Here is a 56,076-nt window from a genome sequence, read left to right as displayed (position 1 = left end):
TCCCGGTCAAAGTGATCACTGGCTGGATATCCAGAAAACCCGCGCATGGTTCGGGTCACGTGATTTCCACTTGGTGTGCCAGTTTATCGGCGCGGACGGGGATGACGTATTGACCGCGTATAAGAACGCGATCGACGTCGGATCGACAAAACGCCCGATGCGGAAAAGGGTTTGATCATGGCACAGATCCAACTGGCAGCAATTGATGATCTGGACGAATATCCGCTGACTGCCGACGACCGGCTGGACAGCCATTACTTTATGGCATGGGAACGGCGGCGCTGGCTCAACTGTGATATGCGCCTGAAGGGTACGTATGAATGCCGGTCGATGTATTTCGATCTGATCAATATCGCCTATGACCAGTCACCGATCGGGACATTACCAACCGATACCAGCGTTCTTGCCAAAATGCTGTTCGTTGACCGTGATCATTTCGATCAGCTTTGCCGTTTGGAATTCGGGCCGCTGCACAAATGGAGGCGGGTGCGTTGCGACACTGAAATCCGGTTGATGCATCCGATGATCCTGAAATCACTGACCGAGGCGATTTCCCGTAAGGAAGATCACCGCGCGCGCAGCGAAGCCGCAAGTGTTAGCAAACGTTTATTGCGTCTGCGGACCGCGATGGCCGGGTATCAGAAAGAGCTGGCCGAGAACGATGCCGCTGTGCGCTGGATCGATGACTGGCTGCTGAAGGAAGGCTGTGAATACCGGTCGCCGTCCTGGATCGAACGCGGGATTTCGCGCTGGTCGGATCACATGTTGGACATGACCATGTCGCGCAATCGCGCAAATCGCTGAGATCTTCCGAACTGTCCCCAGACTGTCCGAAAGACAGTTCAAGACAGTCCAAGGACACTCCCAGACTGTCTCACACCACAGAGACATAGACAAAGACAATGAAAAAGACAGCGCCAGTGTCGCGACAGTCAGGCGACGGCACCTGTGGATAAGTTAGCGGGCATGGAAAGGGGAATGCAGCAATGACAGTTGTGAATGCCGAAGCAAGATCGCGGGTCGAGATGTTGCTGATGCAGCCCTTGGCCGGGCTTGGGCGAAAGCGGGGCACCAGCGCCGACGCGCATGATAAGGCAATGGCACGGTTGCGAGATTGGTTGACCTATATGTCGGATAACAATTTGAGAGCGATGGTTGATCTTATCGCCCGCCATGCCACAAAGGGCATCTGGCCAGAGGAAGGGTTGATCCGTTCTTGGGCAATGACCATTCAGTGTCCGCCACCCCGCGACAGCGCTTATGCGCAAAGCCTGATCAAATCTGCCATGGGCCGGCAGGCCATGGCCGAGGGATGGGCTGTCGAGTTATTCCAGATCGCCAAGCGACTTGGGCCACCTCCCGGTAAATATATTATCACACGTCTGAAACAGGACGCGGATAGCAATCGGCACAAGCGCCGGGTGATCCGCGAAAACATCGAAGCAGGCCGCGCGACCCTTGCCGAAAAGCAATGGCTGGCAGATTGGCACGATGATCTGACCGAAATTGAGGCCATCCAAAGCGCTGTTAGTAACGAAGAGGACGCAGCATGACTGTATTTGATAGTCAAACCGGAGCTGCGAGGTTGGTACAAGAGCGTAATCGCTTGTTGACTATAATTGCACGCGCCACCCCAGTTGAAGGATGTGGTCCCTCCATTCCTGTTGCCCCTGCGCGAGGTCCTTCACGTGCTGTGACGCCGAACATGGTAATGCCTGATCCGAAATCCAAAACCGGATATAAGGTCGAGGAAACCGGTTGGCGCGGCTTCAAGGCGGCAAAGGGTTTAGACATTTTCGATGATCTGGAACGTCGGGCCGTTCTGCGCAAAGATCAGGACGGCAACCCCGGCCAATCCCCGTTCACAAAAAAGCAAGTTAATACTGCCCGTCGCTATCGCGACATCGTCGAACGCCATGATGCCGGTGGCATGAAATGCGCCAGCCTAGAAGCGCGTCTGGACGGGTCTTCAAATTCGGGCGGGGAATTCATAGACGCCTATTTAGCCGAAGGGCGTGAGATCAGGGCCATGCAACACGCGATAGGCAAGGGCGTCGCTTTAGCTGTCCGGCGTGCACGGACCTCGGCCCGACTGAATGCCAAGACAAGAAATATCCGCGATCGAGATCTGGTTGACGCAATCTGCCTGCATGGAAAAAGCTTTCGGGACGTGCTGAAAGTGTATGGATGGTCGATAAAGGGTCAAAATATTGCTCTTTTAACCGGTGCGTTGTCCAGAACTTTGGATCGGATGGGCTGGCAGTGATCGGAATGAGAAAAAATATTTCCTTGACGACAATGGTCTCACACCCCCATTGGTGAAGACATCATCCAGACGTTTGCCCTCCATAAACACCCCTTTGGGACGTATGTCGTTTTTGGATTTTGATCTCCGAAAATCTGAAGGGAGTTCAGTGCGTCTTCGGCCCGAATGGCAAGAGCCCTGACGACTTGCTCCTTAATCCTGGACCATTTTTAGCTCTGCGGCGCGTGCAGATCAGATCATGATCTAATGCCGAGAAAACAGCCATCATTTTTAGCCGCTTAGCATCCTGACGGGGCATCTCGGTATCTGAGGCCGAACAGAACACACAATGACGATAAATCACTATTTTAAGCGTGTAAAAATACTGGCCGACTGCTATCGAAAACGAACGCAAACTGTGCGCGATGGATTTGAAGCCTATGATGCTGGGCAAAATAACGCCCTGCTGCTTGTAAATGTTACCTTCGAAAGGCCTCATACGCTCTTGCGATACAGTTATCCTATTTCTTGGTTCTAAAAGGCACCGAGCAAACTGAAAGTTGATATATGACCACTGTTTATTTGCATGTCGGAATGCCCAAATGTGCTTCCTCATCCCTGCAGTCTTTCATGCATAAAAACGACGAGCTTCATCGTTCCGAGGGACTTTGCTATCCAGCGTCGTGTCGTGAAAACAGTGGATATTTCAGCCATCGTCCCCTTCACAAGCTCCAGCCTGACGAAGTGACCGCTGCAGTGAATCTGATTGCGGACGAGGCCGCCGAACAAGATTGCGATCGCATCCTTATCTCATCGGAAGAGTTCATGAACTCACTGTGGGACAAAGAGATAACCGGCGTTGTTATCAGAGCGCTCAACGCGCGCTTCGGAACGCAAAATGTCCGAATTATGATGCTGTTCAGGAATCCGTTTCCATTCGTCGAGTCTGTTTATGCCCAGTATTTGAAAGGTGGCATGTTCAGGACGCCGGACAAGGCGTTTATGGAAAGTGATGACAACGGAATATCGGGCTTTGTGTCTAATTTCCGCCAACGAAACGGCTTCGACTTTTTCAGCTATAGCGACTTTATTGATCGTCTACAGAGTCAGGCACCGTACAATCCTCTGGATCTCCTCTCAATAGAGCGCAGTGACTGGGGCGGGCGAGATATTATCGACGTGCTTTGCGAAAGACTTAGTGTATCGCGAGGGAACTTGGCGATCTCGTCCAATGAGCGTTTTTCTGAAACAACGCTTCATCTTTTACATTATTCCCGTCAAAAACACGGCTTTAATCGTACACGGGAACGTCGTGATATCGTGTCGAAACTGTTCCCCGCAGGTAGCCGACAGTTTTCAAAACTTATTCATGTTCATGGTAATTTGTTCGAACAGATCGCAAAATCCGTCGATCGTGATCGACAGTATTTTACACGAAAGTCACCTGAGCCTTGCAATAACTTGTTTGCCATTCCACAAGCTTACCAAGTGCAGCAGAACCAAGACAATGAACTTGTTGTGCCAGATTGGTACCGGCGACTTGTGAACCGTCTTATGGAGCCGGAAGTGATGACGCAACGTAAAGCAAAGGCACTTCAAGAGTTGCTCGAAAGCAGATGGGCTGACAAATAGCGTTGCGACATATCATTCACCGTCCCGCCGTGTAACCGCCAAAATAGAACCTTCGTTTGATGCGCTTTAGGTCCAAAAGATGAGTATCAAGCGGCTATTAGCACGTTGTGATTAGCATTATAACTAACATGATCCGAAGGCGGTTTCGTTGGCATTGATGAGGCACCGCGTGTGAGGAATTATATATAGGTTTGCAGTTATTGATCCGGTAACGAGGTTTGTAAAAGCAGAGCTAGCATCATGTAGACGTACGCCCGCCTGAATAGCATTCCAGCGGGCGTACATAATTCTAAAGTTTAATCTTCGTGCTTCGGCATCGCCTTAAGCGCGTCTTTGGTCCAAGTGGTAAGGCCGTGAACGTTCCCGTTCTCATCCCGCATCAGGTCCAGTTCTTGTGCTGATACCAGAACCGGTTTGGCACCGATGCCAAGGAAGCCACCAACGTCGATCACGACCTTGGTATCCGGTCCGGTCCCATGAGTATGCGAGATGGTACCGATCGTTTCATCGCCGGGGCCGTAAACTGTGGCACCGTCAAGCAGTGCCTCTGTATACTCGTCGGATGTCAGGCGCGTGTGGTTCGTATGATCCATTGCAAAATCCTCCGTTCTTTCGTGGTGAGTGAAAAACGCAGAATTAGCTGACATGTTCCATATTGCGGCAGATCAGTAACCGCCTTGCGTGTCAGTATGTGTTTTTAAAAGTGCTGTGAAATTGCCTTGAATACGGGCGCTATCTGCTTTGGCATGCGGCCATCAGTAGCTGATAATCTTGGATGGCGATTGGACCTTCTGGTCGTAAGCTTTGAACTTTTCCAGAAGCACTTTGTACTGCGTGTTGTGCTGATAAGCGGAAAGCACATCGACGATCAGTTTGAGATCGTCTTTCGTGACGGTCTCGAAGACCACTTTATCCTGCATGGTTTGAGCCGCCTCTATTTGATTGAACAACTGAACGCCGATACAACTCTGGGGTTCCTTATAACACAGATCGGCCATGGCTAATGTAAAGCAGCCGACAAAACGTATGAAACAACTTGCGCCTCGTGGCCGACACCTTAAGCCGCGCGGATTTGGCCTGAAGGCCGCTTCACCCGTCCGTTCCCGTGACCGTGTCGATACATGGCGGCGCTGGTACAAGACGGCGGAATGGCGGGCGCTGCGCTGGCAGGTTCTTGTCGATGATCTTTTCACCTGCCGCCGCTGTGGCGTGACCTATGACAGTCCATCCCTGGTCGCCGACCATATCCAAGCGCATCGTGGCGATCGCGATCTGTTCTTTGCACGTTCCAACCTGCAATGCCTTTGTGCGACCTGCCACAACCGCGACAAGCAACGCGAGGAACGCGCCGCGTTCTGAGGCGACGGGGGGGTGGGTCGAAAGTCGAAAAAGCATCGTCGGGCTGGACCCGCGTGTGTCTCAGTCGGAGATTTTTTTCCTGTGAAAACCGAAAATCCACCAGCAGCCGAGGGGGTCGACCTCTTCGGCCAACCCTTGCTGCCGATGCGGGACCGGCGCGGGCGCAAGTCGTTTCGGAAAGACAAGGAAAATCAGGACTTTGTCATGGTGCGCATTGCGGCGGGCTGGTCGCAGAAGCGTATCGCTGAAAATATGGACATCGACGAGAAGACCCTGCGCAAGTATTTTTCCCGTGAGCTGGAAATGGGCGCGACCTTTGTCGACGGGGTGATGCTGGACGTGCTGATGCGCAAGGTCCGCGAAGGGCATACGCCCTCGATCCGCCAGCTGCAGGACCGCCTGCGCGAGGCGGGACCGACCGCGCCGCGTCGTGGCCCTCGATCCACGGATGAAGATATTGATGAGGACGAAAAGCCGACGCCGCTTGGCAAGAAAGAACTGGAGCGTCTGGAAGCACAGAAGGTGCCGGATAATTACGGTGATATCTTTGACCGGCTTAAATCCCGTGGCACCCACTGATGCCGCTGGATGGCGTTTCCTTTGCCTGTCCGGATTGGGTCGAAAGGTTGCAGCAGGGCAGGACACCGATCACCGACCTGCCGCTGGATAAGGTCAGCGCCGAGGCGGCGGTCGATCTGTTCAACCTGCTGCGCATTCCCGACATCCCGGGCCAACCGACGATGGCCGAAGCGGGGGGCGAATGGATCCGCGATATCGTGCGCGCCGCTTTCGGCTCGATCGACCCTGAAACCGGCAAGCGTTTTGTCGGGGAAATCTTCAACTTGATCCCCAAGAAGAATTCCAAGACCACCAATGCCGCCGCCCTAGGGCTGGTTGCGCTGCTGATGAACCGCCGCCCGAATATCGACGGTGTGATCATCGGACCGACGCAGGAAGTCGCTGACAAATGCTTTGCCCAGGCCACGGGTATGATCGACGCCGATCCCTATCTACGGCGCCGCTTCAAGGTGATCGAACATAAGAAGACCATCATCGACCTGCATCAGGACGAAGAGACCGGCGTGCGGATGAACGCCAGGCTGAAGATCAAAAGCTTTGATCCCAAGGTGGTGACCGGCAGCATCCCTGCCGTCGCCATCATCGACGAGCTGCACCTGATGGCCGAGATGAAGCATGCCGAGCGGGTCATCGGCCAGATCCGTGGCGGGATGATTACCAATGACGAAAGCCTGTTGATCATCATCACCACGCAATCCGAAATCAGCCCGACCGGCGCGTTCAAATCCGAGCTGCAATATGCGCGGGGTGTGCGCGACGGCACGATCACGGCGGGCGTGCGGATGCTGCCGGTGCTTTACGAACTGCCAAAGGCGATCCAGCGGTCGGAACACAAGGCGTGGCGCGACCCCAAGCTGTGGCCGATGGTGCTGCCGAATTTGGGACGCTCGATCACGCTGCCGCGGCTGGTGGCGGATTACCAGACAGCCCAACAAAAGGGGCTGGCCGAGGAAATCCGGTGGGCCTCGCAGCATCTGAATATCGAGATCGGCTTGGGTCTGCATTCCAACCGCTGGCCCGGTGCCGATTACTGGCTGCGCTGTGGCGATCCGGAGCTGACGCTGGACGAGGTAATCCGCCGGTCCGAGGTCTGCGTCGCGGGCATAGATGGCGGCGGTCTGGACGATCTGTTCGGCATGGCAGTGATCGGGCGAGAGAAGGGCAGCCGTAAATGGCTACATTGGGGACATGCCTGGGCGTTCGAGGATGTCTTCGAGCGGCGCAAGGACATCGCGCCGCGTCTGGAGGAATTCGAACGCCTCGGGCAGCTGACCAGATGCGACGCGGTCGGCCATGACGTCGCCGGTGCGGTTGCGGTGATCCAGCGGCTGGAGGCGGCCGGCTTGCTGCCAGATGAAAGCCCGGCGATCGGATTGGACGCCGCAGGCATTGCCGAACTGCTGGACGAACTGGATGCCGCGGGCTTTGGCGAGGATCGCTGGATCAGCGTCGGGCAGGGCTGGAAACTGCAGCAGGCGGTGCTGACCCTGCCGCGCCGTCTGAAGAATCGCAAGCTGGTGCATGGCGCCAGCGAACTGATGGCGTGGAACGTCGGCAATGCCAAAACCGAATTGAAAGGGAGCAATTACATCGTGACGAAACAAGCCGCCGGAAGCGCCAAGATCGACGTGTTGATGGCGACCTATAACGCCGCGATGCTGATGTTCGGCAATCCCGAAGCCCCCGAAACGATCGACGGTTTCCTGTCGGCCCCCGTGATGGTGATCTGAGATGGCAAAGCCCGCCGCCATCATGGACCTTTACGGACGCCCGATGGCCGCCTTGACCAAGGATCAGCGCCTGACGCTGCAGGGGGGCGATCTTGGCTATCACGTTGCGGCCAATGCCTCGGGCAAGACCGTGACCATGTCCTCGGCGCTGACCGTCTCGGCGGTCTGGGCCTGTATTTCGCGCAGCGCGCAGGCGATGGCTGCGCTGCCGATCGACATCTATCGCAAGACGGCGGCGGGGCGTGAAAAGCTGTCGGGCCCGCTGGATGACCTGATCGGACTGTCGCCCAATTCCGACCAGACGCCGGTCGAGTTCTGGGAAGGCATGCTGTCGTGGCTGCTGGCCACCGGCAATGCCTATGCCGAGATCGACTGGATCAACGGCCGCGCCGCAGCACTGCTGCCTGTGCCTTCGACGCAGGTGCGCCCGATCCGGAACACGGTCACGAACGAGCTGATGTATGAACTCCGCGACCCCGGATCGGCGCGGCCACGGGTGATCCCGCAACGCGAGATGCTGCATTTGCGCGGCTGGGGCTTTGGCGGAGATGAAGGCATGTCGCCGATCCGCTGGGGGACGCAATCGCTGGGGGCGGCCATGGCCGCCGATGAGGCGTCGGGCAAGATGTTCGGATCGGGGATGCAGGCTTCGGGTGTGCTCAAATCGAACCAGCGTCTGGACGATGCGCAACGCGGGCAACTGCAAAAGATCATGGAAAGCTATAGCGGTTCGACCCGCGCGGGAAAGCTGATGATCCTGGAAGCGGGGTTGGAGTTCGAGCAGCTGACGCTGAACCCCGATGACGCACAGATGCTGGAAACGCGCCGCTTCTCGATTGAAGAGGTCTGCCGCTGGTTCGGGGTGCCGCCGATGGTGATCGGCCATTCCGCCGAAGGGCAAACGATGTGGGGCACGGGGGTGGAACAGATCTTCCTGTCGTGGATGCAGCTGGGCATCAATCCGGTGTTGAAAAAGATCGAGCAGCGGATCCGCAAGGCGCTGATCCCGCTGCGCGAACAGCGCGACACCTATGCCGAGTTCAACCGCGAGGCCATGCTGCAAATGGACAGCAAGGCCAAGGCGGAATTCCTGCGTGCGATGACAACGAACGGCATCATGTCGCGCGACGAGGCGCGGGACAAACTGAACCTGCAACGTCGCGGCGGTGCTGCCGACGACCTGATGGTGCAGACCGCGATGTCGCCCATCGACATGCTTAACGAGAGGATCTGAGATGGCCAAGAACCACATGCCGGTCGCGCATTTCGGTGTGCGGCCCGATGACGTACGCGCTGACTGCGCCCCGCCGAAAGCCCTGGAGAGGTGGCAGCCCGAGCTGCAGGCGCGGGCCGAGGCTGGCGCTGATGCAGCGGGCCCGCTTGTCATCGACATCATGGACGTGATCGGAGAGACTTGGGACGGTTATGGCGTCACCGGACGACGCATCGGCGCGCTGCTGCGCAATGCCGGCGACCGGGACGTGGTGGTCAACATCAACAGCCCGGGTGGCGACGTCTTCGAGGGCCTGGCCGTCTACAACATGCTGCGCGGCCACAAGGGCGACGTCACGGTGCGCGTGGTGGGCCTTGCCGCCTCCGCCGCCTCGGTCATCGCCATGGCCGGTGACCGGATCGAGATCGCCCGCGCGGGCTTCCTGATGATCCACAACACTTGGGTCTTTGCCGTCGGGGATCGCCATGACCTCGGGACCGTGGCGGGCCAACTGGGCGCCTTCGATGACGTCATGGCCGAATTATACGCGGTGCGCAGCGGTATCGATGCCGCCGAGATCAGCCAGATGATGGACCGTGCGACGTGGATATCTGGCCGTGCGGCGATTGATCAGGGTTTTGCCGATGATCTGCTGTCAGCCGATGTCATCGCGGTAAACATCGAGGCCCGCGCCGAGGCGCCACGGGTCAAGAACCTCGCGCGCATCGATGCCGCCATGGCGCGGGGCGGTCTGCCCCGGTCAGAGCGCCGCAATCTGATCAAGGAAATGACCAGCACGCCGCGCGCTGCTGATGACGACATGCCGAGCGCTGTCGGAAGCATGGCCGCCCTGATGGGGTCGGTCACATCGTTTTTGGGTGAAAAGGAAACCTGATATGCCCCCATTCGACATGGAAGCGTCCTTCGGCGAGTTGAAAGAAAACTTCGACAAGGTCACCAATAAAATTAATACCAGCGTTCAGAGCGCGCTGGACGAAAACAAACGCCTTGGCGGTCTGACCGAAGACACCAAAGCTGCGGTCGATAAGGCGCTGGCCGAACAGGGCCATCTGAAAACGCAGCTGGACGAAATCCAGGCGTCATCGCGTGATCTGGAACAGCGTTTTGCCAGTGGCCGTCGCGGCGGTGCCGGTAGCGCCAAATCCCTTGGCCGGATGGTCGTGGAAGATGCCGCCGACAAGATCAAAGCTGCCAAGGATGGCGGCGTGAACGGTCGCATCAGTCTGGGCGTCTTCAACGCGATTACCTCGCTGCCCGGATCGGGTGGTTCCTTGCTCCCCGAACGCCGCGAGGGCGAGATCATTGCCGAACCCGATCGCAAGCTGGTCATCAAGGATCTGGTCACGGTCGGGCAGACCGATCAGGCGTTGATCAAATACTTCCGCGAGATCGCCCGCACCGGTGCGGCCGGTATCGTGCCTGATGACGGCGTGACGGTGAAGCCGCTGATCGACAAGACCTGGGACGCTACCTCGGCCGAGGTGCAGACGATCGCGGGGCGGATGGAGATCCACAAGCATATGCTGGACGATATTCCGGCGTTGCGCACCGACATCGACACCACGCTGACCTATGAGGTGAATAAGGTCGAGAACGCGCAGATCCTTGCCGGTGACGGTTTGGGAGAAAACTTCTCGGGTCTGATCACCAATGCCACGCAATATGCCCAAGGCACGCGTGAACAGGCCGGGGCGACCATCCTTGACCGGCTACGTCTGGCCATGCTGCAAGTGGCGGCCGCCGGCTATACGGTCGATGCCCATGTGCTGAACATCTGGGATTGGGCGCAGGCCGAAATGCTGAAGGATTCGACGGGGCGCTATATCTTCGGCAATCCATTTGGCGAAACGCCTACCCCGCGGCTTTGGGGGCGTGCCGTCGTGGACACCGACGCGATGCCCGAAGGCGATTTCCTGACCGGCGCGTTTAAAATGGCCGCGACCTATTACGAACGTCAGGCGGTCGAAATTCTGCTGTCGTCGGAAAACCGCGACAACTTCGACAAGAACATGCTGACGGTGCGCGGCGAGAAGCGTGGTGTCGTGGCGGTCAAGCGTCCGCTGGCGCTGTGCTATCGCCCCGCTGCCTGACCGATAGCGAATGGCGCGGCAACCGCCGCGCCTGCACCTTTCCCCTGACAGAAGGATATGGACCATGCCCCAGCTGAAATCGCTGCGCGGTGCCATGGGCAGCTATGGCCGTGTGACGGCAGGCGGCATCGTGGATGTGACCGAAGCCGAAGCCCAGAAGATGATCAAGACCGGTCGCTTCGTCAAAGCCACAGCGGATGACATCAAGGCCGCCAAGGCCGTGCTTGAGACCTCGCTGAAACCCGGAACGACCGGTGCTACAACCGGCTTCTCGGCAATGCCCGAAAAGCCGCAACCGGCGGATCGTCTACAAAAGATGATCGAGACCGGCGAGATCAGTCCCGAAGAGGCCAAAACCATGGCCCGTTTGCAAATCTCGGTCTCGACCGAAGAGGTGCAGGCGTTGATCCAGCGCGAGGCAGATGAGATCGCCGCGCAGTTTGCGGCGGCCCAAGCCGATCAGGATGCACGGCAGGCCGAACTGGATCAGCGAGAAGCCGCGCTGACTGCGCGTGAAGAGGCGCTGACGGCTGCTCAGGCAGCCACAGCTGCGCCGGAGGTCGAGGCCAAAGCCAAGCCCGAGGCGGATCCTAAAAAGGCCGCCAAATGATCAGCGATCTGCCTGACCTGAAGACCCATCTGCGTGTCGATGGTGATGAAGAGGACCGGCAGATCGCAGCCTATGCCCTCGCCGCCGAACGCCAGATCGCGGATTGGATCGGTCGTCCGGTCTATCGCAGGGATGCCGTGCTGCCGGTGGTGGGTGACGCCCGATACCACCCCGACCAGATGGTCGCTGATGACGCGATCAGGGTGTCGGTGATGATGATGGTCGACCGGATGTATCACAACCGTGGCGGCGAAGGCGGGAGCGCCGAGGCTGCGACACCCCCGATGAGCGTCCGCGCCATGCTGGCGGGCCATCGGGTCTTTACCACATCGGAGGAAGAATGATCGCCGCGGGCAGCCTTGACCGTCGGGTGCAGTTCCTGCGGGCGCAGAATATCGACGATGGTCTGCAGACATTGAAGGGCGGTTTTGCCGCATATGGCACGCCGGTCTGGGCCGGCAAAACGCCGCTGAGCGATGGCGAACGCTTCCGCGCCGACAGCATTATGCGGGAAATGTCGGTGCGCTTCGTGGTGCGCTATTCGGCCTTTACCGCAGGGATCACCGGCAGTGACCGCGTAACCTGCGAGGGTGTCACCTATGCCATCGGCGGCATCAAAGAGATCGGGCGGCGCATCGGCTTCGAGATGACGGCCAGCGAGGTCACCCCATGACCTTCCGCATCGAGGGGATGCGCGACATCGAACGGGCGCTGGAGGCCGTGGCCTTGAAATCGACCCGCGTGGCGATCACCCGCCGCGCCCTGCAAAAAGCAGCCGCCCCGATGCTGGCGATGGCTAGACAATATGCGCCGATCGATCAGGGCGATCTGGAACAGAGCATCAAGATCGGCACCCGCGCCACGGGCGAGGTCGGGCGGGCGGCCTATTCGCGCTATATGTCCAGTTCGTGGGATGCGGCGAAAGCCGCCGGCACGCAGGCGCAATGGGATCGTGTGGCCGAAAGCGCCAAGGCCGTGACTGCCCTGAAAGACGCCCGCCGCGCCTTCAAGGCAAGCAATCCGCCCGCCATCCTTTATATGGGACCGACGCGCGAAGGCTGGCACGGGCATTTTGTCGAATTCGGCACGGCCCCGCATGTGAACGGCGGCAAGTTCGCGGGCACCAGCCATCCGGGCACCGCGCCGCAGCCCTTTATGCGCCCCGCCTTTGACACCGAAGCAGGGCCCACGATCGAACGGCTCAAGCCGCTGGTCTGGGCCGAAATCCAGAAAAACGCCGCACGCATGGCCAAACGCAGGAGCGCATAGGAATGGAAGCCGACCTGCGCGCCCTGCTGCTGGCAGGGCTTTCCGGCATGACCGCCGACCGGATCAACTGGGGCGAAAGCCCGCAAGAGATCACCAACGACTATATCGTCCTGCATCTGGTCAGCTTTCAGGAAGGCCGCACCCAGCAGGGGCCCGACGGGCTGGAGGTCTCGCGCGTGCAGATCGATTGCTATGCCCGCACCTTTGGCGGCGCGCGCGGCATGGCGCGATCGGTCCAGCGGGCCCTTAATTTTTATCGTGGCGGCGGGTTCTTGGGCATCTTCCTTGATGCGCTGCGACTGCCCCGCGAAGACCCGACCCACCGCGAGGGCGGCAGGGATGCGGGCCAGCCCCTCTATCACGCCAGCCTTGATTTTATTGTGAACTGGAGATCGCAAAATGCCTGAAGTCGCTTCGCAAGCTGATATCAGCTATCAGGATGAAATCTTTATCGGGCGGTTTGCCACCGGTGGTGGCACGCCGACGTTTACGCAGATCTTCGGGGTCGAGACGCTGAACCCGCCCGAAAAAGTGCCCGATGATGTCGATGTCACCCATCAACAATCGCCGGGCCGGTCGCGCGAAACCATCCCCGGTCTGATGTCGGTGGCCGATTGGTCGGGGGAATTGCAGTTCTGGCCCGGACATGCCAGCCAGATCATGTTGGACGAACTGGCCACCCTGACCGAAACCGGTACCCATGAAGACGTGCTGGTCGAGTTTGTGGTGGGCGGCATGCGCCGGACCTATCGCGGCTATGTCAACGCCTTCACCCCGACGGGCACCGTGGGCGACAAGCGCATGGCATCGCTGTCGATGAAGATCTTCGAGCGTCAGGCCAGCAATATCCGCGTGGTGGCATAATGGCCGATGTCACCGGAACGCTGCACCACAAGTTTGGCGACAAGACCTATGCGCTCCGCCTGACCATGGCAGGCCTTGCCAGGCTGCAAGGTCGTCACGGACTGGATCTGGGCGGGCTGCTGTCGGGCAAGTTCGACAGTGCGGATGGCGGCAATGCCCCCGCGCTGATCCCGCCCTTCGCGATCATGATCGATGTCGTGGCTGTCGCCTTGGAAAAGGGCGAGCGCATGAGCGCCGAGGATGCCGCTGATCTGGCCGATGATATGCTGACGCAGGATCGCGGTCTGTGCGGCGCCGTGATGCAGGCTGCCTTCCCGACGCCGGCAACCTCGGGAAACGGCAAAGCTTCGAAGGTCAAACCCTAGACCTCGGGGCACTTTGCGAAGCCTGTATCTCTGCGGGAATGGACCCTGCGCGGTTCTGGCAGATCACGCCAAGGCTGTTGGAAATAGAGATTCGCGGCGTGAAGCAGCGCCTGAAACGCGAGCGCGAGCTGGTGTGGTGGGGCGCTATGCTTCCCCATATGACCAAACCTGTCCCGCTGGAGGTATTTCTCGGGCAGCCGGTCGATGAGGCAGCCCGCATCCGCCAGTTCCATGCCGCATGGGATAAGGTCGATCGCGCTATGGGCAAAAGCAATAAATGTTAAGCGAACAGAAATGAGGCTGTCACGTAAGCGTGCATATGTATGAATAAAAACAAATAATGGCGGTTCAGGCTTTTTAAACTGAATTGCGGGTGAAACTAACAGAGTTGATCTTGCGTTGAAATTGCTCAACTTAAAGGTGTTAAGGTTCCTATACGTCAACTGCGAAGGACGCGCATCATGACAAAATATCAATTCACCGCAATTCGACGTTCCGACGGTGCCGAGATCGATCACGGGGCTATTGATGATGTGCTGGACGCTGGGAAAGAAGCGATGACCCTGACGATCATGGCAGGTCTGTTGCATTCCCACCCGATCGCTAGAACCCTGACCTATAAAGATATCAAACTCGAAATGGTCCCTGCTGATTGAGAGGGTTGTATCGGTTTTAGGGCCGTTGCCATCTAGCTTCTTCCCGATGATGAGTGACGCATAGATCATGATGTGACTGCTGACCGGCCGAGTTTTGGTTGCGTAAAAATCGAGGAAATTCCGATATAGCCATGAGTCGCAGACTGGTGTCTGATCCCGTGACCAATCTGCGATCTGCCTGTGTTCGGTGACGCGACTATTCATGGCAGGCTTCAGTGCCATTTTCTTGACGATGTCAGAGTTTACTACGCAATCGGGATGAGGCCTGTCAGAAGAATAGACCATCAGTCACAGCGTACCTGCAGCGCGGTAATGCGACGCTTCTAATGGTGACACCCGAAGCTGCAATTCCAGAAACCCTATATGGAATAAGAAAGGGTCCAGATGAAATTTCATCTGGACCCTTTATCATGCGTTAGGACCTAACACTGTCGGTCAATGCCGAATTTGCTATGATGATCAATCGGAAAGCTTGTCCTTGGCATCACCGACACCTTTTTGGACTTTGCCTTCGACCTGATCCGCCTGGCCGTCCTGCTTCATCCGGTCATTACCGGTTGCATCACCGACTTCTTCTTTGATCTTGCCACCGATGTCTTTTGCTTTGCCTTTGGCTTGGTCTTCGTTTGCCATGGTCCATCTCCTTTGATTTGTAGCAAACCAAGGTCTTTCGCAGCAAAAAGTTCCGTTTTGCGTCACGTTCGCACCGTTTGTCGAATTGCTTCGAAGGTGTCGTTTTGGGCTATGATCCTGATCATGCTTCCGGAATGTCCAACAGGTATGACCGGATCATCATTCGCCATAACGGCGATTTTACCGGGGGCGCGACAGGCGTCCCCGTTTTTCATTCCAGCATATACACGAGGCTTGCATGTCCACTGTTATTGGCAACCTGCGCGTTGTTCTGGGCCTTGATTCCGGTGCGTTCCAGCGTGGGTTAAGCAATGCCACCGCTTCGCTGCGCGGGGTAGGGCGGAACATGCAGAACATCGGCGCGGGTATGTCGGCGGCGGTGACGGCACCGCTGGTCGGCTTTGGTGCGCTGTCGCTAAAGGCTGCAGGTGATTTCGAGGCATCGATGAACCGCGTGCAGGCGGCCACCGGTGCATCGGTCGACCAGATGACCGATTTGGAACAAGCCGCGCTGGAGATGGGCCAGACCACGCAATTCAAAGCCTCGCAGGCCGCTGAGGCGATCGAGATCCTTGCCAAGAACGGGTTAAGCGCCGCCGACATCATGGGCGGGGCGCTGCAAGGGTCGATGCTGCTGGCTGCGTCATCGGGTGCCGATCTGGCCAGCTCGGGCGATCTGGCAACTGATGTGATGCTGCAATTCGGTAAGAAGGCCGGTGATCTGACCGGTCTGGTCGACGGGATGACCGGCGTGCTGCTGACCTCGAAGTTCGGCTTTGACGATTACCGTCTGGCGGTGGCACAGGCCGGCGGTGTTGCGGGCGGGCTGGGGGTCGAGTTCGAGGATTTCAACGCCGCCATCGCCGGCACCTCGTCGCTTTTTGCCAGCGGATCGGATGCCGGTACGTCGTTCAAGACCTTCCTGCAGCGGCTTGTCCCTGCCTCCGCGCCGGCTGCAGCCGCGATGGAGGAATTGGGGCTGGAGTTCTTCAACTTCGACGGGTCGATGAAGTCGATGGCCGAGGTGTCACAGGAACTGCAGGACGGGCTGGCTGGCCTGTCGGACGAGGCGCGGAATGACGCGCTGAGCACCATCTTTGGCACGGATGCCCTACGCACTGCCATCGGCCTTGCAGAACAGGGCGCGGATGGCATCGACCGGTTGAAGGCCAGCATCGGCGAGGTCTCGGCCACGCAGCAGGCCGAGGCTCGCATGAAGGGTTTCAACGGCGAGATGCTGAAACTGAAGTCCGCGGTCGAGGCGCTGATGATTGCGGTCGGCAACAGCGGCATTCTGGAATTCGCCACCGATCTGGCACAGCGTTTTACCAGCTTCATGCTACGCCTGAAGGAGACAAACCCCGAGCTGCTAAAGATGGGGGTGATCTTCGGGGCCGTGGCAGTGGCGCTTGGTCCTGTTCTGGTGGGGCTGGGTCTGATGATCGCATGGATCGGGCCGTTGATCGGTCTTGTCGCCGCACTTGCCAGCCCATTCGGGATTGCGGCGGCTGCCATAGCTGCGGCGGGTGCCGCAATCTATACCAATTGGGACACCGTCGGGCCGTGGTTCAAGCATCTGGCCACGGCGATCGGGCAGCATTTCACTGGCCTGGTCGAGATCCTATCCGGCATCCTGACCGGCGACATGGCAATGGTCGTGCAGGGCTTCAAGGACAGTTGGCAAGGCCTGACCGGTTTCTGGGAGGGCCTTTGGGACGGGCTGGTCGCGACAATCGAATATGCCTGGGAAACCGTCATCAAGCCGATCACCGACAAACTGGGCATGACAGATAACATCCTGAAGGGCTGGCAGAACGTCAAAGCGATGTTCGACACCGTCCTGTCTGGCATCACCGCCGCCTTCACGGGCGCGTGGGAAAAGATCGCGCCGATCGTCACCAAGCTGTCTTCGGCCTTCGACCGGCTGAATGCCAGCCGCGACGGGCCGATCAGCAGCGGCTATGACCCTTCGACAGATACCGGCGACGCAGGTCTTATCCTGCCGGGGGCTGGCGGACATATTGCGCAGGGTCTTGCGGGGGGAACCGCTGGAATGCGCACGCAGGGCGTCACTGATGCCACGGAATATGGCGAGGGCTTCCGCGAGGGGATGGGCATTAGATCGCCATCCCGCGTGATGATCGAGATCGGCGAATATATGTCGCAGGGTCTGGGTATCGGGATCGGCAATGCCGGACCCTTGGTGGATGCCGCCAGCAACAATCTGGGCCGGTCCTTTGCCGACGGGGTGACGCCCTATTTCCAGAGTGTCATCCGCGGCACGCAAAGCGTCAAGGATGCCTTCCTTGGCATGCTGAGCGATATGGCGGCGCAATATGCACAAAGCGGGCTGTCCTATGCCTTGGGACTGATCGGCAGCGCCTTTGGATCCAGTGTTACCGGATTGCGCCTTGCGGGGGGCGGGGACGCGCTGACAGGGGCGCTGCGCGGCACGGGCATAACCGTTCCCGGCTTTGCCAATGGTGTGACCGATTTCGCTGGCGGGCTGGCCACAATCAATGAACGCGGCGGCGAGCTGGTGAACCTGCCGAACGGATCTACGGTCATCCCGCATGATCTGTCGCGGGGCATCATCGACCGCCAGAACCAGTCCCGTGATGTCAATGTGCAGGTCGGCATCGATCGCAACGGCAATCTGCAGGCCTATGTCACCGATATGATGGACAGCGGCTTTGCCGCCTATGACAGCACGCTGAAGACCAAGGTGCCCGGCATTATGGCCAACCGGACCAAATGGAGCGGATGATGGAAGCGGCATTTCCGTTCATGGCAGGGTTCAGATCGGGCCGCCCCTATCTGACGGGGCAGACAGTCGACACCCCGCGCAGCATCAGCGGTGTCAAAAGCACCGTGCCATCGCTGAGCGCCCGCTGGATGCTGGATGGCCAGTTCGTCTTTCACGGAGCAGCCGCCACCCTGCAATGGGAGGCCTTTATCGGCCAGATGAACGGCCGGACTGCGACAACGCTGGTCCCGATATATCAACGCTATCTGCCAAAGGATCGGGACGGCAAACCCCTTTCATCGCAAAATATGGCCCGTCTGGCAGGCGCGCAAACGTGGGAGGCTTTCGGCTTCGAGAACCGGCAAATTACCCGTATTGAAACCGGATCGGCTGCCGCCTTGCGGGCGACAACGCTGGATCTGACGCTGTTCGACACCACGGGCCTTTGTCCGGGGCATCTGTTCAGCATCGGGGACCGTCTGCATCAGGTGCTGACCCATATCCAACCGACGCTGGCCACGCATCGCATCACTTTCCACCCGCCGCTGCGCGAAGCTGTCGTCGCCGGCACGCATATCGAGATCGAAACGCCGGTCTGCAGAATGCGCTTTGTCGAGGATGACGAGGGTCAATATGACGGTGCCTTCGACGAGACCGCCCCGATGCCGAAGATCACTTTCGAGGAAGCCATCTAATGGGCGCGCGCGAAGATCTGATCGCAATCCCTGATGCAGTTTACCGCACAGGCAAGGTGGGGCAGGCGGCGCTGGTGTTCATGGACTTTCAAGACGCGCCAAAGCGCTGGTGGGCGGGCTTTGGCGATATCGCCGCCGGCGGGCACAGATGGCAGGGCGTTGGCGATCTGATCAGCATGAGCGAGATCACCACATCCTATTCGGTCAGCGCCGAGCCGATGACCTTCCAGCTGGCCGCAACGCCCGAGATGCTGGCGCTGGCGCTGGCTGCCAAAACGCGGGTGCGCGACCGGCAGGTGCAGGTGTTCCTGCAGCTTTATGCCACCGAAGGGTTCACTGCGGGTGGGGTCAGCTATACCGATGGGCAAGCAATTGCTTCGCCGTTCTCGCTCTATAACGGGACGATGCAAAAGATGCCCTGGTCGGCATCCGGATCAGCTGACCGGACGATCACACTGGAATGCGAGGGTAACTTCTTTCGTCGCAACGCCTCGCCACGTGGCAATTGGAACGATGCCGATCAGAAGGCCCGCTATCCAGATGATCGCGGATTTGAACGCCTGCCGCTTTATGCCGGCAATTATGAAGCCAGATGGCGATGATCCGGCCTGCCAAGCAAAGCGACATCATCGGCATCGTGGATATGGTCGAGGCGCTGCGCGCAGCCGTGGGCGGACCTGTGGCGGTCGACAGGCCGCATACAGCCCATATCATCGCGCAGCTGATCGCCAGCCCTGACGGTGCTGTCTGGCTGTCAGGCGGCGGTTTTATCGCCGGATCATTGCAGCCGACCATCATCAACCCTGCACCGGTGGCAATGGAACACGGCTGGTACGCCAGCGACGGATCGGGCCTGCGGCTGTTGCGGACCTTCGAGCGGTGGGCCCGCGACCGCGGCGCGCTGCTGGTGCAGATATCGACCGGCCCCGACGGGCTGGACCTGACGCGGTTGGGATACCGTGTCGCGGAACAAGCATGGATCAAATGACATGGCGATATTCAGCTATCTGGCGACTACGGCGCTTTGGGCCTCGGTCACCGCGACCATCGGCACAACCGCTGCCGGTGTTGCCATCGCAGCGGGCCAGTCAATCGCCTGGTCGATTGCCGGGGCGCTGCTGACCAAATCCAGCGTATCGCGACAGGAAATGATGGCTACGCTGTCGCAGACCGACATGCCGCGCCTGCGTGCATACGGCAGAAACCTGATGGGTGGCCTGCGTGTATTTTACGAGGGCGGGGATGGCGCGCTTTATCAGATCATCGTCGTCCATCACGGCGCGGTGGATGGTCTGATTGCCTTCTGGTGGGATGGCGAAGCCGTCACGACGGGGACCGATGGTTACGTGGCCCGGTACAAAAGAAATTACTTTAACGATGGCAGCGGAAATGGCGGCGACTTCAGCTATTGCGACCATGGCCCGTCGGATGATTTCCGGACGCTTTGGACCAGTGCCCACAGGCTGGAACATCAAGCTGCTATGCTGGTGTTCTTCGGTGATCCATCGGACGAGGACTTTCCCAAGGTATTCCCCAAGCAATCGCAAACGCAGGTGCAGGCGGAGATCCGCGGCGTTCGGGTTCTAAACCTGTCGGGCAATGCCGTTTACACCGAAAACGCCGGTCTATGCCTTCGCGACTTCATGACCCATCCCGACGGCTGGAACATCCCGCTGGCGCGACTAAATAGCGCTTCATGGGCGGCCTTCGTCAACCGCTGCGCCGAACAGCTGCCGGTCCTGTCGGGCGGCACGCAGGCACGGTATCGTCTGGCCGGTTACTACAGCCTGAACGATCCGCTGAAGGACACGACGGCGCGGATGCTGGCGACATGCGACGGGCAGATCTATGAAACCGCCGAGGGCAACATCGGTATCCTTGGCGGCGCGTGGTCCGATCCGGAGGTGACAATCACCGCCGATGATATCCTGTCGATCGAGATGGACGAGGGGTTTGACCCGTTCACCGACTACAATGTTCTGAAGCCATCTTTCGTCAGCCCTGATCACGGCTATCAGGTGACAGAGGTTGCCGAAATCCGCGACGAAGTCTCACTGCTGACACAAGAGGAACGGTTCGAGACTTACGAAGTCGATATGTGCCCCGCTTCGCCGCAGTTGCAGCGATTGGCGAAGATCAAGATGGCAAAGGACCGACGGGAATATGTCGGGACAATGACCACCAACCTTGTCGGCATGAAGGCACGATTTCCAAAGGGCGATGGCGTCCACACGATCCGCATCCTTGCTGATGAATTCGGGCTGAATGATGTATTCGAGGTAACATCGCACAGCTTTGACGTGGAAAACCGGCACTGCACGATCGGCATTGCTAGCCTGTCCAACCCCTACGGCTGGACCTCGGCCGAGGAAAAGCCGATGCCGACAACAGTGGATGAATTGGGATTGCCTGTCAGCGTTCAGTCACCACCGACAAATCGGCTGGTTGTTCAGGAAATCGTGGACGTGTCGGGCGGCGTTAACGGCGTCAAGCTGGTGGTGTCTGTCGATGCGCCCGGTAGCGATGGCCTGACGCTCAAAGCACAGGTGGCACCCGGCACGCAGACAGCCGAAGCCGATGCAGACTGGATCGAGATGGGGGCCAGCCGACGCCGCGCCGAAACGGGTGTGCTGAGTGATTTGGGCACCTATACCGTCCGCGTCAAATGGGCGGGCCGCAGCGAATGGGTTGTGGCCGGCACGCGCAAGGTCGTTGCCAATCCCACCGTGCCTGCTGCGCCAACGCAGTTTGACGCAGTTGCGACGGGTACAAATGTCTATCTGGATTGGCGAAATCCCGGCAGCGGATTTTACCGCACGCAGATCTATCGCAACACCGTTAACGATTTTACCAGCGCCGCGCTGGTCGACACGATTGGCGGCACGGCGGGACAGAACGCCAGCTACACCGACGAACTGTCTTCAGGTGCGTCAGGTATGCGCCGCTATTGGGCCGTCACCATCAATGGATCTGGCGTTCCGTCCAGTCCTGCAGGACCGGCTACGGTCACGCTCTAAGCATAAACATACAAGACTGATAACAGCCCGCCATTGCGCGGGCCTTTTGCATATGAGGCGCACGCAATGCCCGTTTTGACCGATATCCAGAAATTCACGCGGGACTTTCAGCGCTATACCGGCGACGGCCTGCCCAACGCCCCGACCGGAGCACCGCTGCCTGTGGGTGATCCATCATCGGGGGTCTACAACCCCAGCAAAGCCGAAATCCGCGCCATGCTGATTGCGGTCTTGCAGGCCATCGGCGACCCAGATGCGCTGGACGACCTGCTGGACGAGATCAACACCAAGGCGGACCTGCAAAACAGCACGTCCAGCTTTATGTCGAGGACTGGCGCGGTCGATCGGGGGCAGGCCAATCTGCCAAATAACATCGGCATTATTTTCACCCGCGAAGGCAATGACCTTGTTATCCGCGCGGCGGCTGCAATTGCTGATGACCCGCTGTTTACCACCTCACCATATTGGGGCGTATCGGCGCGGTATCCAAAGCGTGAGATTGTGGATGCCAAGGTCGAGCAGGCCGATTTTGACAAGGCGTTGCCGACCGTATCGGTCAACAATGCAAGCGTGCCGATCCTGACCGATTCCAAGGGTAGCGTTCCGCTTTGGCTTTCTAACGGCCTGCTTGATGGAGTTGGCATGGCCCCCAACATGCGAGCGCAGGCTACAAAAGACATCTCGCAATCGGTTGCCGTTGACTGCAAAAGCGTTCCTCTCTTCAGCGATGCGGCGGGAAAAGTTCCGATTTGGCTGTCGTCAGGGCTGCTTGATGGCGCGGGCATGGCCCCGAATCTTCGGGCCAGCGCGGTTCAGGATGTTGCAAAGCAGACTGACGGCTCATCTGACGTTGTTCCGATTATCGGCGCGGCAAATTCCGTTTTGATGTGGGTTGACGCTGACGGCCTGCAAATCCCCGGATACCAGAAGGACACTGGAACCGATCGCGACCCGTCAACCGTTCTGGATTATAGCTTCAGCGGTGGCGCGTCACTGTCGCGGGCGCGCATGAAGCTAGCCAAGGTCCGGATGGGCGTTGCAGGCGGCAAGTTGAAAATTGCAATGATGGGTGACAGCTGGTGTGAGTTCACCGAGATCACGCAGGCGTTCGTTACTCGAATCATCGAGGACTATGCGCTGTCAGGGGAAGGATATCGTTCCCCCGCCAATGGATACGCAGTCGGCCCTGCAACGTGGAACCGCACCGGCTGGACTGATGTGGACGGCAGCGATGCAAGCACGTTCCCATATAAGGCGGGCGCTGACGGCCAAAGCGCATACACGACAGGCACGGCGGCGGCGATGACGCTTGCGGGCGTCACCGCAACGGAAATGCACATCTATGACTACCAATACGGCGGCACATGGCGCTATCAGGTGGATGATGGCGCATGGACAGTTGTAACATCAGTGAACACTGGCGCATTCCGCGTGACATCCATCACCGGCTTGACTGACACCCCGCACACGCTCAAAATCGACACTACCGGCAACGCAGGCACGGTTTCAATGGCGGGGATCTACACTACCCGCGATGTCAACGGCGTCGAGTTGCTAAAAATGGGGAACGGCGGAACAACCGGATTCCGCGCAAAAAGCTATGCCGAATACATGGCGGGGCCTGTCGGGCACATGGGTGCAGATATCGGCTTGATCATTCTGGGCACGAACGACTATCGCACGGCAACATCCCCGCCGTCTGAATACATCGCGGGCATTGAGGCGATAATAGCTGCTTGCCGGTCGACTGTTCCCGATATGGGTTTCATCATTGCCGTTCCGCCCGAAACCAACGGAACAACCGTAACCCCCCTTTCCGATTATCGGGACGCGGCCAAAGCGTGGGCCGCTGACAACGGCCACGAATACATTTCTTTCTATGACCGCTGGGATGCCTTCGCGATTGAGAACGCGCACGGCCTTTTCCGTGACGATTTCCACCTGAACACCCTTGGCGGCTATGTGCTGGCAAGCGACACCCTTTCCAGCCTTATCATCAAAGGATAAGCCACATGGCACAGATGCTTTACCTTGGCGACGATGTAACCCTGCCGGGAAACATCTACCCGCCGTTTTCCGCATTCCAGATTCCCGCTCGCTCGGGCCTGCAATCGGCGCTTTTCCTTGGGTCTGGCCTGACTTCGCAATTTGGTGCGGGTGGCCCACCTTCGGTTGTAGGTTCCCCGACTGTGAACGCAAACAACTACCAGATGAATGGCAGTAACTATCTATCGGAAGCAACGCCGGAGACCTTGGCCATGTCGATGCTTGTTATCGCGCGGAAGGTTACGGCAAGCGATGCCGTTGGCTTTGTCGGCAATACACCAGGCGGATCGTCTGCGCCAACTGGAGTTGCGATCTATTCGGGGGCGAGCACTGGTCTTGTCCAGCTTCAATCCAGCCGTGTCGGAACGCCTGCGGGCCAGACAACGCAGGTCACGGCATCAACAACTGAATGGGGCATGTATCTCGCGTCTATTCCCGCCACCGGATCAAACACGCTTTACAACCTGACAACAGGGACTAGCAACAATAGTCCCGCCAGCGAGGCGCGGGAACTTAATAGTGGCACAATCCGCGTCGGGAACATTCCGCATGCAACCTACGCCGGGTCTTCGCGCATCGCCCTTTCGATGATCTGGAACCGCGCACTGTCGGCGGCAGAGGCGGGAACGGTCGGGGCATGGGCGCGCACATATGCAGCGGCCATCGGCATTACGGTCTAAGGACGCATTATGACCACGATACCCTACAAGCCCGATGCGTCGGGGCCTTTCGTCATGCGCTTCGAGGATGATGCAGGCGAGGCGATCACTTATGCGGCGACGCAGCTTCGTATCCAGACGCAGGACGCCTGCATCGCGATCGACGGGGTGCGGGTGGGGGATGAATACGAATTCACCCTGCCGGATCTGCCGCCCCGCCTTTATGTCGTCAGCGCCTATTACGCTGCAGGCGACGGCTGGCGGTTTGCCCGACGCATGAACTTGTTACCCGAAGGAGGCTGCTGATGGACCCCGTAGTGATCAAGGTCGGCTTTCGCGGCGTTGCGGGCAAGGATGGCGCTGCCAGGTTGCCCGATGGTATCGAGGGACAGTACCTTGGCTACGGGGCAGGGGGCGTGCCCGTTGCTGTCGATGCGCCATCTGGCGGGGGCTATGACGACACTGCGCTATCCGCCCGCGTGGATGAAGCACAAGCGGATGCAACATTGGCGCTGGAACAAATCGCAGCATTTCCTGTCCCGTATGATGACAGCGCACTAGCTGCCGGTGTTAATGCTAACGCTGATGCCATCGCTAACCTGCCTGCACCCTATGACTCCACCGCGCTTCAGGGGCGCGTTACGACGCTTGAGGATGCGCCTGCACCAGATGTCGGTTGGGACGATGTGGACGGCAAGCCCGCGGCGTTCCCGCCATCGGCCCACACGCATGCTTTCGCTGACATTACGGGGAAACCTTCGACGTTTCCCCCTTCTGCACATTCCCATGCCATCGCCGACACCACCGGATTGCAAACGGCACTGGACGGCAAGCAGCCAACCACCGCGTTCAAAACCGTGAATGGGACATCCATCACGGGGACGGGCAACATCGTCACGGCGGTATCATTCGCCACGGATGCGGAAGCATTGGCGTATTCCACAGCGAACCCGACTGCTGCCGTTTTCAGTTCGCAGGCAAGCTGATGCCGGTTATTTACCTTCGCAACCAGAAGAGGGCTTACATTAATGGCGTTGAGCAAACCGGATTGTGGGTGGGCGGTTTGAAGATTTGGACGCGCCCTTCCAGTACAACGCCCATCAGCACGTTCTACGGCGTCGGTGCGGGTCAGGTTCCGATGGATCATAAATATGCCGAGGGCACGAAAAGCGGTGGTAACATCACGGCGGTTCCCAACCTTGGGGGCGCGGGTTCTGCATTCAATCTGACGGTCAACGGCAGTGTGCCGGTGTCGGGCAATGGCGTCGATCTGGACCCTTCGGATTACTTCACAATGCCAACGCAGGCGGATCTGGTCGGGGTCAGGTTCTTCTTTGTCGCCGACTTTAAATCTGTCTCGGCCAACCAGTATTTCGCGGGGCAGAACGAGGCGAACGCATCGGGAGGCAGGACAAACCTTTTCCTGCTTTCGGGCGGCAACACATTGCGTATTGCCAGAAACGCCGGTTCAAACATCAATGTCGATGTTTCCATAAGCCCAGCCGTTGCACCAGTCATCCGGCTTTACGAAATCGAAATGACGGCAAGCGGCAACGCCGTGGTTTGGATCAACGGCGAGCAACGTGGATCAATACCTAATGTCCATTCGACCTATCTGATCAACCGTATTGCGGCAGGTCAGGCAACGGGCGGGGGCATGAGCGCAATCCTTTACCGGTCGCTGTCCTTGATCCAGGGCGGTGATTATGCCGGCCGCGTCACGGCAATCCGTGCGCGCTTGAACGAGCAATACAGCTTGGGCATGAATACCACCCCGTAAACAGACACCGACCGGTATCACCCTGTTCCGCACTTCCGGATCGCGACTGGGTTCGACAAGCCGATGATGCGACACTTTCGGACAATGTGGTTGATACTGCCGTCGGGCCATCCGGCAGCTTTGCGATGGATGGCACCGTGACGTCATCGCGGGCGTGGTTCGGCATCCTTGTCGCGCCGTCGGTCGAGGACTCGACAGTTCAAATTAGCAATTTCAGGATTGAGGGACCTTGATGGAATTTCTTGTATGGATGTTCGCCACACCCGATGCGCAAACCGACCCCTATAGCTGGGGCGCGGTTCTGCTGGGCCATTTCGCGATCGGGATCTGCCTGACGGCTGTCGCGGGCTGGATATCCGGCGCATGGCGCGGGGCGATTATCGTGGCTGTGACCTATGCGATCGCATGGGAAGGCGGGCAGATGCTGCTTGCCGGATCCGGCATCGGCGACAGCGCCGTTGACGCGGCAGCTGTCGCCTGTGGTGCAATCATGGCTGCCGGCGCGTGGCGCAATCGTGGCGTGGCAGTCGGCTTGGCCATGCTGGTGCTGGCGGCAATCGGCATGACGGGTGTGCAAGCGCGACGGAGGGATCAATGAAGACATGCCGCAAGGTTGGAGGCTGCACATGATGCCGATACTCGAACTTGTCGACAAGCATGGCAGAGCTGCCGAATGGATCACGTCGATGATGATTTTTGTCTTCGGCCTGACGCTTCTTGCACCGGGCAGCACGATGGATACTTCGGTGTCCTACCGGGCATTCATTATCGTCGGGCTGAACGATATTAGTCTTGGATTACTGGCGCTGTTCATCGCCACGAACCGCTTGGTGGCGCTATACCGCAACGGCATGTGGAAAAGGTCGCCGATAATCCGCGGCATTGGCGCCGTCGCGGGGCTGGGGTTCTGGGTTGGCATCTCTTTCGCATTTTGCTGGCCATATGTCGCCGGCATATCCGAAGCGCCATCAACCGCTACTGTCTATATCGTGGCGGCCTTCGCAGAGATACTGGCAGCCTATAGGAGTGGCATTGATGTCCGAAATTCCAGAATCGCTGCTGGATGAGCAAACGATCGCTGTGCTTGGCAGTATTATCGGCGCGGTTCTTCTGGGCATCCGTGTTCTGATCCAGGGCGCACGTAGTGATGCCAGAGTGAAGGCCGAACCGGCCACGCAATCCTTCGTTGGCAACGAGATGATCGATGTGAAGGGCGAGGTCCGGCAGATGCGTCAGGAGCTGCGTCTTGAACATGCAGCCACTCGGCGACACACGGAAGACGAGATCGATAAGCTGAGTGACCGCATCACGGCGTTGCGCGATATTTTGGTGGAAATCCGAGTTATGAGGAGCGGCAAATGATCCGCTTTCACTGGCGTGCAACCTTTGCCGTAATCACCTGCCTCATGATCGACCCAAGGCCGCAGCTTTTCGCCTGTGCACTGGCGTCAAGCGAGGTTGTTCATCGAGCCTGATTGGCCGGTCGGTCAGTCTGCGACGCAACGCGCACCGTCGATTTCAAGCTGCTGAAGCAGTTTGACTGAGCGCTGTCACTTCGTAGCGGTGGCCTTGGTCACTGTTTGGAACACACAGCGAAAGTTCAAGCTGGCCACCCCCGATGTGCCGCACGCCTGTGCAGCGCCACATCTGGCCCAGATACGAAACCCGTTTGTCATGTGAAAAGTCCACTGCGGGTCTGATGACTGTTATGTGCTTATCAAAATCAAAATCATGTTTTTCCATGAATGGTTTGTCTAGCACTGAGGCACCGGTGACAACCTACCCTGATGGGTAGGTACTCGCGAGGTCGACCCCGACACCCTTACAGGACAAGGCCGCCGTATTGACCCTTTCACAATATGAACGGTGCAAGCAGAGCACCTAATCAAGCCCCCCTGAAATGCACTTTAGCCCGGCCCCGCCATCACGCGGGGCTTTTTTAATGGAGAATCGAAATGTCGAAAGATGCGATCCGGTCGATCCAGACCGGTCTGATTGCGCTTGGCTATAACGTGGGCAAAACCGGCGCCGATGGCTGGTTCGGTGCCAATACCCGCGATGGTGCCCAAGCATGGCTGGCTGCGGGTGGCAAACCCGTTGCAGAGCAGCCCGTTTCCACCTCAGTAACCGGCCAATCTGCAATGATCCATCAGGGCAGTGCGCGCTATCCGGTGCGTGAAATTATCGTGCATTGCAGCGCCACGCAGCCCGATTGGATGGCAAGCCGCCCGATGGCCGAAAAACTGGCCGAGATCCGGCGTTGGCACAAAGCCAATGGCTGGAGTGACATCGGCTATCACTGGATTATCGACCGCGATGGCACGGTACTGGCCGGCCGTGCGGAAACCGTCATCGGTGCCCATACAATCGGCAAGAACACCGGCACGATCGGCATCTGCCTGATCGGCGGATACGGTTCTGCCGAGACCGACGCCTTTGGCAAGAACTTTACCACACAGCAGGACATCACACTGCGCCACATGATCGACGCGATCAGTTCGCGCACCGGCATCGAGCGCATCAGCGGCCACAACCAATACGCCGCCAAAGCTTGCCCTGGCTTCAACGTCCCCGAATGGTTGGAAGGAAACTAACCCATGGATATTCAGAATGTGAAAACCATTACCCCTATCCTGATCACCAAAACGCGCAGTTTCTGGTTCGGCATAGTTCCGGCATCGCTGACGCTTGTAGATGTCATCGCAGGATCTATATCTGACGGCACCAGTGAACCTATTGCAGGGGCAATTGCAGTAATCACGGGACCAGCCTTTGGTATCAATGCGGATGATGTGCATCGCTTCATGCTGGCGATCGCACCGATCTGCGCGCTGATCGTCGCACATCAGCGAAAAGGTACCTCACGGCCTTATACTATCAATGTGTTAAAGTAGGGCGCTTTAATTCCCACTATAGAGAATGGACTTAATGTGTTTAAGGTGGAGTACGGGTTTGGGGGAAGTAAGAGCATGCAGTTGTGGCTACAAAAATTACTATAGGCATTAAAGCTGCGAGTCCCAAAGACAAAATTATCGTATCACACTAAAATAACCAATACCGCAATTTATCGATCGGAAATAATCTTCAAATTTTCCAAAATGAAGTTAAGCTTAATGGGTTGTATCACGAAGCCTAAAACGCATGGTTTTGCGTTTGGCTTAAGTCATATGAAGTATTTAAAATATTTACCGAAATAATTTAATATTATATTTTACGAGATAAGAGAAAATAGCTTTTCAACTGTATTAGCCTCCTTGAAGTAAACAACCATAGCGCGATCTCCGAAGTTTTTATTGACTGCATCTCGAATTAAGTTGATCTCTGTAAGATCGTATACTTCATGATCAATTTTCATGAAGTCGTGGACCCCAATTTCGTCAATTACAAAAACATTTTTTCTGCACGGTGGCAAATGTCAAACAATCGATCAATGCGTTTGTTTATAATCTGGTTTATTTCTGGAATATTTAATTTTGGCTCGCGCAAACCCTTGCTCACGTTATCATCTGCAAACTGGTGCCAGTTATAGTGAGCTAAGACAAAGCCATGTTCTTTGTCCAACGTGTAGTATCCATAGGTAGCATCAAGGAAATTATTGATGTCAGGTTGATCGCGATTTTGGACTGACGCGGCTCTGTTGCGCAAATCCGTTCGGGGGATTCATCTCGTGAATTGAGCATGGTCGCTGGACGGCATGAGCAGACCTACACCCCCGACCTACAAGACCAGGAACTGGCCAGCCTACAATGAAGCGCTCAAGCGCCGGGGCTCGCTGACGATCTGGTTTGACCCCGACATGACCTGGGATGCCGCGCCGACAGGACGGCGTGGCCGCCATCAGACCTATAGCGACGCCGCTATCCAGACGTGCCTTTCAATGAAGGTCTTGTTCGGTATGGCGCTCCGGCAAACAACTGGTTTCGTCGAGAGCCTGCTGAAGTTGGTCGGCTTGAACTGGGCGGTGCCCGACTTCAGCACGCTGTCTCGTCGATAGAAGACCTTGGCCGTGAACATCCCCTATCGCGGCTCCAAGGGCCCGCTGCATCTGCTGATCGACAGCACCGGCATCAAGGTCGAGGGCGAAGGGGAGTGGAATGCCCGCAAGCACGGCGGTCCCAAACGGCGGGTCTGGCGAAAGATCCACCTCGGGATCGATGAGCAAACGTTGGAGATCCGTGCCGTCGAGTTCACCAGCAGTGGCATCGGCGACGCCCCAATGTTGCCGGAACTGCTCGATCAGATCCCACCCGAACAAGAGATCGGCAGCGTCACCGCAGACGGCGCCTATGACACGCGCAAGTGCCATGATGCCATTGCGGATCGTGGCGCCGCCGCCGTCATCCCGCCTCGCAAGAACGCAAAACCATGGAAGCCGAACACCCTTGGAGCGGTCGCACGAAACGAAGCCCTCCGGGCATCGAAATATCTCGGCCGGGCGCTTTGGCGAAATTGGAGTGGCTATCACCGCCGAAGCCGCGTCGAGAGCAAAATGCATTGCGTGAAACTTCTGGGTCAGCGCCTCATGGCGCGAGACTTCGACCGCCAAGTTGCCGAGATCCAAATCCGGATGGCTGTGCTGAACGGCTACACCGCCCTCGGCATACCTGTTACAGAGGCCGTAGGATAAGTCTGTCCGGGAATAGGGGAAGCTCGGCCGTCACCCGATTTGCGCAACAGAGTCCTATCAAGTGGTTTTGTAAACGTCATAATGATAGTTTTATTTGAAATATTTCTCCAGATTTTATCAAAATAATGCCAATAATGGAACTTGTATGGCTCATAAGCTCAATAAGCCATTACTGAACTAATTCACAGAAAGCTTAGTTAGAATTAAGTGTCACATACATTCTTGCAAATCCTAAGTGCTAGGGTCTGGAGGCGAGTAGTTTAGTCACAGCATTGCGAATATGGCAGTGTTTTTGATAATTAGATGTAATCGGCTAACTTATTTCGCTGATTATAATCGTCGATGATCACGCATTGATAATCTTTGTTTACAAACTTCGAGCGTTGGTAGAAGTCCGGTTGAAGCATATTTGAAGAAAATACCTCAACAATCCTGACTTCGTCTCGGCAGAATACCATGTTTGTTAGCCCGGCCCCATGAGGTGCAATAATCTTGGTTGCACCCATGAAGAGTTTTATCTGGCCTTCAAAGGTCAAGTCTTGTGCATGAATGATTTTATAGCCGATTTTTTGCAGATATAGTTCGAAATCTGCCTCACCTGGCGTCGAGCGCGCAGACCTTGAGCGAGAGATATAGATACGTGATTGTCCAATATCAGGTTTAAGATTGCGAAGAGCTGCTTTTCTGAAAAATTGTACAAACGGCGTATTCCAATAGAAGGAAGGGGTCGACGGCATATAAGCTGTACTGACCTTTAAGCTAGCACATTCGCTCACCTGTATGAGACGCTGTTCATCAATACCAATAAGTTTACAAATAACAGGTAACAGCTTAAATTTGTCTTCGCCATGGATTATAGGAATGTCACTGCTCAAATTGCGCGCGTATCTGAGACCGTAAACCATCTCAGACAGAGCATGATAGAAATTGCCGACTTTGTGAGGGAACGGCAAGACGAGAGCTTCGCCTAGAATGTGGTCGGTTTTTTTGTAAATGCCGATTGATGTAGATTTTGCAACACGGCCCGACAGGGCAGGTATAACATATTCTTCGTCAATCAAAGCTGTCATAGCGTCGTCAGCGAGATATGAAAAACGGCAGTTCTTTCCGACGAACAATCGATCAGTTTGTAGTTCGTTTAGTTGTCTTTCGAAACCAAACTTCTTCAAAAGCGGTAGATCTTCGACAGCACAATGTTCAGATAGATTTACCTGATTTCGGGCCAACGAGCTTAAGGCGCTGCTTTCGTACTGCCCTGCCGGCATGTCTGCCGATAGATGACGCGGCATTAGCCGTGGCTCACCGGGAATAAAAACTTTTGCAGTAATTTTCTCTAGGCTCGGTTCGTTTTGGGAAATTTTTTCAACACATGCTATATGTTTAGCAACCGATTTGATACGCATTCGGCCATTTGTCACGCGTCGATTTTTCTCGGGTAGAAGGCCAAGCGCTACGACCTCATTAAGCATAGCAAATGAAGTATCAATTTTTCCTTGGTATAGGAATTCCCCGACCGCTGCGGTCATTTTTATTGGATCGAAATCGTCTAGGATATTGGAGTATTCAGTTTCCAAAATGTAATATCCTCAAGATAATGAGATAGGTATTGGCGAACGCTGTGAGCTGTCGCATTCTCTACCCTGTCATGGGATGAGACGCTACAGTTGCTTGGGAGCTAGTTAACTTAAATTCACTCTTATTATACCACAACATCCCAAAATAATATCCCGTAGTCATACTTCATATGGAGTTGAATGCACCACTCGTCTTTCATTTGCTATCGATTGAAACCTAGCTGTCGACCGTGATTGTACAGAAGATGTTCCTAAGCCACATCCAAATAGAGCGTAAGGATGCTTATGGCTATTGGTGGTGCTGCCGTTAAAACGTGCACATGAAGTATTTCAGTTCGAGCGGGGTTATAGTTGTCCTCGAACGTTTAAGGGGAGCTTTAAGTACAGGTGCTCATTGGCCAGGAAACTCAAGTTTTTACGGGAATTTGGGGTTTACAGGCAAAGAGCTAAGCTATTGATCTTAAAAGTACATGATATAGCGCGGTTTACATCGCAATGCTTTGAATTAAATGAATATATTTAGAACCCTACGGGCTGCCGTTTGAATTCAGGGAATGCGGAACAAAGCTATTCATCCGGGAATCTTTCGCATTCCCGTTCCGTCCGGCATGTCCACAAATAGACAGCATTTAATTCGAAACGTCTGTTTAATGCGGGCCAGTGATGTATGCGCGTTAAGGCATTCAACAGGATGCGCGTTTAGGTTGCACATATTGTAATGCCAAAGGTGCTATATGTCGGATGATCGGAACGGGTGGCGCGCGGCTGCCGTGGGGGACGCGAAAGCGGGGTGGACCGATGTCGCGCCAGCTGTGGTTCTGCTTTTGGCAGGATTGATGGGGCTGGCTGTTGCGACATTGATGGCGACGCCGGTGCACGGGCAATTTCTGGTGCTAAGCCCGAAAGACAGCGCCACCCAATTGATCACGGCGGTCTATCAGGCTGGCGGGGGCGTCGTCGGTTTCGGCGGACTGCCGGGAATTGCGATTGCCGCGTCTGATAATCCGGATTTCGAACACGCAATTCTGGCGCATGGGGCATGGGTTGTCATGCCTTCGCCACGGGTGCTGGGATGCATGTCCGAAAATGGCGGGGCAAGCTGATGACATCCGAAATTGACGGTTTGCGCGAACGCTTTGGCGCTATGCTGGTATGGCTGCTTTGGGCGCATGTTCCGGTTCTGGCGGCGGCTGCCGCGTGGAACCATGGTATGCCCGTGGTGGTGGCTGTGCTGGCAGGGTCGTTGTTGGCAGGGGCCTATCATCTGACGTGGCGGCGGCGGGGGAATGTCCGCATGTCGCGCAATCTGGCAGGCATCGCGCTGATCGGCGAACCTGCCTTTCTGGTGGTGTTGTTTTCCGGCCATCCCTGGCAGATGGATATGCATATGTATTTCTTTGCCATGATGGCGCTGAACATCGCGTGGTTCGATCGCCATGCGCTTGTTCTTTCGGCCATCGGCATTGCAGCGCACCATCTGTTCCTGCTGGTTTTCCTGCCCTATGCGGTCTTTCCTGGCGAAGGGAACCTGACCCGCGTTCTGCTGCATACGGCGATCATTGTGTTCCAGATGTCGGTGTTGATCTGGGTGACCGACAAGGTCCGCAACGCCTTTGGCCGGATCGAGCAGATGCGACGTGAACTGGTCGCCCGCAGCACCGCGCTGGAGGAACGCAACCGCGCGGTCGAGGATTCGAACCGTGCCAAAAGCATGTTCCTTGCCAATGTCAGCCATGAAATCCGCACGCCGATCAATGCGATCCTTGGTTTCGGGCATTTGCTGCAGCGCAGTGATCTGCAACCGCGTCAGCGCGACCATGTGACCAAGTTGAACACCGCTGGCGTGTCGTTGCTGCGCCAGATCAACGATATTCTTGATTTCTCAAAAAACGAGGCTGGCAAGCTGGAGCTGGAAGCCCGCGATTTCGATCTGCGTGCAGCCATTTCGGGGCAGGTGCAGCTGGTTGCCGAAAGCGCGCATGCACGTAATCTGACGATCCGGATGCGGATCGACAAAGCGATCCCGCCCTTGCTGGTGGGGGATGAGTTGCGTCTGAACCAGGTGATCCTGAACCTACTTAGCAATGCGATCAAATTTACTGAAGAAGGCCGCATTGTCATATCGGCCCGCGTGTCGGACCAACAGGACGGGCAGGTCGTGATCGAATGCGTGGTCAGCGACAGCGGGATCGGCATGACACCGGACCAGCAACAGAGGCTTTTCGCCTCGTTCACACAGGCAGACAGTTCGACCACGCGGCGCTTTGGTGGGACAGGGTTGGGTCTGGCGATCTGTCGGCAGATTGTCGAACAGATGGGCGGCAGGATCTGGGTCGAAAGCATGCCCGATATCGGCAGCGCCTTTACCTTTACGGTCCGGTTGCAAATCTCGAAGAACGCGACGCCCGAGGTGTTGCCCCATCCTGCCTTGCGCGCTTTGCGTATTCTGGTGGCCGATGACAACCCCGCCTCGCGCGATATCATCGAGGAAATGCTGACCCGCTGGAAGCTGCGCGGGGATCTGGTGTCATCGGGCCCCGAGGCGCTGGCCGTTCTGGAACAGGGGGCATTGGCCGGAAACCCCTATGATCTGGTGCTGCTGGACTGGAAAATGCCCGGTATGGACGGTTTGCAGACCCTGCGTGCCATGCGGTCCAGCAAGGTCCTGACGGTGATGCCCATTTCCTTGATGGTCACAGCCTACAGCATTGACGATGTGGTGCGCGACGACGACTGCCAGATGATCAGTGGCGTGCTGCGAAAGCCGCTTGATCCGCATTACCTGCTGGAACTGCTGAACCAGCTTTTCCCCGGCACTGCGCGGCCAAGCGACCCTGCGCCGCTGCCTGCTTTGCCGCCCCATGCAACCGGCCTGCAGGACCAGCGTATCCTGCTGGTCGAGGATAATCCGATCAACCGCGAAATCGCGACAGAGCTATTGGGTGATGCCGGTCTGCTGGTTGATTGTGCCGAAGACGGGGTGATTGCCTGCCGCAAGCTGATGGAAAAACCGAATGATTACGCAGCCGTTCTGATGGATGTTCAAATGCCCAATATGGACGGTGTCGCGGCGACGCTGAAAATCCGCCAGACCATTCCTGCCGACCGTCTGCCCATTATCGCCCTGACCGCCCATGCCTATGACGAGGAACGCCAGCGATGCCTTGGGGCAGGGATGAACGACCATATCTCGAAGCCGATCGATCCTGATGTGCTGATCCAGACGCTGAAACGCTGGGTGCAGACACCCGCCGCAGTCATTGACGGTCTGCCCGAAGATTTGCCCCCCTTCGACCTTGCATCGGCCTTACGACGTGTGAACGGCAAAGCGGCGTTGCTGCGTCGTCTGATCATCGATTTCGGCAAGACCTATGACGGCATCGGCGATGACCTGACGCAGCTGGTCGCCGAGGGTCGTCTTGATGAAGCGGGCATGCGTGCCCATACCCTCAAAAGCGTGGCAGGCTCATTAGAGCTGCCAGTCGTCCCCGACATTGCAGGCCGGATCGAGGCGGCTTTGACCAAAGGCGACATGAGCGAAATGCCTGCCTTGATTGCAAACCTATCAGACGTCATGGCACCTGCAATTGCCGCCACGCGACGCCTGTCGCCAGTAGTGCCGGTTCCGGTTGCGGCGATCCCGATGGCCGATCCCGCAGTGGCACAGGCCGCAGGTGATGCCCTGCGCGACCAGATCCGGCGGCGCAGCCTGTCGGCCCGCAGCGGCTTTCATGCTTGGGCGGATGCGCTTGGGCTGACGGCAGAGGCGCGGGCGTCCCATCCGTTGCTGGGGGCGCTGACCCAGCTGGATTACAGCGCGGCCGCTGCCGTGCTGGATACCATCTCTCCTGCTTTTGACACCGACAACCGCGGGGCATCTGTATGACGAAACCTGTGATCATGATTGTCGATGACGAAATCTCGAATATCGAGATGATGGCGGCGGTGTTGGAAGATGATTATGAAATCTGCTTTTCACGCTCTGGCACCGAAGCGATGCAGATCGCCCATGCCGCATCCCCCGACCTGATCCTGCTGGATATCGTGATGCCGGAAATGGACGGCTATGAACTGTGCCGTCAGCTGAAGCTGGACCCGATCCTGCGCGATGTGCCGGTGATTTTCACCACAGGGTTGGACGAACCCGAAGACGAGGTTCGCGGCTTTCAGGCCGGTGCCATCGACTATGTCACCAAACCGATCCAGCCGATCAAGCTGCGCAGCCGCGTCGGCAATCATGTCGAATTGAAACGGATGCGTGACCAGCTTTCGGCATTGGCCACAACTGACGCGCTGACCGGTCTTGGCAACCGCCGCCTGTTAGAGGAGTTGCTGCAGTCACAGCTGCTGCGACTGTCGCGGGACGGGGAATGGCTGTCATTCATCATGATGGACATCGATTTTTTCAAGCAGTTCAACGATATCTATGGTCATTTGGAGGGCGATAACTGTCTGCGCCTGGTGGCCCTTACCCTGCGCGGGGCGATGCGGCGCAATGATGACGCCTGCCTGCGCTATGGAGGCGAAGAATTTGCCTGCATCCTTCCCAGAACCGACCATGACGGCGCATTGGAGGTGGCCGAGGATATCCGCCGCCAGATCGAGGATCTGGGTATTCCGCACAGCGGCTCGGGCGTCAGTCCGGTGGTGACAATCAGTATCGGCGTGGCCACGGGCCGCAGCGCACCCGATCTTTCGATGGAGCTTTGGATATCGACCGCTGATGCAATGCTGTATCAGGGCAAGCGCACGGGGCGGAATCAAGTTACCGGCCATGTCATCGAATTACCGAAAGCCACGGTCGAAATCGAACAGACTCGGGAAGCGGGGTAGGCTGGCATCAATCTTCAGCTTGCCGGACATGCCGGAACGAAGGTCGGTTTTCGCAGGGTCTTTGGTGTCTAAACCTATGATATCAGGACAACAGGAAGGGTGACACGTGCCGGACGTATGGGTGACAGTCTTATCCCATGCCATATCATCCGGTATTCTGCATTGCAGGCAGAGGCGACGCATTGCTTTGTCTATTCGCGTCAATCTTGCGCCTTTTACGATGTTTTGGCGCTTTGCTGGTTGACTCTGGCGCATCTCAGGCTAAAAGGCGGCTTCAACACAGAATTCCACGGGGTTTGCGGCGCGCGATTGCCCCGAAGCAGGAGCGATACACATGGCGAAGCCGACCACCATCAAGATCCGGCTGAACTCGACCGCCGGCACTGGCCACTTCTACGTGACCAAGAAGAACGCCCGTACGATGACCGAAAAAATGTCCGTGCGTAAGTACGACCCGGTTGTTCGTCAGCACGTCGAATACAAAGAAGGCAAGATCAAGTAAGATCTTACTTTCTGCACTATGTCGAAATGGGTCGCATCCGTCAGGATTGCGGCCCATTTCGCTTTTCATATTTTGTTAACAATAGACTGCTAGAGTCAGGCCTGATCTTGAAAATGCGCTATGCGGCGCTTTTGTTGCATCTTTATACGGGCAGGATGCGTTGCATACCCGTTCCCCTGCCTTGCGGATTGCTTTTATGACCATGTCCCTGCCTGTTTCAGCTGCTGCCGAATGTCCCGTAAAGGCGCTTCTGGCCCGTCCGGGTGGTTCGCTGGCAATTCTGATCGATGCCAAAGGCGGTTTCCCCCGCCGTCCCGGGGCGATGATGGCGCTTTGGCCGGATGGAATGCGGGTTGGTCGATTGGGGGCAGGGTGCATAGACGCCGATATTGCCGCACATCTGGATTTTGTCGGTCCTGTCACGCGCCTGACCTATGGTGACGGTGGCCCGATTGATCTGCCTCTGCCGTGCGGCGGGCAGGTCCAGATCGCATTGATCCATGCGCCTTGCGCGGATTGGCTCTCTGCCATCTGGGATGATCGCATCCGCCGCCGTGTCGGCCATTGGAACATCGACCTCGAAAGCGGCATGCCCCGTCGAAGCACCCAAGGGCAGGGCTTCCAGATGACCTTGCCGCCACCGCCCGCGTTCCAGATCCACGGCGAGGGGGATGAGGCGATGGCCCTGACCCAGCTGGTCAATGCGCTTGGTTTCCCTTGTCTGGGAACCGAGGCAACGCCTGACGCCCACAGCGCTGTTGTCACGCTGTTCCACGACCACGACCGCGAAATGCCTGCGTTGAAGCGCGCAGTGGCATCCGACGCTTTCTATATCGGCGCTTTAGGGTCCCGTCGCGCGCAGAATGCCCGTTTGCAATCACTGATGCTTGAAGGGGTGGCCACGCCTGAACTTGACCGTATACGCGGCCCTATCGGCGTTGTGGCGCAGGGTCGCGACCCGCGCCTGATCGCCGCCTCGACCCTGACCGAAATTTTGTCGGAATACGAAGCCCTGATCGGATGACCCGTACCGGCTTGTTGCTGGCTGCGGGCGCGTCGCGGCGTTTCGGGCCGGATGACAAACTGCTGGCAGTTTATCATGGTCGGCCTTTGGTCACCCATGCTGTAAAAGCGATGCTTGCCACCAACCTTGATCGTCGCATTGCGATTGTGGCCAGCGATGCTGTTGCTGACCATTTGCAGGGTTTTGAGATCATTCGTATCAATCAAAGCCTGCAATCCGACAGTTTGCGCGCAGGGCTTATTGCGGCGCAAAATCCGGACCGGCTGCTGGTCGCGCTTGGTGATATGCCTTTGGTGACCGCCGCACATCTGACAGCGATCCTTGCCCTGACAACCGACCAGCAGATTGCGGCCAGCCATGACGGCATATCACCGCTGCCTCCTGCCTGTTTTCCCCGTAGCCGTATTGCCGATCTGCAAATGCTGAAGGGCGACCAAGGTGCTGGTCGCCTTTTGAAGAACCTGCCGGCAGATGCGCTTATTCATGCACCTGATCTGCTGGGCGATATCGATACGCCTGACCAATTGGCAAGGTTCGATTGAACACCGGACCGCAGGGGGTCCGGGGGATGCAAAATCCCCCGGCCGTCGCGGGACGCAGGTTAGCCCAAGACCTCGGACACAGCCTCGGCGGTGACGTTGACGATCTGGTCCGCCTCGGCTTCGGTCAGGCACAGGGGCGGGGCAAAGCCAAGAATGTCGCCTTGGGGCATGGCGCGGGCGATGACGCCGCGCTTCAGCATGGCGGCGACGACCTTGGCGCCTTTGCCTTCCGAGGGATCAAAGAACTTGCGGTTGTCGCGATCCGCGACCAGTTCCACCGCACAGAGCATGCCTTCGCCGCGCACTTCGCCGACATGGGCATGATCGCCGATGGCTGCCTGCATGCGCTGGTTCAGATAGGCACCCGTCTTGTCGGCGTTTTCGACCAGACCCAATTCGTCGATTAGCTTCAGGTTGGCGACACCTGCCGCCGCGCCGATCGGGTGGGCGGAATAGGTCCAGCCGTGGCCCAGAACACCGTTTTCATCGGTGCCGCGCGACAGCACGTCCCACATCTTCTGGCCGACGATCGATGCCGACAGCGGGGCATAGGCGCTTGTCAGACCCTTGGCGCTGGTGATCAGGTCGGGCTTCATCCCGTAATGGTCGGACCCGAACATCGTACCCAGACGGCCAAAGCCGGTGACGACTTCATCCGCGATCAGCAGGATGTCGTATTTGTCCAAGACCTTCTGGATCGCTTCCCAGTAACCAGCGGGGGGCGGGACGATGCCGCCGGTGCCCAACACGGGTTCACCGATGAAGGCGGCGATATTGTCGGCACCCTCGGCCTCGATCAGCGCCTCCAGCTTGTCGACGCAATAGCCGACGAAATCGCCTTCAGACATCGACGCATCGGGGCGGCGGAAGTAATAGGGCGCTTCGGTGTGGATCACATGTTCCAGCGGCAGGTCGAATTTCTTGTGGAACAGCTCCAGCCCCGTCAGCGAGCCGGTGACCAGACCCGATCCGTGGTATCCACGCCAGCGGCTGATGATTTTCTTCTTCTTCGGGCGGCCAAGGATGTTGTTGTAATACCAGACCAGCTTGATGTTGGTTTCATTCGCATCCGATCCGCCAAGGCCGAAATAGACGCGGGCCATGCCTTTAGGGGCGCGGTCCATCACCATCTTGGCCAGCGTGATCGAGGTTTCCGACCCGTGACCGGCATAGGAATGGTAATAGGCCAGCTCATGCGCCTGCTTGGCAATCGCATCTGCAATCTGCGTGCGGCCATAGCCGACGTTCACGCAGTAAAGCCCCGCGAAACCGTCCAGCAGGCGGTTGCCGTCGCGGTCCTGAATGAAGACGCCCTCACCACCGGTGACGATGCGCTGCGGTGCTTCGCCGCGTTCGAATTGCCCCAGATGGGTCGAGGGGTGGAAAAAGCTCTCGCGGTCCCATTTGGCCAGTTCATCATTCGTCAACATATCGGAAATTCCTTTCATCCCCAGTCGCGGCAGACATATTTGATTTCGGTAAATGCTTCGAGGCCCTGACGCGCGCCTTCACGGCCCAGACCCGATTGTTTCATCCCCCCGAAGGGGATCGGCGCACCGGTCACTTTGGTGCGGTTCACAGCGACCATGCCGTATTGCAACGCGCGGCTGACCCGATAGATCCGGCGCGGGTCCTGGCTGTGGACATAGGCCACCAGCCCGTATTCCGAGGCATTGGCACGTTCGATCACCTCGTCTTCCGTGTCGAAAACCGACAGGGCGGCGACGGGACCGAAGGTTTCTTCATGCATGATCGCGGCTTCATCGGTGACATCAGCCAGCACGGTCGGCTGGAAGAACAGCGGCCCCAGATCATCGACCTTGCCCCCGCACAGCAGCCGCGCGCCTTTGGACAGCGCGTCCTGCACATGGGCGACCTGCTTGTCGATCTGGCGCTCATGGATCAGCGGGCCGATATCGGGGTCGTCCATGCCTTGGCCCATGGTCAGCGCCTGCGTCGCCTTGGTAAAGCGCGCGCAGAATTCGTCATAGACGTCGCGATGGATATAGAACCGGTTCGCCCCAAGGCAATCCTGACCCGAGGTGGCGAATTTCGCCTTCACGGCCTCGGTCACGGCGCGGTCCAGATCGGCGCTTGGAAAGACGATGAAGGGGGCATGGCCGCCAAGCTCCATCACCAGACGCTTCACGGTATCGGCAGATTGACGATAGAGCAGACGGCCAACCTCGGTCGAGCCGGTGAAGGACAGCGCCCGCACGCGTTTGTCGGCGGTCCATTCGCCAACGATGGTCGCGGCATCACCGATGATGGTGTTGACGACACCTGCGGGGAAACCGGCCCGTTCAGCCAGCACCGCCAGCGCCAGCGCCGAAAGGGGCGTTTCGGCGGACGGGTGGATGACCACCGTGCAACCCGCGCCCAAGGCGGCGGCGGCCTTGCGGGTGATCATGGCGCAGGGAAAATTCCACGGCGTGATGAGGGCTGCCACGCCGACGGGTTCGCGCCACAGTTCCATCTCGGCATCGGCCAGATGGCTGGTGACGCCTTCAATATTGGGGCGCAGGGCTTCTTCTGCATAAAATTGCACGAAGCTGGCGGCATAGTCGATCTCGCCCCGCGCCTCGCTGATGGGTTTGCCCTGTTCGGCGACCATGATGCGCGACAGATCCTCTTTGGCGGCAAGGATCAGCGCGTGCCAGCGATGCAGGATCGCGGCGCGGTCCTGGGGCAGGGTGGCGGACCAATCGGCAAATGCGGCCTGGGCGGCATCGACGGCGGCCTTCGCGCCGTTCGCGTCGCTGATGGCGACCTGTGCCACCAGATCGCCGGTGGCGGGGTCACGCACGGCCAGACGCCCTTCGGCGGGAAAGTCGCCCGCGGCGGGCAGCAGTCCTGCATTGTCAAGACGTTCGGACAGTCGGCTTTGATCGTCAAACATGGCGCACCTCCTTGGCTTGGACGGATGATGACGCATGTCGCGCAGGTGATTTCACCGAAGATCGGGGTCGCGGCAGAGGAATCCTCTGCCACAGGCTCCGCGCCCCGAGGATTCCTCGGGGCTCAGGGCAACAGGGCGGTGGCGGCGGGCATATCCTTGACCGGCTTGGTGACGATATAACTGAAATACCGCCGCACGCCCGCGCGGCTTTCCAGCAGCCCGTCCATCAATTCCTGAAATGCTGCGACATCGGTGGCCACCACCTGCATCAGGTAATCATAGCCGCCACCGATGGCCCAGCAGCCAGTGACCTGATCCATCCGCGCAATCACTCGTTCGAAGGTCTGGAAACTTTCGGCGCGGTGGCTGTCCAGTTCGACGGTGACAAAGACCTGAACGTGGTTTCCAAGGGCGCTAAGGTCGATATGGGCGCGGTATCCGCGGATCAATCCGGCCTTTTCCAACCGCTGCATCCGGTCCCAGCAGGGCGTCGGCGACAGGTTCACCCGCGCGGCAAGGGCGGTCTTGGCAATGCGGCCTTCGCGCGACAGCACCGCAAGAATTGCGATGTCGCGGTCATCAAGGCGCAGTCCGTGGCGATCTGGGGTCATGGGTCGGTTCTTTCCGCGCCTTTGTGGTTTGTCAATCTGGACAACGCGGGCTTGGCGCTGCAATCCTGTCCCTATGTCGCATTGGCCGTTAAGAAAACAGGATATTACCCGACCCGCCTATCGAAGTCTGGCACAGGGCATCGTTGCTGCCATCGATGCAGGCAGTTTAAGGCCGGGGCAAAGGCTTCCACCGCACCGCGATCTGGCGTGGCAATTGGGCGTCAGCGTCCAGACCGTCAGCCGCGCGTATGAGGAACTGATCCGCGCCGACCTGATCTCGGGCGAGGTGGGGCGGGGCAGCTTTGTCAAATCCGGCCCCCGCGAATCATTAGAGGTGCCTTGGTTCCGCGGGCCGACCGACAAGCCCCCCATCGATCTGTCGATGATGACGCCGGTGCGCCTGCCGTTGATTGCCGATGCATGGCGCGACAGCATGATCCGGCTGGCCGGCCGTTTGCCCGATTCCGCGATGCTGTCGTTCCGTCCGCGCCAGACCATGTCGCTTTATGGCGGGATGGCGGCGGCATGGCTGGCGCGTTGCGGCATGGTGGTGCCCGCGCAGCGCATCCTGATCACCAATGGCACAACGCCTGCGATGTTCGTCGCGCTGATGACCGTCGCCCAGCCCGGTGACATCATCGCCACAGAAAGCATCACCTGCCACACGCTGCGCCCCGCGGCCCAGCATCTGCATCTGCGGTTGCGCGGGATTGCGGGCGACGAACGCGGCATGGACCCGCAGGCGCTGATCGCAGCGGCCAAGGCAGCAGGCGGGCGGATGAAGGCGGTGTTCCTGTTGCCCGCAGGCGGTGGCCCCATGGCCCGTATCATCGACCGCGAACGCCGTCAGGACCTGGCCGAGGCAGCCGCCATCGCCGGTCTGATGATCCTAGAAAGCGATCCGACCGGTCCCATGCCCCTGCGCCGTCCCGCGCCTGTGGCCAGTCTGGCCCCTGACCGCAGTTTCTATTTCACCGGATTGTCCAAATGCCTGTCACCGGGGCTACGCCTTGGTTTTCTTGCGATGCCCGAAAATTTGGCAGAAGCCGCATTGAACCGTCACCTGTCGATGAACTGGATGGCGACACCGATGATGGCGGAAATCGCGCAGGACTGGATCATGTCCGACACCGCCGATGCGCTGTTGGGGGCGCAGCGGGTTGAACTGGCCGCGCGCAACCGTCTGGTCCAACGCTATCTTGGCCCGCAGGCCCAAGGATTCCTGCACGGATTGCACCGCTGGCTGCCGTTGCCGGATGCCGCGGATGAGGGCACATTGGTGGCCGCAGCGCTGGGCCAGCAGGTCGCAGTCGCCCCCGGATCGGGCTTTGCGATGCTGCCTTCGGGGCCTGCGATCCGCATCGCGGTGGGCGGTCCGGGCGTGGGCGAACTGGACGATGCGCTGCGCCGGATTTGTGCAATTCTGCCTGCCGGATTGGCCGCAAGCGGTGCTGTGGACGGCCAGCCGGTTTGACACCCGTCCACAAAATTGTCATGATTTAATATAGAAATTGACTTGGAATCCGCTTGGGCCGAACTCTCGGCGCAAGCCAGGACGGGATGATTTGCCCGAATCCTGCAACTTTGAGGCGTCGAGGCTGTTAGCTTTCGAATGCCCGCCAACAGGAGGTACCATGACCATTAAGACCCTGACGACCGCCAGCCTGGCCGCCCTGATCTTGGGCGCCGGTGGTGCTATGGCCGATACGTGGCGCTATGCCTTTGAAGAAGCTCTAGACGAAGTCCAAGGCGTCTATGCCCAGAAATTCAAGGAAGAGGTCGAGGCCAATTCCGACCACGAAGTCCAGCTGTTCCCCTTTGGCACGCTTGGCGAAAGCGACAATATCATGGAGCAGACCCAATCGGGCATCCTGCAATTCGTGAACCAGTCGCCCGGCTTTACCGGTTCGCTGATCCCCGAGGCGCAGGTCTTCTTCGTGCCCTATCTGCTGCCGCAAGACGAAGCCACGCTGGCCACCTTCTTCCGCGACAGCAAAGCCATCAACGACATTTTCCCCGAGCTTTATGCCGAACAGGGCCTAGAGCTGCTGAAGATGTACCCCGAAGGCGAGGTCATGCTGACCACCAAAGAGCCTGTCGAGGGTCCCGATGATCTGGGCGATGTCAAAGTCCGCGTCATGACCAATCCGCTGCTGGTCGAAAGCTATAAGGCATTCGGCGCGACGCCTACACCGCTTCCGTGGGGCGAGGTTTACGGCGGTCTGCAGACCGGCATCATCGACGGTCAGGAAAACCCGGCCTTCTTTATCGAATCCACCCGCATGTATGAAGTCACCGACCACATCACGCGCTTGGGTCATAACAACTTTACCACCGCGCTGATGGCCAATCAAAAATTCTTTGACGGTCTGTCGGAAGAAGACCAGAAGGTTGTTCGTGACGCTGCTGCTACGGCATTCGATACGATCATCGAATACCAGCAGGGTCTGACCGAAAAGTCGCTGGAAACGATCAAGGAAGCCAAGCCCGAGATCACGGTGACCACCTTGTCCGACGAACAGCGTGTGCCCTTCCGCGAGACCGCCGGTCAGGTCGAGGAGACCTTCCTTGAAATCGGTGGCCCGCGCGCGCAGGAAATTCTGGACCAGCTCAAAGCCGATCTGGACGCCGCTGACGCCAAGTAAGCTGTGCTTGCCTTTGGTCCGGCCCCGAAAAGGGCCGGACCTTTCGATTTTATAAAATGCGGTTTTATCGGCAGGACAGGCAGCCATGCAGGCGAAGAAGACCAACCCCGATGTAGATCCCGACGTTCTGGCCGCAGCCGAAATGCCGGTAGTCGATGACGAGATCGACGATTCCCTTTATGACTCAGGCCTTCCGGGTCCCCTTGGCCATATCGATAAGGTCATCGCGCGGATCGAGGCCATCTTTCTGGCCGTTGGCGTTTTGCTGATGGCATTGAACACCGTCGCCAATGTTGTGGGGCGCTATGTGTTCGGACAATCCCTTTATTTCTCGGAGGAGGTCAATCAGGCGCTGATCGTGCTGATCACCTTTTCCGGCATTTCATATGCCGCCCGCCACGGTCGCCATATCCGCATGTCGGCGTTTTTCGATGCCTTGCCCGATAAGGGCCGCAAGGTGGCAATGGCGCTGATTTCGCTGCTGACCGGTCTGCTGCTGATGCTGCTGGCGTGGTACGCGCTGAATTACGTGATTACGCAGGCCGGACGTGGTCGCGTGTTGCCCGCCCTGCAGATCCCGCAATGGTGGATTATCATCTGGGCACCGATGGGTTTTTTCCTAACCGGTCTGCAATATCTGATGACCGCCCTGAAAAACGTCACCGACCCGGGCATCTGGCTGTCCACCAGCACCCGCGATGGATATTCCGACGACTCTGACGAAAAGGCGCAGGACCAATGACCACAGCCATACTTGGGACGATGGTCGTCCTGCTTTTGCTGGGCTTTCCGATGATGGTGCCGCTGATTGTCGGCGCGATTGTTGGCTTTGTCGGCCTGTTCGGTGGTATCGGCCAGCTTGATACGCTGGTCCAGCAGGTGATCGCGGGTATCCAGCCCGCCAGCCTTGTCGCAGTGCCGATGTTCATCTTTGCTGCCGATATCATGACGCGTGGCCAGTCCGCCGAACGTCTGATCGATCTGGTCATGGCATTTCTGGGGCATGTCAAAGGCGGCTTGGCGATCTCGACCGCGGGGGCCTGCACGATGTTCGGTGCCGTGTCGGGGTCCACGCAGGCGACCGTTGTGGCCGTTGGTGGTCCCTTGCGTCCGCGCCTGTTGAAGGCGGGCTACAGCGACCATTTCAGTCTGGCGCTGATCATCAACGCATCCGACATCGCCTTTCTGATCCCGCCGTCTATCGGGATGATCATCTATGGCGTCGTATCGGGCACCTCGATTTCCGAACTGTTTATTGCGGGCATCGGGCCGGGGCTGCTGATCCTGCTGCTGTTTTCGATCTATGCCTATATCTATGCCGTCCGCCATAACGTCCCGACCGAGGAACCGGCCACTTGGCCCGAACGCTTCCGTGCCGTGCGCCGTGCGCTGTGGCCACTTGGTTTTCCGGTCATCATCATCGGCGGCATCTATGGCGGTATCTTTTCCCCGACCGAGGCTGCTGCGGCCTGCGTTCTTTACGCCCTGATTCTTGAGGTTATCGTCTTTCGCGAACTGACCCTGTCGCAATTGTTCGCCACTGCGAAATCGACCGGCCTGATCACGGCTGTGGTGTTTATTCTGGTCGGCGCGGGGACGGCGTTCAGCTATATCATCAGCTTCGCCCAGATCCCGCAGGAAATTCTGGCAGGCATCGGCATTGACGGCATGGGCCCTTACGGGGTGCTGTTCACCATCTCTATCGCGTTCTTTGTCGGTTGCATGTTCGTGGACCCCATCGTGGTGATCCTGATCCTTGTGCCGATCTTTTCACCGGTGGTGCAATCGGTCGGTCTGGACCCGGTTCTGGTCGGCACGATCATCACCTTGCAGGTCGCCATCGGCAGCGCGACGCCGCCCTTCGGCTGCGATATCTTTACGGCCATCGCCGTTTTCAAGCGTCCCTATCTTGAGGTGATCCGTGGAACGCCGCCCTTTATCTTAATTCTGCTGACAGTCGCCGTCGCGCTGATCTTCTTCCCGCAGATTGCCCTGTTCCTGCGTGATCTGGCCTTTGCCGAAGGGGGTGCCTGATGGCCCGCGACAGCCTGCGCCGTTTCGGTCTGGTGGCCTTGGCCACCGATATGACGATCGAGGGCGACGCTGCCCGTCTGATGCCTTGGGGCACGCAGCTGCATGTCACACGTATCGCTTTCGACAACCCCACGACCGAGGAGAACCTGCGTAACACCGGCCCCCGCTTGCGGACAGCGGCGGATCTGCTGGTGCCGGGGGTGGATTTGCAGGCCATCGGGTTCGGTTGCACATCGGCCTCGGCGGTGCTGGGGCCGGCGATCGGCGATCTGGTTGGACATCGTGCGCCGCTGGTGACGCCAACCTCAGCGGCGCTGCGCGGGTTTGCGGCGCTGGGGGTGACACGGCTGGCGCTGATGACGCCCTATCTGGCGGCGACGACCGATCTGGTGGGCGATTATTTTCAGGAACACGGCATCGACGTGGTGCGCCGCAGTTCGATGAACCATGCCGATGACCGCGACATGGCCTTGCTGGATGCCGCCGAAATCACCGAAATGGCGCTGGCCAGCGATCATCCCGACGCGCAGGCGCTGTTCATGTCCTGTACCGCGCTGCCCGCCGTCGGTCTGATCGACCGGCTGGAGGCGAAACTGGGCAAGCCTGTCATCACCTCGAACCAGTCGCTGTTCTGGGCGATGCTGGATCAGGCGCAAATCCCCGCCGCAGGGCCGGGGGCGTTGTTCCGGTGCCGGACGTGGTGACGCTGGACGACATCATGGCGGCCCGCGACCGGATCGGCGATCAGGTGCGGATTACCCCGTTTCAAGGGTCGCCATCCTTGTCACAGATTGCGGGCGGGCCTGTCTGGTTGAAATGCGAATACCGCCAGATGACCGGCGCATTCAAGCTGCGCGGGGCGACCAATGCCGTGGCGCGGGTGGGCAATGTGGCAGGGGTTACAACGGCCTCGACCGGAAACCACGGGCGCGCTTTGGCGCATGCGGCACGTGCCAAAGGCATTCCGGCGATCATTTGCGTGTCGCGCCTTGTGCCGCAGAACAAGCTGGACGCCATTGCCGCCCTTGGGGCCGAGGCCCGTGTTATCGGCGAAAGTCAGGACGAAGCGTTTCACGAGGCGATCCGTCTGCAACGCGAAGACGGCTTTGCGCTGATCCCGCCTTTTGACCATCCCGACGTCATTGCGGGACAGGGCACGCTGGGTCTGGAAATTCTGGACCAGATCCCTGATGCCGCGACCATCGCCGTGCCGCTGTCAGGGGGTGGTTTGCTGGCGGGTGTTGCAATGGCGGCAAAAGCGCAGAATCCCGATATCCGCATTATTGGCATCAGCATGGAACGTGGGGCAGCCATGTCGGCCAGCCTTGCCGCCGGTCGTCCGGTCGAAATCCCCGAATTGCCGACCCTTGCCGACAGCCTTGGTGGCGGCATCGGGCTGAAGAACCGCCTGACCTTCCCGATGGTCCGCGACCTGATGGACGACCTGATCCTGTTGTCCGAGGATCAGATCGCCGCCGGTATCTGCCAACTGTCATCGGAAGGACATTTCGTCGAGGGCGCTGCGGCGGTCGGTGCGGGCGCGGTCCTGTCGCGGCAACTGAACGCCAAGGATGGCCCGCTGGTGCTGATCCTGTCGGGCGAAAACATCGATCCATTCCGCCACGCAGAGATCATACAGGCGATCCCATGACAGATATTCTGGTCCTGACCGAAACGCAGCTGCGTCAGCGTATCCATCTGGACCGGAAGACAATTGCTATCGTTGAAGGTGCATTCCGCGGTCTTGCCGGTGGGGGCGTTGTGATGCCCCCCGTCCTGTCCATGCATCTGCCAGACGTGAACGGAGAGGTGGACATCAAAACCGCCTATGTGCCGGGGTTGGCAGGCTTCGCGGTCAAAATATCACCGGGGTTTTTTGACAATCCGTCCAAGGGCCTGCCCTCGACCAGCGGGATGATGACGGTGCTGGATTCGCAGACGGGTCAGGTGCGTGCGGTGCTGCTGGACAACGGCTATCTGACCGATATCCGCACGGCGGCGGCGGGGGGCGTGGCTGCGCGTCACTTGGCGCGGTCCGATGCGACGCGCGCGGCGATCTTTGGCGCAGGCCTGCAGGCGCGTTTGCAATTGGAGGCGCTGTGTCTGGTGCGCCCGATTGATCGCGCGGTGATCTGGGCCCGCGACCTGACCCGCGCACAAGATTTGGCCGCCGAACTGGACAGTGCCGATCTGCGCGTCCATGCCACCGCCGATCCGGCCGAGGCTGCGGGCTTTGCCGATATCATCGTCACCACCACCCCCGCGACTGAACCGATCTTGTGCGCCGAATGGTTGCATGCGGGCCAGCATATCACCGCGATGGGCAGCGACCAGTCGGGCAAGAACGAACTGGAGCCTGCCTGTTTCACCCGCGCCGCCCTCTATGTCGCCGATCGCGCCAGCCAGACACGGCTGATGGGCGAATTGCGCGCCGCATTGCAGGCCGGAACCTATGCCGCCGATGCCCCTGTGCCCGAATTGGGCCAGATCATCGCCCAACCCCATCTTGGCCGCACCGACCCCGACCAGATCACCATCTGCGATCTGACCGGCACCGGCGCGCAGGATACCGCGATTGCCACCCACGCGCTTGCCGCGTTTTCGAAAGACACGTGAATGCCAGAACTACAAAGGACCCCCGAGCGTTTCTCGACCGCGGAATACGAAGAGCGGTTGAAGAAAACGCGCGCCAGCATGGAAAAGCTGGGGCTGGATATGCTGATTGTCAGCGATCCTTCGAATATGGCGTGGCTGACCGGCTATGATGGCTGGTCGTTCTATGTCCACCAATGCGTGATCGTCGGTCCGACCGGTGCACCGATCTGGTTCGGGCGCGGGCAGGACGGGCAGGGGGCGCTGCGGACCGTCTGGATGTCGGAAGACCATATCATCGGCTATCCCGACCATTATGTTCAATCGGTCGACCGCCACCCGATGGATTACCTGTGGGCACAGTTGGCCGACCGTGGCTGGCATACCGGTTTCATTGGTGTCGAGATGGACAATTACTGGTACACCGCCAAGGCGCATGAACGTCTGCGCCACGGTTTGCCGGATGCCCAGATACTGGATGCCACAGGTCTGGTGAACTGGCAGCGCGCCGTGAAAACTCCCAAAGAGCTGCAATATATGCGTAAGGCTGCGCGTATCGTCGAACGCATGCACCGCCGCATCGCCGATAAGGTCGAGGTGGGCATGCGCAAATGCGATCTGGTGGCCGAAATCTATGACGCGGGTCTGCGCTATGACGAATGGTCCCAACATGGCGGCGATTATCCGGCCATCGTGCCGCTGTTGCCATCGGGGCCGGATGCCTCGGCGCCGCATCTGACGTGGGACGATCAGCCCATGAAACAGGACGAAGGCACCTTCTTCGAAATTGCGGGTTGTTACCAACGCTATCACGTGCCGCTGTCGCGCACGATCTTCCTTGGCAAACCGCCACAGGAAATGCTGGATGCGGAAAAGGCCGTGCTGGAAGGTATGTCCGCGGGGTTAGAGGCTGCGACAGCGGGCAATACCTGTGAGGATGTCGCCAATGCGTTTTTCACCGTTCTGGACCGTTACGGCATCGTCAAAGACAACCGCACCGGATATCCGATTGGCCTGTCCTATCCGCCCGACTGGGGCGAACGCACCATGTCGCTGCGCCGTGGTGATCAGACCGAGCTGAAGGCTGGCATGACCTTCCACTTCATGACCGGTCTGTGGATGGACAACTGGGGATACGAGACGACGGAATCCATCGTCATTACCGAACGTGAACCCGAATTGTTCTGCAACATCCCCCGCCGCATGCTGGTCAAATCATGATGCATCCCATTGTTCCAACCATCCCGCTGGACGGCATGGGCAAGCATCACGGCTTCCTGCGTTTGCCTTATTCCCGCAATGACAGTGCATGGGGCAGCGTGATGATCCCCATTGCGGTCATTGCCAATGGCGAAGGTCCCACGGCCCTGCTGACGGGGGGCAATCATGGCGATGAATACGAAGGCCCCATCGCCCTGCAACAACTGGCATGGGATCTGGACCCCGCCGACATCACGGGGCGCGTCATCATCGCGCCCTATATGAACTATCCCGCGTTCCGGGCGGGCGCGCGGGTCAGCCCGATTGATCAGGTGAACCTGAACCGCGCCTTTCCCGGCGACCCCAAAGGCAGCGTCAGCCAGAAGATCGCCAGCTATTTCAACGATGTGCTGGTGCCTTTGGCGGATGTCGTGCTGGATTACCATTCGGGCGGCAAGACGCTGGACTTTCTGCCCTATGCGGCGGCGCATTATCTGGACGACAAGGCCCAGCAGGCCGCCTGCGTCGAGGCGGTGCAGGCCTTTGGCGCGCCCTATTCAATGATGATGCTGGAAATCGACGCGGTGGGGATGTTCGACACCTCGGTTGAAAGCCAGGGCAAGACCTTCGTTACGACCGAGCTGGGCGGCGGTGGCACAGCCACTGCCCGCAGCGCCCAGATTGCCGTTGACGGGGCACGCAACGTGCTGCGCCATGCGGGTATTCTGGCGGGCGGTATCGATCAGGTGGACAGCGTCATGCTGGATATGCCGGGGGATAATTGTTTCCATTTCGCCACGCGGGACGGGCTGATGCATCCGCTAGCCGATCTGGGGGATGCGGTGACAGCGGGCCAGCCCATCGCGCAGATCTGGCCACCCGACCGCACGGGGGTGGAACCGGTGGTGATTACCGCTAACCGCGACGGTATCATTGCCGCACGGCATTTCCCGGGGCTGATCCAGACAGGCGATTGTGCCGCGGTGATTGCAGTGGTGGGGGCCTGACGCCCCTGCCTTCCTATCCGGCGGTTCGCCCCGCATGACCTTGACGGCGCGGATTGCGAACAGCTGGATGCGCCAACGGTGGCCGCATGATCGACAAGCTAAAGATGTTCTTTGCCGTAGAAAAGGAATGCCATTTTGGCCGTGCGGTGACATCGCTGGGCATCATCAGTCAACGCTGCCTGCCGCCAGCTGCATGATGAAATGCGCGCAATGCGTAACGAGCTGTCAGGACAGTTACAGAATTACTGAACATATCGCCACCGATGAACGCACCAGCCCGCGCTATCTTGCTGTCGCTGCCGACGGGGTGAATCCTGTTACAAACACAACGTCGGCGCGCAGACGCGGCAGCCTTTGAACAGCATGTGGCATAACGAAGAGGTGCTGGAGATCCATCCGCATGACGCGGAAACGCGGGGGGGGGGGTGGCGCCGCGGGCGGTGCTGACGGATCGGGTTCCTCCGGGCGTGGTCTATACCACCTTTCACCATCTGGTGACGCAGGCTAATGTAGTGACGACCGATTTTTCGGATTGGGCGACGAACTGTCCGGAATATAAGGTCACCGCCGTGCAGGTCAGCAACTCGAACGGTCCGTCGGAATGGCAGACCAGCTATAACGAGCAGGCCGACGGGTCACGGCGGATCATGCCAGCCGCGGAGTAACCTATGCCCTTGCCACCCCCCGTCCATCCCGTGGACGCCACCCATCACCGTTCCGGCAGCGTGACGCCGGTGCACCGCGTTTTGGCGCAGGAAACGCCGGTGGCGATGGTTTATGGCGGGACGACGCAGGCGGTGATGATGGTATCGCCTGTGGATTTGCACGATTTCGCGGTGGGGTTCTCCCTGACCGAGGGGATCGTCACCGATGCCGCGCAAATCGCCTCGGTGCAGATCATGGACCACCCGCGCGGGGTCGAGGCGCAGATGTGGTTGACCGAAGACCGGGCCGAGGCTTTGGCAGCCCGACGCCGTTTCATGGCAGGGCCGGTTGGTTGCGGGTTGTGCGGGATCGACAGTCTGGATCAGGCGACACGTTCGCTGCCTGATCTGAAGGGCGTGGGGCCGGTGATGGATGCGGGCCATGTGGCGCAGGCGACTGATATGCTGCGCGACTGGCAGCCGTTGCATGACCAGACCCGCGCTGTTCACGCGGCGGGGTTCCTGATCCCGGGTCAGGGTATCGTGTTGGCGCGCGAAGACGTGGGCCGCCACAATGCGCTGGACAAGCTGATCGGCGCAATGGCGCGGCAGGGTGTCAATACGGGGCAGGGGGCGTTCGTACTGACCAGCCGTGTCAGCGTCGAGATGGTGCAGAAATGCGCCATTGCCGGTGCCGGTATCCTGATCGCGGTATCTGCCCCCACGGCCCATGCGCTGCAACTGGCCGAAGGCGCGGGCATCACTGTGGCTGCTTTTGCACGCAGCGACGGCTTTGACCTTTTTTCCCATCCCGAACGGCTGAATGCCACGCTGTCCGATAAAGCCTGAAAAGAAGGTCATAATGGCCAACCGGATTGCCACGTCTTTCGATAGCCAGCCCTGAGATGCGGCGGATAGGATTGCCGACCATTTGCGCCACTTCCGAAAACTGCGGATGCGGGCGCAGCTGCTGGCCTGTCATCGGGCCGGGGCGCTGGGCTGAAACCCTTGGTTCTGGCGGCGGCTAAGCGGCTTTAGATACGTGATGCAACCCTTGGCGGGGTTGCGGTGTTGCTCCGACTGGCGATGATCGAACCGGTCGGGGGACAGGCACTTCATGCAGCAAAAATCAAAAGTTTTCGACCTTGGCGCGGCCAAGGTCTGTGTGGTGATGAATCGCAGCTCGGGGAAGAAACAGCATCAGGCGCTGGTGGAACGGCTGGAACAACAGCTGGCACCGGCCTGCGGCAGTTACGAATTGCGCCAAAGCCGCAAGGGGTCGGATTTGCCCGCCCTTGCGCGTCAGGTGGCTTCGGAAGGGTTCGATCTGGTGATTGCGGCTGGCGGGGATGGCACGCAATCGGCGGTCGCGGGGGCCTTGGCGGGCACCGATACGGTTATGGGCGTGCTGCCTGGTGGGACGTTCAATTATTTCGCCCGTGATCTGGGGGTGGGTGCTGATCTGGACAGTGCCTTGGAAACCCTGCTGGACGGGCGGGTGCAGCCAACGCATGTCGGCGACATTAATGACTTGGTCTTTCTGAATAACGTCAGTTTCGGGGCCTATCCTCATATCCTGAAAACGCGTGAAGGGATTTATAAACGCTGGGGCCGGTCGCGAATTGCGGCCTATTGGTCGGTTATGGTGGCAATGCGGCGTTTACGCAGTCCGATGCAACTGGTCGCCCGCGTGGATGGACAGGACATGCAATTCACCAGCGCCTTGGTCTTTGTCGCCCATAGTGCCTATCAACTGGACAGCTTCGGGTTAGAGGGCGCGGATGCGATCCGGCAGGGGCAATTTGCCGTGCTGATCGCCAAGGCCCGCCAGCCAATGCCCCTGATGCGATCGGCCCTGCGCTTGGCCGTCGGGCATAGCGCCAAAAACAGCGATTTCGATCTGATCATCACCGACCATCTGAAGATGACGACGCCAAAGCGGCGGCAGCTGGTGGCCCATGATGGTGAAAAGACCGTGCTGCACAGCCCCTTTGATCTAAAGGTGCGCCATGATGCGTTGAAGGTCTTGTTGCCTGCGGACGGGCAGAACAAGACCGAAGAACAGGGGGCATAAGGCAATGACCCGCATCCTGCATCTGACCGATCTGCATTTCGGCTTTCACCGCAGCGAACTTGTCGGCCCTCTGTCCGCCAGGATCGAGGAATTACGCCCCGATCTGGTGATAGCATCGGGGGATCTTACCCATCGCGGTTTGCCCGCCCAGATGCGCTTGGCGCAGGATTTTCTGGCGCGGATCACGGCGCCCGTCATGTTAATGCCCGGCAATCACGATGTGCCGCTGCTGAACCCCTTTGCGCGGCTGTTCTGGCCTTTTGCAGGGTTTCGCGAATATTTCGGGCCTGAGCTGACGCCAACCGCCGATGTCGGGGAAACGCGGGTCTTTGCGTTGAATAGTGCCGATCCCTATTCTTGGCAGCGTGGACTGATCAGGCGCGGGGAAATCGGTCGGGTTGTCGGGGGGATCGATCCGCAGGCGACGAATATTGTCGCGCTGCACCATCCGATGCAGCAATTGCCGGGCATTGATAAACAACCCGCCCGCCGCGCGGATGAGGCGATGCGCCGGTTGCAAACCGCCGGCGCGCATATCGTGCTAAGCGGGCATCTGCACAGATGGGCGGTCGATAAGGTGCTGGCGACGGGGGCCTATCCGCGCATCCTGCAAATTCAGGGCGGCACGGCGCTTTGTGCGCGGCTCAGCGATATGCGTAACGAATTTGCCCTTTTGGTCGTGGACGGGACCGAGGTCGAGATCCAGCGCCATATTTCCCCGATGCAGATAAACCGCTTCGAAGATCCGATAATCAGCACCTATAGCCGCGCTTCCGGCCCCTGGCGGCGCGTTTAGGCGTTGAGTTTTGCGTCAAACGCGCCTATAGCGGGCGCAGTCAAACGGGCAATATGGTCAGAACAGGCCGCTTTCAGACGGGTCGGGCCATGCGCTTCGACCCTTTGTCGTTGCCCCGACAGACATCATAAAGACCGGCGGAGCCAACCGTCAGGCCAGTAACAAACACACAAAGGATACTAAACACGCATGTGCGCTAAAGCGACTATGGAAGAGTTCGAGGCACTTCTTAACGAAAGCCTCGAGATCGACACCCCGGACGA

At 58.5% G+C, this 56,076-nt stretch carries 62 protein-coding genes and 2 pseudogenes (2 of these 64 cut by a window edge); 56 read left to right on the top strand and 8 right to left on the bottom strand.

The genetic code is table 11. From position 1 onward, the window contains the following. The 5 genes from DWB67_RS01165 to DWB67_RS01140 form a co-directional block, all read left to right on the top strand. On the top strand, positions 1–15 hold the end of the coding sequence (locus DWB67_RS01165) for a hypothetical protein (protein WP_119805665.1). Its footprint begins 372 nt before the window's first position; only the last 15 of its 387 coding nucleotides appear in the window; its start codon lies off the left edge, out of view; the stop codon is at positions 13–15. A gap of 162 nt (positions 16–177) precedes the next feature. Continuing rightward, entirely contained in the window at positions 178–804 is a 627-nt protein-coding gene (locus DWB67_RS01160; protein WP_255418498.1) for a hypothetical protein, read from the top strand. 314 nt (positions 805–1,118) lie between these two features. Next, positions 1,119–1,553, top strand: a complete 435-nt coding sequence (locus DWB67_RS01155) for a hypothetical protein (RefSeq protein ID WP_182911453.1) — start codon at positions 1,119–1,121, stop codon at positions 1,551–1,553. Then, the gene (locus DWB67_RS01150) at positions 1,550–2,266 is read left to right on the top strand and encodes a hypothetical protein (RefSeq protein ID WP_147385901.1); all 717 of its coding nucleotides are present in this window, start codon (positions 1,550–1,552) and stop codon (positions 2,264–2,266) included. The genes DWB67_RS01155 and DWB67_RS01150 overlap by 4 nt, the downstream gene beginning before the upstream one ends. A 546-nt stretch (positions 2,267–2,812) precedes the next feature. Further along, complete coding sequence (locus tag DWB67_RS01140) at positions 2,813–3,877, top strand: hypothetical protein (protein ID WP_119805661.1); 1,065 nt, start codon at positions 2,813–2,815, stop codon at positions 3,875–3,877. Between the two features lie 296 nt (positions 3,878–4,173). Here the strand turns inward: DWB67_RS01140 and DWB67_RS01135 are convergent, their stop codons facing one another. Further along, a complete protein-coding gene (locus DWB67_RS01135; protein WP_119805660.1) occupies positions 4,174–4,470 on the bottom strand; it encodes a PRC-barrel domain containing protein in 297 nt (98 codons plus the stop codon). A gap of 162 nt (positions 4,471–4,632) precedes the next feature. Beyond that, positions 4,633–4,875 (bottom strand): hypothetical protein, encoded by a 243-nt coding sequence (locus DWB67_RS17960; RefSeq protein WP_119805659.1) that lies wholly within the window; start codon positions 4,873–4,875, stop codon positions 4,633–4,635. 28 nt (positions 4,876–4,903) lie between these two features. Between DWB67_RS17960 and DWB67_RS01125 the strand changes: the two genes are divergently transcribed. The 15 genes from DWB67_RS01125 to DWB67_RS01055 all read left to right on the top strand — a co-directional run bounded on the left by DWB67_RS01125 (position 4,904) and on the right by DWB67_RS01055 (position 14,633). Beyond that, positions 4,904–5,236, top strand: a complete 333-nt coding sequence (locus DWB67_RS01125) for an HNH endonuclease (RefSeq protein ID WP_255418497.1) — start codon at positions 4,904–4,906, stop codon at positions 5,234–5,236. An 81-nt stretch (positions 5,237–5,317) separates the two neighbouring features. Continuing rightward, positions 5,318–5,815 carry a hypothetical protein gene (locus DWB67_RS01120; protein ID WP_119805657.1) on the top strand — a complete coding sequence of 166 codons (498 nt, stop codon included), beginning with the start codon at positions 5,318–5,320 and terminating at the stop codon, positions 5,813–5,815. After that, the gene (locus DWB67_RS01115) at positions 5,815–7,545 is read left to right on the top strand and encodes a terminase large subunit (RefSeq protein ID WP_220475085.1); all 1,731 of its coding nucleotides are present in this window, start codon (positions 5,815–5,817) and stop codon (positions 7,543–7,545) included. The genes DWB67_RS01120 and DWB67_RS01115 overlap by 1 nt, the downstream gene beginning before the upstream one ends. Before the next feature lies 1 nt (position 7,546). Continuing rightward, complete coding sequence (locus tag DWB67_RS01110) at positions 7,547–8,779, top strand: phage portal protein (RefSeq protein ID WP_119805656.1); 1,233 nt, start codon at positions 7,547–7,549, stop codon at positions 8,777–8,779. A 1-nt stretch (position 8,780) separates the two neighbouring features. Then, the gene (locus tag DWB67_RS01105; RefSeq protein WP_220475084.1) at positions 8,781–9,653 is read left to right on the top strand and encodes a head maturation protease, ClpP-related; all 873 of its coding nucleotides are present in this window, start codon (positions 8,781–8,783) and stop codon (positions 9,651–9,653) included. A 1-nt stretch (position 9,654) separates the two neighbouring features. Next, entirely contained in the window at positions 9,655–10,869 is a 1,215-nt protein-coding gene (locus DWB67_RS01100) for a phage major capsid protein (protein ID WP_119805655.1), read from the top strand. A gap of 64 nt (positions 10,870–10,933) precedes the next feature. Next, complete coding sequence (locus DWB67_RS01095; protein WP_119805654.1) at positions 10,934–11,479, top strand: hypothetical protein; 546 nt, start codon at positions 10,934–10,936, stop codon at positions 11,477–11,479. Continuing rightward, the gene (locus tag DWB67_RS01090; RefSeq protein ID WP_119805653.1) at positions 11,476–11,823 is read left to right on the top strand and encodes a head-tail connector protein; all 348 of its coding nucleotides are present in this window, start codon (positions 11,476–11,478) and stop codon (positions 11,821–11,823) included. The genes DWB67_RS01095 and DWB67_RS01090 overlap by 4 nt, the downstream gene beginning before the upstream one ends. Continuing rightward, positions 11,820–12,152, top strand: a complete 333-nt coding sequence (locus tag DWB67_RS01085) for a head-tail adaptor protein (protein WP_119805652.1) — start codon at positions 11,820–11,822, stop codon at positions 12,150–12,152. Before DWB67_RS01090 ends, DWB67_RS01085 begins: the two co-directional genes overlap by 4 nt. Next, positions 12,149–12,748 (top strand): HK97-gp10 family putative phage morphogenesis protein, encoded by a 600-nt coding sequence (locus DWB67_RS01080; RefSeq protein ID WP_119805651.1) that lies wholly within the window; start codon positions 12,149–12,151, stop codon positions 12,746–12,748. Before DWB67_RS01085 ends, DWB67_RS01080 begins: the two co-directional genes overlap by 4 nt. A 2-nt stretch (positions 12,749–12,750) precedes the next feature. After that, positions 12,751–13,155: a DUF3168 domain-containing protein gene (locus DWB67_RS01075; RefSeq protein ID WP_119805650.1), complete on the top strand. Its 405-nt coding sequence runs from the start codon at positions 12,751–12,753 to the stop codon at positions 13,153–13,155. Further along, positions 13,148–13,612, top strand: coding sequence for a phage tail tube protein (locus tag DWB67_RS01070; protein ID WP_119805649.1), 465 nt, complete (start codon positions 13,148–13,150; stop codon positions 13,610–13,612). Before DWB67_RS01075 ends, DWB67_RS01070 begins: the two co-directional genes overlap by 8 nt. Next, a complete protein-coding gene (locus tag DWB67_RS01065) occupies positions 13,612–13,977 on the top strand; it encodes a hypothetical protein (RefSeq protein WP_119805648.1) in 366 nt (121 codons plus the stop codon). Before DWB67_RS01070 ends, DWB67_RS01065 begins: the two co-directional genes overlap by 1 nt. Before the next feature lie 98 nt (positions 13,978–14,075). After that, complete coding sequence (locus tag DWB67_RS01060) at positions 14,076–14,261, top strand: hypothetical protein (RefSeq protein WP_147385900.1); 186 nt, start codon at positions 14,076–14,078, stop codon at positions 14,259–14,261. Between the two features lie 177 nt (positions 14,262–14,438). Next, positions 14,439–14,633, top strand: a complete 195-nt coding sequence (locus DWB67_RS01055; protein ID WP_119805646.1) for a hypothetical protein — start codon at positions 14,439–14,441, stop codon at positions 14,631–14,633. Positions 14,634–15,092: 459 nt separating this feature from the next. On the opposite strand, the gene DWB67_RS01050 is transcribed toward DWB67_RS01055, so the two are convergent. Further along, on the bottom strand, positions 15,093–15,266 hold the full coding sequence (locus DWB67_RS01050) for a CsbD family protein (protein WP_119805645.1): 174 nt from the start codon (positions 15,264–15,266) through the stop codon (positions 15,093–15,095). 238 nt (positions 15,267–15,504) lie between these two features. Between DWB67_RS01050 and DWB67_RS01045 the strand changes: the two genes are divergently transcribed. From DWB67_RS01045 to DWB67_RS00985, 13 genes are all read left to right on the top strand, one after another. After that, on the top strand, positions 15,505–18,033 hold the full coding sequence (locus tag DWB67_RS01045; RefSeq protein ID WP_119805644.1) for a phage tail tape measure protein: 2,529 nt from the start codon (positions 15,505–15,507) through the stop codon (positions 18,031–18,033). After that, positions 18,033–18,707, top strand: a complete 675-nt coding sequence (locus DWB67_RS01040) for a hypothetical protein (RefSeq protein WP_119805643.1) — start codon at positions 18,033–18,035, stop codon at positions 18,705–18,707. Before DWB67_RS01045 ends, DWB67_RS01040 begins: the two co-directional genes overlap by 1 nt. Further along, complete coding sequence (locus DWB67_RS01035; protein ID WP_119805642.1) at positions 18,707–19,309, top strand: hypothetical protein; 603 nt, start codon at positions 18,707–18,709, stop codon at positions 19,307–19,309. The genes DWB67_RS01040 and DWB67_RS01035 overlap by 1 nt, the downstream gene beginning before the upstream one ends. Further along, a complete protein-coding gene (locus DWB67_RS01030; RefSeq protein ID WP_147385899.1) occupies positions 19,300–19,695 on the top strand; it encodes a hypothetical protein in 396 nt (131 codons plus the stop codon). Before DWB67_RS01035 ends, DWB67_RS01030 begins: the two co-directional genes overlap by 10 nt. Before the next feature lies 1 nt (position 19,696). Beyond that, entirely contained in the window at positions 19,697–21,724 is a 2,028-nt protein-coding gene (locus DWB67_RS01025; RefSeq protein WP_119805640.1) for a hypothetical protein, read from the top strand. Between the two features lie 231 nt (positions 21,725–21,955). After that, positions 21,956–23,731: an SGNH/GDSL hydrolase family protein gene (locus DWB67_RS01020; RefSeq protein ID WP_182911452.1), complete on the top strand. Its 1,776-nt coding sequence runs from the start codon at positions 21,956–21,958 to the stop codon at positions 23,729–23,731. A 5-nt stretch (positions 23,732–23,736) separates the two neighbouring features. Further along, the gene (locus DWB67_RS01015; RefSeq protein ID WP_119805638.1) at positions 23,737–24,450 is read left to right on the top strand and encodes a hypothetical protein; all 714 of its coding nucleotides are present in this window, start codon (positions 23,737–23,739) and stop codon (positions 24,448–24,450) included. A 9-nt stretch (positions 24,451–24,459) separates the two neighbouring features. After that, entirely contained in the window at positions 24,460–24,735 is a 276-nt protein-coding gene (locus DWB67_RS01010; RefSeq protein ID WP_119805637.1) for a hypothetical protein, read from the top strand. Further along, positions 24,735–25,415, top strand: a complete 681-nt coding sequence (locus tag DWB67_RS01005) for a hypothetical protein (RefSeq protein ID WP_119805636.1) — start codon at positions 24,735–24,737, stop codon at positions 25,413–25,415. The genes DWB67_RS01010 and DWB67_RS01005 overlap by 1 nt, the downstream gene beginning before the upstream one ends. 152 nt (positions 25,416–25,567) lie before the next feature. Beyond that, positions 25,568–26,209: a hypothetical protein gene (locus DWB67_RS01000; RefSeq protein WP_147385897.1), complete on the top strand. Its 642-nt coding sequence runs from the start codon at positions 25,568–25,570 to the stop codon at positions 26,207–26,209. Between the two features lie 232 nt (positions 26,210–26,441). Next, the gene (locus DWB67_RS00995; RefSeq protein ID WP_119805634.1) at positions 26,442–26,807 is read left to right on the top strand and encodes a hypothetical protein; all 366 of its coding nucleotides are present in this window, start codon (positions 26,442–26,444) and stop codon (positions 26,805–26,807) included. 31 nt (positions 26,808–26,838) lie between these two features. Further along, on the top strand, positions 26,839–27,276 hold the full coding sequence (locus DWB67_RS00990; RefSeq protein ID WP_220475083.1) for a hypothetical protein: 438 nt from the start codon (positions 26,839–26,841) through the stop codon (positions 27,274–27,276). Continuing rightward, complete coding sequence (locus tag DWB67_RS00985; RefSeq protein WP_119805632.1) at positions 27,245–27,571, top strand: hypothetical protein; 327 nt, start codon at positions 27,245–27,247, stop codon at positions 27,569–27,571. Before DWB67_RS00990 ends, DWB67_RS00985 begins: the two co-directional genes overlap by 32 nt. A 156-nt stretch (positions 27,572–27,727) precedes the next feature. Here DWB67_RS00985 and DWB67_RS17955 read toward each other — a convergent pair whose 3' ends face one another. Beyond that, positions 27,728–27,952, bottom strand: coding sequence for a hypothetical protein (locus DWB67_RS17955; protein WP_182911451.1), 225 nt, complete (start codon positions 27,950–27,952; stop codon positions 27,728–27,730). A gap of 212 nt (positions 27,953–28,164) precedes the next feature. On the opposite strand from DWB67_RS17955, the gene DWB67_RS00980 reads away from it, so the two are divergent. The 3 genes and pseudogenes from DWB67_RS00980 to DWB67_RS00970 all read left to right on the top strand — a co-directional run bounded on the left by DWB67_RS00980 (position 28,165) and on the right by DWB67_RS00970 (position 30,836). Continuing rightward, positions 28,165–28,803: an N-acetylmuramoyl-L-alanine amidase gene (locus tag DWB67_RS00980; protein WP_119805631.1), complete on the top strand. Its 639-nt coding sequence runs from the start codon at positions 28,165–28,167 to the stop codon at positions 28,801–28,803. 3 nt (positions 28,804–28,806) lie between these two features. Continuing rightward, positions 28,807–29,103 carry a hypothetical protein gene (locus DWB67_RS00975; protein WP_119805630.1) on the top strand — a complete coding sequence of 99 codons (297 nt, stop codon included), beginning with the start codon at positions 28,807–28,809 and terminating at the stop codon, positions 29,101–29,103. A gap of 800 nt (positions 29,104–29,903) precedes the next feature. Then, positions 29,904–30,836, top strand: a pseudogene (locus tag DWB67_RS00970) (IS5 family transposase). A gap of 299 nt (positions 30,837–31,135) precedes the next feature. Here DWB67_RS00970 and DWB67_RS00965 read toward each other — a convergent pair. Further along, positions 31,136–32,410: a DUF563 domain-containing protein gene (locus DWB67_RS00965; protein WP_119805629.1), complete on the bottom strand. Its 1,275-nt coding sequence runs from the start codon at positions 32,408–32,410 to the stop codon at positions 31,136–31,138. A gap of 734 nt (positions 32,411–33,144) precedes the next feature. Here DWB67_RS00965 and DWB67_RS00960 point away from each other — a divergent pair. The 6 genes from DWB67_RS00960 to DWB67_RS00935 all read left to right on the top strand — a co-directional run bounded on the left by DWB67_RS00960 (position 33,145) and on the right by DWB67_RS00935 (position 39,311). Beyond that, positions 33,145–33,513 carry a hypothetical protein gene (locus tag DWB67_RS00960; protein WP_119805628.1) on the top strand — a complete coding sequence of 123 codons (369 nt, stop codon included), beginning with the start codon at positions 33,145–33,147 and terminating at the stop codon, positions 33,511–33,513. Then, the gene (locus DWB67_RS00955; protein WP_119805627.1) at positions 33,513–36,296 is read left to right on the top strand and encodes a hybrid sensor histidine kinase/response regulator; all 2,784 of its coding nucleotides are present in this window, start codon (positions 33,513–33,515) and stop codon (positions 36,294–36,296) included. Before DWB67_RS00960 ends, DWB67_RS00955 begins: the two co-directional genes overlap by 1 nt. Beyond that, entirely contained in the window at positions 36,293–37,243 is a 951-nt protein-coding gene (locus DWB67_RS00950; RefSeq protein WP_119805626.1) for a diguanylate cyclase, read from the top strand. The genes DWB67_RS00955 and DWB67_RS00950 overlap by 4 nt, the downstream gene beginning before the upstream one ends. 334 nt (positions 37,244–37,577) lie before the next feature. Further along, entirely contained in the window at positions 37,578–37,745 is a 168-nt protein-coding gene (gene rpmG / locus DWB67_RS00945; RefSeq protein WP_042244479.1) for a 50S ribosomal protein L33, read from the top strand. A 196-nt stretch (positions 37,746–37,941) separates the two neighbouring features. Continuing rightward, positions 37,942–38,769, top strand: a complete 828-nt coding sequence (locus tag DWB67_RS00940; RefSeq protein WP_147385895.1) for an XdhC family protein — start codon at positions 37,942–37,944, stop codon at positions 38,767–38,769. Then, positions 38,766–39,311, top strand: a complete 546-nt coding sequence (locus DWB67_RS00935) for an NTP transferase domain-containing protein (RefSeq protein WP_119805624.1) — start codon at positions 38,766–38,768, stop codon at positions 39,309–39,311. Before DWB67_RS00940 ends, DWB67_RS00935 begins: the two co-directional genes overlap by 4 nt. Positions 39,312–39,370: 59 nt before the next feature. Here DWB67_RS00935 and DWB67_RS00930 read toward each other — a convergent pair whose 3' ends face one another. The 3 genes from DWB67_RS00930 to DWB67_RS00920 all read right to left on the bottom strand — a co-directional run bounded on the left by DWB67_RS00930 (position 39,371) and on the right by DWB67_RS00920 (position 42,821). Further along, positions 39,371–40,741: an aspartate aminotransferase family protein gene (locus DWB67_RS00930; RefSeq protein WP_119805623.1), complete on the bottom strand. Its 1,371-nt coding sequence runs from the start codon at positions 40,739–40,741 to the stop codon at positions 39,371–39,373. 14 nt (positions 40,742–40,755) lie between these two features. Continuing rightward, positions 40,756–42,210, bottom strand: a complete 1,455-nt coding sequence (locus DWB67_RS00925; protein WP_119805622.1) for an NAD-dependent succinate-semialdehyde dehydrogenase — start codon at positions 42,208–42,210, stop codon at positions 40,756–40,758. 122 nt (positions 42,211–42,332) lie between these two features. Next, the gene (locus DWB67_RS00920; protein WP_182911449.1) at positions 42,333–42,821 is read right to left on the bottom strand and encodes an Lrp/AsnC family transcriptional regulator; all 489 of its coding nucleotides are present in this window, start codon (positions 42,819–42,821) and stop codon (positions 42,333–42,335) included. Positions 42,822–42,894: 73 nt separating this feature from the next. On the opposite strand from DWB67_RS00920, the gene DWB67_RS00915 reads away from it, so the two are divergent. The 14 genes and pseudogenes from DWB67_RS00915 to rpsA all read left to right on the top strand — a co-directional run. After that, a complete protein-coding gene (locus DWB67_RS00915; RefSeq protein ID WP_182911448.1) occupies positions 42,895–44,295 on the top strand; it encodes a PLP-dependent aminotransferase family protein in 1,401 nt (466 codons plus the stop codon). Between the two features lie 160 nt (positions 44,296–44,455). Further along, complete coding sequence (gene dctP / locus DWB67_RS00910) at positions 44,456–45,466, top strand: TRAP transporter substrate-binding protein DctP (protein ID WP_119805620.1); 1,011 nt, start codon at positions 44,456–44,458, stop codon at positions 45,464–45,466. An 85-nt stretch (positions 45,467–45,551) separates the two neighbouring features. Further along, on the top strand, positions 45,552–46,208 hold the full coding sequence (locus DWB67_RS00905) for a TRAP transporter small permease (RefSeq protein WP_370453556.1): 657 nt from the start codon (positions 45,552–45,554) through the stop codon (positions 46,206–46,208). After that, on the top strand, positions 46,205–47,500 hold the full coding sequence (locus DWB67_RS00900; protein ID WP_119805619.1) for a TRAP transporter large permease: 1,296 nt from the start codon (positions 46,205–46,207) through the stop codon (positions 47,498–47,500). The genes DWB67_RS00905 and DWB67_RS00900 overlap by 4 nt, the downstream gene beginning before the upstream one ends. Next, complete coding sequence (locus DWB67_RS00895) at positions 47,500–48,204, top strand: aspartate/glutamate racemase family protein (RefSeq protein WP_119805618.1); 705 nt, start codon at positions 47,500–47,502, stop codon at positions 48,202–48,204. The genes DWB67_RS00900 and DWB67_RS00895 overlap by 1 nt, the downstream gene beginning before the upstream one ends. Next, a complete protein-coding gene (eutB, locus tag DWB67_RS00890) occupies positions 48,189–49,151 on the top strand; it encodes a hydroxyectoine utilization dehydratase EutB (RefSeq protein WP_255418496.1) in 963 nt (320 codons plus the stop codon). Before DWB67_RS00895 ends, eutB begins: the two co-directional genes overlap by 16 nt. Then, positions 49,148–50,116 (top strand): cyclodeaminase, encoded by a 969-nt coding sequence (locus tag DWB67_RS00885; RefSeq protein WP_119805617.1) that lies wholly within the window; start codon positions 49,148–49,150, stop codon positions 50,114–50,116. Before eutB ends, DWB67_RS00885 begins: the two co-directional genes overlap by 4 nt. Further along, positions 50,117–51,313: an ectoine hydrolase DoeA gene (doeA, locus tag DWB67_RS00880; RefSeq protein ID WP_119805616.1), complete on the top strand. Its 1,197-nt coding sequence runs from the start codon at positions 50,117–50,119 to the stop codon at positions 51,311–51,313. Continuing rightward, on the top strand, positions 51,310–52,299 hold the full coding sequence (gene doeB / locus DWB67_RS00875) for a N(2)-acetyl-L-2,4-diaminobutanoate deacetylase DoeB (protein WP_119805615.1): 990 nt from the start codon (positions 51,310–51,312) through the stop codon (positions 52,297–52,299). The genes doeA and doeB overlap by 4 nt, the downstream gene beginning before the upstream one ends. 244 nt (positions 52,300–52,543) lie before the next feature. After that, a pseudogene (locus tag DWB67_RS00870) lies at positions 52,544–52,964 on the top strand (formate dehydrogenase subunit alpha); the annotation flags it as partial. Between the two features lie 3 nt (positions 52,965–52,967). After that, entirely contained in the window at positions 52,968–53,792 is an 825-nt protein-coding gene (fdhD, locus tag DWB67_RS00865) for a formate dehydrogenase accessory sulfurtransferase FdhD (protein ID WP_119805614.1), read from the top strand. A 268-nt stretch (positions 53,793–54,060) separates the two neighbouring features. Next, a complete protein-coding gene (locus DWB67_RS00855; RefSeq protein WP_119805613.1) occupies positions 54,061–55,017 on the top strand; it encodes a diacylglycerol kinase family protein in 957 nt (318 codons plus the stop codon). A gap of 4 nt (positions 55,018–55,021) precedes the next feature. Further along, the gene (locus DWB67_RS00850; protein ID WP_119805612.1) at positions 55,022–55,813 is read left to right on the top strand and encodes a metallophosphoesterase; all 792 of its coding nucleotides are present in this window, start codon (positions 55,022–55,024) and stop codon (positions 55,811–55,813) included. A gap of 189 nt (positions 55,814–56,002) precedes the next feature. Then, positions 56,003–56,076 carry the beginning of a 30S ribosomal protein S1 gene (gene rpsA / locus DWB67_RS00845; protein ID WP_119805611.1) on the top strand. The gene runs 1,609 nt beyond the window's last position, so 74 of the gene's 1,683 nt are visible here — the first part of the coding sequence; the start codon lies at positions 56,003–56,005; its stop codon lies beyond the right edge, outside the window.

The organism is Paracoccus sp. JM45, assembly GCF_003590715.1.
Lineage (GTDB): Bacteria > Pseudomonadota > Alphaproteobacteria > Rhodobacterales > Rhodobacteraceae > Paracoccus.
Note: the sequence above shows the minus strand (reverse complement) of the source record. Positions and strands in the feature narration are given on the sequence as shown.

Bases quoted from the DNA above. Each gene is read 5' to 3' on its own strand.
- DWB67_RS01160 (WP_255418498.1), top strand. From the start codon at position 178: ATGGCACAGATCCAACTGGCAGCAATTGATGATCTGGACGAATATCCG.
- DWB67_RS01150 (WP_147385901.1), top strand. From the start codon at position 1,550: ATGACTGTATTTGATAGTCAAACCGGAGCTGCGAGGTTGGTACAAGAG.
- DWB67_RS01140 (WP_119805661.1), top strand. From the start codon at position 2,813: ATGACCACTGTTTATTTGCATGTCGGAATGCCCAAATGTGCTTCCTCA.
- DWB67_RS01135 (WP_119805660.1), bottom strand. From the start codon at position 4,470: ATGGATCATACGAACCACACGCGCCTGACATCCGACGAGTATACAGAG.
- DWB67_RS17960 (WP_119805659.1), bottom strand. From the start codon at position 4,875: ATGGCCGATCTGTGTTATAAGGAACCCCAGAGTTGTATCGGCGTTCAG.
- DWB67_RS01125 (WP_255418497.1), top strand. From the start codon at position 4,904: ATGAAACAACTTGCGCCTCGTGGCCGACACCTTAAGCCGCGCGGATTT.
- DWB67_RS01115 (WP_220475085.1), top strand. From the start codon at position 5,815: ATGCCGCTGGATGGCGTTTCCTTTGCCTGTCCGGATTGGGTCGAAAGG.
- DWB67_RS01110 (WP_119805656.1), top strand. From the start codon at position 7,547: ATGGCAAAGCCCGCCGCCATCATGGACCTTTACGGACGCCCGATGGCC.
- DWB67_RS01105 (WP_220475084.1), top strand. From the start codon at position 8,781: ATGGCCAAGAACCACATGCCGGTCGCGCATTTCGGTGTGCGGCCCGAT.
- DWB67_RS01100 (WP_119805655.1), top strand. From the start codon at position 9,655: ATGCCCCCATTCGACATGGAAGCGTCCTTCGGCGAGTTGAAAGAAAAC.
- DWB67_RS01095 (WP_119805654.1), top strand. From the start codon at position 10,934: ATGCCCCAGCTGAAATCGCTGCGCGGTGCCATGGGCAGCTATGGCCGT.
- DWB67_RS01090 (WP_119805653.1), top strand. From the start codon at position 11,476: ATGATCAGCGATCTGCCTGACCTGAAGACCCATCTGCGTGTCGATGGT.
- DWB67_RS01085 (WP_119805652.1), top strand. From the start codon at position 11,820: ATGATCGCCGCGGGCAGCCTTGACCGTCGGGTGCAGTTCCTGCGGGCG.
- DWB67_RS01080 (WP_119805651.1), top strand. From the start codon at position 12,149: ATGACCTTCCGCATCGAGGGGATGCGCGACATCGAACGGGCGCTGGAG.
- DWB67_RS01075 (WP_119805650.1), top strand. From the start codon at position 12,751: ATGGAAGCCGACCTGCGCGCCCTGCTGCTGGCAGGGCTTTCCGGCATG.
- DWB67_RS01070 (WP_119805649.1), top strand. From the start codon at position 13,148: ATGCCTGAAGTCGCTTCGCAAGCTGATATCAGCTATCAGGATGAAATC.
- DWB67_RS01065 (WP_119805648.1), top strand. From the start codon at position 13,612: ATGGCCGATGTCACCGGAACGCTGCACCACAAGTTTGGCGACAAGACC.
- DWB67_RS01055 (WP_119805646.1), top strand. From the start codon at position 14,439: ATGACAAAATATCAATTCACCGCAATTCGACGTTCCGACGGTGCCGAG.
- DWB67_RS01050 (WP_119805645.1), bottom strand. From the start codon at position 15,266: ATGGCAAACGAAGACCAAGCCAAAGGCAAAGCAAAAGACATCGGTGGC.
- DWB67_RS01045 (WP_119805644.1), top strand. From the start codon at position 15,505: ATGTCCACTGTTATTGGCAACCTGCGCGTTGTTCTGGGCCTTGATTCC.
- DWB67_RS01040 (WP_119805643.1), top strand. From the start codon at position 18,033: ATGGAAGCGGCATTTCCGTTCATGGCAGGGTTCAGATCGGGCCGCCCC.
- DWB67_RS01035 (WP_119805642.1), top strand. From the start codon at position 18,707: ATGGGCGCGCGCGAAGATCTGATCGCAATCCCTGATGCAGTTTACCGC.
- DWB67_RS01030 (WP_147385899.1), top strand. From the start codon at position 19,300: ATGGCGATGATCCGGCCTGCCAAGCAAAGCGACATCATCGGCATCGTG.
- DWB67_RS01025 (WP_119805640.1), top strand. From the start codon at position 19,697: ATGGCGATATTCAGCTATCTGGCGACTACGGCGCTTTGGGCCTCGGTC.
- DWB67_RS01015 (WP_119805638.1), top strand. From the start codon at position 23,737: ATGGCACAGATGCTTTACCTTGGCGACGATGTAACCCTGCCGGGAAAC.
- DWB67_RS01010 (WP_119805637.1), top strand. From the start codon at position 24,460: ATGACCACGATACCCTACAAGCCCGATGCGTCGGGGCCTTTCGTCATG.
- DWB67_RS01005 (WP_119805636.1), top strand. From the start codon at position 24,735: ATGGACCCCGTAGTGATCAAGGTCGGCTTTCGCGGCGTTGCGGGCAAG.
- DWB67_RS01000 (WP_147385897.1), top strand. From the start codon at position 25,568: ATGGATCATAAATATGCCGAGGGCACGAAAAGCGGTGGTAACATCACG.
- DWB67_RS00995 (WP_119805634.1), top strand. From the start codon at position 26,442: ATGGAATTTCTTGTATGGATGTTCGCCACACCCGATGCGCAAACCGAC.
- DWB67_RS00990 (WP_220475083.1), top strand. From the start codon at position 26,839: ATGCCGATACTCGAACTTGTCGACAAGCATGGCAGAGCTGCCGAATGG.
- DWB67_RS00985 (WP_119805632.1), top strand. From the start codon at position 27,245: ATGTCCGAAATTCCAGAATCGCTGCTGGATGAGCAAACGATCGCTGTG.
- DWB67_RS17955 (WP_182911451.1), bottom strand. From the start codon at position 27,952: ATGGAAAAACATGATTTTGATTTTGATAAGCACATAACAGTCATCAGA.
- DWB67_RS00980 (WP_119805631.1), top strand. From the start codon at position 28,165: ATGTCGAAAGATGCGATCCGGTCGATCCAGACCGGTCTGATTGCGCTT.
- DWB67_RS00975 (WP_119805630.1), top strand. From the start codon at position 28,807: ATGGATATTCAGAATGTGAAAACCATTACCCCTATCCTGATCACCAAA.
- DWB67_RS00960 (WP_119805628.1), top strand. From the start codon at position 33,145: ATGTCGGATGATCGGAACGGGTGGCGCGCGGCTGCCGTGGGGGACGCG.
- DWB67_RS00955 (WP_119805627.1), top strand. From the start codon at position 33,513: ATGACATCCGAAATTGACGGTTTGCGCGAACGCTTTGGCGCTATGCTG.
- DWB67_RS00950 (WP_119805626.1), top strand. From the start codon at position 36,293: ATGACGAAACCTGTGATCATGATTGTCGATGACGAAATCTCGAATATC.
- rpmG (WP_042244479.1), top strand. From the start codon at position 37,578: ATGGCGAAGCCGACCACCATCAAGATCCGGCTGAACTCGACCGCCGGC.
- DWB67_RS00940 (WP_147385895.1), top strand. From the start codon at position 37,942: ATGACCATGTCCCTGCCTGTTTCAGCTGCTGCCGAATGTCCCGTAAAG.
- DWB67_RS00935 (WP_119805624.1), top strand. From the start codon at position 38,766: ATGACCCGTACCGGCTTGTTGCTGGCTGCGGGCGCGTCGCGGCGTTTC.
- DWB67_RS00930 (WP_119805623.1), bottom strand. From the start codon at position 40,741: ATGTTGACGAATGATGAACTGGCCAAATGGGACCGCGAGAGCTTTTTC.
- DWB67_RS00925 (WP_119805622.1), bottom strand. From the start codon at position 42,210: ATGTTTGACGATCAAAGCCGACTGTCCGAACGTCTTGACAATGCAGGA.
- DWB67_RS00920 (WP_182911449.1), bottom strand. From the start codon at position 42,821: ATGACCCCAGATCGCCACGGACTGCGCCTTGATGACCGCGACATCGCA.
- DWB67_RS00915 (WP_182911448.1), top strand. From the start codon at position 42,895: ATGTCGCATTGGCCGTTAAGAAAACAGGATATTACCCGACCCGCCTAT.
- dctP (WP_119805620.1), top strand. From the start codon at position 44,456: ATGACCATTAAGACCCTGACGACCGCCAGCCTGGCCGCCCTGATCTTG.
- DWB67_RS00905 (WP_370453556.1), top strand. From the start codon at position 45,552: ATGCAGGCGAAGAAGACCAACCCCGATGTAGATCCCGACGTTCTGGCC.
- DWB67_RS00900 (WP_119805619.1), top strand. From the start codon at position 46,205: ATGACCACAGCCATACTTGGGACGATGGTCGTCCTGCTTTTGCTGGGC.
- DWB67_RS00895 (WP_119805618.1), top strand. From the start codon at position 47,500: ATGGCCCGCGACAGCCTGCGCCGTTTCGGTCTGGTGGCCTTGGCCACC.
- DWB67_RS00885 (WP_119805617.1), top strand. From the start codon at position 49,148: ATGACAGATATTCTGGTCCTGACCGAAACGCAGCTGCGTCAGCGTATC.
- doeA (WP_119805616.1), top strand. From the start codon at position 50,117: ATGCCAGAACTACAAAGGACCCCCGAGCGTTTCTCGACCGCGGAATAC.
- doeB (WP_119805615.1), top strand. From the start codon at position 51,310: ATGATGCATCCCATTGTTCCAACCATCCCGCTGGACGGCATGGGCAAG.
- fdhD (WP_119805614.1), top strand. From the start codon at position 52,968: ATGCCCTTGCCACCCCCCGTCCATCCCGTGGACGCCACCCATCACCGT.
- DWB67_RS00855 (WP_119805613.1), top strand. From the start codon at position 54,061: ATGCAGCAAAAATCAAAAGTTTTCGACCTTGGCGCGGCCAAGGTCTGT.
- DWB67_RS00850 (WP_119805612.1), top strand. From the start codon at position 55,022: ATGACCCGCATCCTGCATCTGACCGATCTGCATTTCGGCTTTCACCGC.